At 69.5% G+C, this 57,671-nt stretch carries 48 protein-coding genes and 1 pseudogene (1 of these 49 running past the window's edge); 23 read left to right on the forward strand and 26 right to left on the reverse strand.

Annotated elements, in window-relative coordinates; all coding sequences use genetic code 11:
• The 5 genes and pseudogenes from MJ797_RS02250 to MJ797_RS02270 form a co-directional block, all read left to right on the forward strand.
• Nucleotides 1-197 (forward strand): hypothetical protein (locus tag MJ797_RS02250; protein ID WP_239331339.1); only part of this gene is annotated, 197 nt, incomplete at its 5' end.
• Nucleotides 194-3,592 carry a hypothetical protein gene (locus MJ797_RS02255; RefSeq protein ID WP_239331341.1) on the forward strand — a complete coding sequence of 1,133 codons (3,399 nt, stop codon included), beginning with the start codon at nucleotides 194-196 and terminating at the stop codon, nucleotides 3,590-3,592. The genes MJ797_RS02250 and MJ797_RS02255, both read left to right, overlap by 4 nt.
• Nucleotides 3,593-3,667: 75 nt before the next feature.
• The gene (locus MJ797_RS02260) at nucleotides 3,668-8,314 is read left to right on the forward strand and encodes a hypothetical protein (protein WP_239331343.1); all 4,647 of its coding nucleotides are present in this window, start codon (nucleotides 3,668-3,670) and stop codon (nucleotides 8,312-8,314) included.
• The gene (locus tag MJ797_RS02265; RefSeq protein ID WP_239331345.1) at nucleotides 8,314-10,236 is read left to right on the forward strand and encodes a hypothetical protein; all 1,923 of its coding nucleotides are present in this window, start codon (nucleotides 8,314-8,316) and stop codon (nucleotides 10,234-10,236) included. The genes MJ797_RS02260 and MJ797_RS02265 overlap by 1 nt, the downstream gene beginning before the upstream one ends.
• A gap of 176 nt (nucleotides 10,237-10,412) precedes the next feature.
• Nucleotides 10,413-10,607 (forward strand): annotated as a pseudogene (locus MJ797_RS02270) (IS256 family transposase); the annotation flags it as partial.
• A 54-nt stretch (nucleotides 10,608-10,661) separates the two neighbouring features.
• Here MJ797_RS02270 and MJ797_RS02275 read toward each other — a convergent pair.
• The 10 genes from MJ797_RS02275 to MJ797_RS02320 form a co-directional block, all read right to left on the reverse strand.
• Nucleotides 10,662-11,156, reverse strand: a complete 495-nt coding sequence (locus MJ797_RS02275) for an NUDIX hydrolase (protein WP_239331347.1) — start codon at nucleotides 11,154-11,156, stop codon at nucleotides 10,662-10,664.
• Between the two features lie 66 nt (nucleotides 11,157-11,222).
• On the reverse strand, nucleotides 11,223-12,572 hold the full coding sequence (locus MJ797_RS02280; protein ID WP_239331349.1) for a hypothetical protein: 1,350 nt from the start codon (nucleotides 12,570-12,572) through the stop codon (nucleotides 11,223-11,225).
• Nucleotides 12,569-12,994 (reverse strand): hypothetical protein, encoded by a 426-nt coding sequence (locus MJ797_RS02285; protein WP_239331351.1) that lies wholly within the window; start codon nucleotides 12,992-12,994, stop codon nucleotides 12,569-12,571. The genes MJ797_RS02280 and MJ797_RS02285 overlap by 4 nt, the downstream gene beginning before the upstream one ends.
• Nucleotides 12,991-13,815 (reverse strand): hypothetical protein, encoded by an 825-nt coding sequence (locus MJ797_RS02290; protein WP_239331353.1) that lies wholly within the window; start codon nucleotides 13,813-13,815, stop codon nucleotides 12,991-12,993. The genes MJ797_RS02285 and MJ797_RS02290 overlap by 4 nt, the downstream gene beginning before the upstream one ends.
• Nucleotides 13,812-14,756, reverse strand: coding sequence for an endonuclease III (gene nth, locus MJ797_RS02295; RefSeq protein ID WP_239331355.1), 945 nt, complete (start codon nucleotides 14,754-14,756; stop codon nucleotides 13,812-13,814). The genes MJ797_RS02290 and nth overlap by 4 nt, the downstream gene beginning before the upstream one ends.
• 16 nt (nucleotides 14,757-14,772) lie before the next feature.
• Nucleotides 14,773-16,188 carry an FAD-dependent protein gene (locus MJ797_RS02300; RefSeq protein ID WP_239331357.1) on the reverse strand — a complete coding sequence of 472 codons (1,416 nt, stop codon included), beginning with the start codon at nucleotides 16,186-16,188 and terminating at the stop codon, nucleotides 14,773-14,775.
• The gene (gene tmk, locus MJ797_RS02305; RefSeq protein ID WP_239331359.1) at nucleotides 16,185-16,898 is read right to left on the reverse strand and encodes a dTMP kinase; all 714 of its coding nucleotides are present in this window, start codon (nucleotides 16,896-16,898) and stop codon (nucleotides 16,185-16,187) included. The genes MJ797_RS02300 and tmk overlap by 4 nt, the downstream gene beginning before the upstream one ends.
• Complete coding sequence (locus tag MJ797_RS02310; RefSeq protein ID WP_239331361.1) at nucleotides 16,888-17,619, reverse strand: 7-carboxy-7-deazaguanine synthase QueE; 732 nt, start codon at nucleotides 17,617-17,619, stop codon at nucleotides 16,888-16,890. Before MJ797_RS02310 ends, tmk begins: the two co-directional genes overlap by 11 nt.
• On the reverse strand, nucleotides 17,616-18,038 hold the full coding sequence (locus tag MJ797_RS02315; protein ID WP_374581239.1) for a 6-pyruvoyl tetrahydropterin synthase family protein: 423 nt from the start codon (nucleotides 18,036-18,038) through the stop codon (nucleotides 17,616-17,618). Before MJ797_RS02315 ends, MJ797_RS02310 begins: the two co-directional genes overlap by 4 nt.
• Nucleotides 18,008-18,766, reverse strand: a complete 759-nt coding sequence (locus tag MJ797_RS02320) for a hypothetical protein (RefSeq protein ID WP_239331365.1) — start codon at nucleotides 18,764-18,766, stop codon at nucleotides 18,008-18,010. The genes MJ797_RS02315 and MJ797_RS02320 overlap by 31 nt, the downstream gene beginning before the upstream one ends.
• A gap of 420 nt (nucleotides 18,767-19,186) precedes the next feature.
• Between MJ797_RS02320 and MJ797_RS02325 the strand changes: the two genes are divergently transcribed.
• The 4 genes from MJ797_RS02325 to MJ797_RS02340 all read left to right on the forward strand — a co-directional run bounded on the left by MJ797_RS02325 (nucleotide 19,187) and on the right by MJ797_RS02340 (nucleotide 23,924).
• A complete protein-coding gene (locus MJ797_RS02325) occupies nucleotides 19,187-20,554 on the forward strand; it encodes a transcriptional regulator (RefSeq protein WP_239331367.1) in 1,368 nt (455 codons plus the stop codon).
• Nucleotides 20,551-21,255, forward strand: coding sequence for an SDR family NAD(P)-dependent oxidoreductase (locus tag MJ797_RS02330; protein ID WP_239331369.1), 705 nt, complete (start codon nucleotides 20,551-20,553; stop codon nucleotides 21,253-21,255). The genes MJ797_RS02325 and MJ797_RS02330 overlap by 4 nt, the downstream gene beginning before the upstream one ends.
• A 120-nt stretch (nucleotides 21,256-21,375) precedes the next feature.
• Nucleotides 21,376-23,184: a sensor histidine kinase gene (locus MJ797_RS02335; RefSeq protein WP_239331371.1), complete on the forward strand. Its 1,809-nt coding sequence runs from the start codon at nucleotides 21,376-21,378 to the stop codon at nucleotides 23,182-23,184.
• A gap of 8 nt (nucleotides 23,185-23,192) precedes the next feature.
• Nucleotides 23,193-23,924: a response regulator transcription factor gene (locus tag MJ797_RS02340; RefSeq protein WP_374581242.1), complete on the forward strand. Its 732-nt coding sequence runs from the start codon at nucleotides 23,193-23,195 to the stop codon at nucleotides 23,922-23,924.
• A gap of 81 nt (nucleotides 23,925-24,005) precedes the next feature.
• On the opposite strand, the gene MJ797_RS02345 is transcribed toward MJ797_RS02340, so the two are convergent.
• On the reverse strand, nucleotides 24,006-24,365 hold the full coding sequence (locus MJ797_RS02345; protein ID WP_239331373.1) for a response regulator transcription factor: 360 nt from the start codon (nucleotides 24,363-24,365) through the stop codon (nucleotides 24,006-24,008).
• Nucleotides 24,366-24,698: 333 nt separating this feature from the next.
• On the opposite strand from MJ797_RS02345, the gene MJ797_RS02355 reads away from it, so the two are divergent.
• Nucleotides 24,699-24,932, forward strand: a complete 234-nt coding sequence (locus tag MJ797_RS02355; protein WP_239308773.1) for a hypothetical protein — start codon at nucleotides 24,699-24,701, stop codon at nucleotides 24,930-24,932.
• A gap of 56 nt (nucleotides 24,933-24,988) precedes the next feature.
• A complete protein-coding gene (locus tag MJ797_RS02360) occupies nucleotides 24,989-25,189 on the forward strand; it encodes a hypothetical protein (protein WP_239331374.1) in 201 nt (66 codons plus the stop codon).
• Nucleotides 25,190-25,259: 70 nt separating this feature from the next.
• Here MJ797_RS02360 and MJ797_RS02365 read toward each other — a convergent pair whose 3' ends face one another.
• Complete coding sequence (locus MJ797_RS02365) at nucleotides 25,260-26,534, reverse strand: ABC transporter substrate-binding protein (RefSeq protein WP_239331375.1); 1,275 nt, start codon at nucleotides 26,532-26,534, stop codon at nucleotides 25,260-25,262.
• 114 nt (nucleotides 26,535-26,648) lie between these two features.
• On the opposite strand from MJ797_RS02365, the gene MJ797_RS02370 reads away from it, so the two are divergent.
• Nucleotides 26,649-26,957, forward strand: coding sequence for a hypothetical protein (locus MJ797_RS02370; RefSeq protein ID WP_239331376.1), 309 nt, complete (start codon nucleotides 26,649-26,651; stop codon nucleotides 26,955-26,957).
• 911 nt (nucleotides 26,958-27,868) lie between these two features.
• Here the strand turns inward: MJ797_RS02370 and bldC are convergent.
• Nucleotides 27,869-28,075 carry a developmental transcriptional regulator BldC gene (bldC, locus tag MJ797_RS02375; RefSeq protein ID WP_013871846.1) on the reverse strand — a complete coding sequence of 69 codons (207 nt, stop codon included), beginning with the start codon at nucleotides 28,073-28,075 and terminating at the stop codon, nucleotides 27,869-27,871.
• 152 nt (nucleotides 28,076-28,227) lie between these two features.
• Complete coding sequence (locus tag MJ797_RS02380; protein WP_239331377.1) at nucleotides 28,228-29,064, reverse strand: hypothetical protein; 837 nt, start codon at nucleotides 29,062-29,064, stop codon at nucleotides 28,228-28,230.
• 405 nt (nucleotides 29,065-29,469) lie between these two features.
• On the opposite strand from MJ797_RS02380, the gene MJ797_RS02385 reads away from it, so the two are divergent.
• From MJ797_RS02385 to MJ797_RS02395, 3 genes are all read left to right on the forward strand, one after another.
• Nucleotides 29,470-30,540, forward strand: a complete 1,071-nt coding sequence (locus tag MJ797_RS02385) for a Glu/Leu/Phe/Val dehydrogenase dimerization domain-containing protein (RefSeq protein ID WP_239331378.1) — start codon at nucleotides 29,470-29,472, stop codon at nucleotides 30,538-30,540.
• Nucleotides 30,541-30,728: 188 nt separating this feature from the next.
• On the forward strand, nucleotides 30,729-30,929 hold the full coding sequence (locus tag MJ797_RS02390) for a DUF3073 domain-containing protein (RefSeq protein WP_239308768.1): 201 nt from the start codon (nucleotides 30,729-30,731) through the stop codon (nucleotides 30,927-30,929).
• Nucleotides 30,930-31,523: 594 nt separating this feature from the next.
• Complete coding sequence (locus MJ797_RS02395; protein WP_239331379.1) at nucleotides 31,524-33,971, forward strand: bifunctional diguanylate cyclase/phosphodiesterase; 2,448 nt, start codon at nucleotides 31,524-31,526, stop codon at nucleotides 33,969-33,971.
• 61 nt (nucleotides 33,972-34,032) lie between these two features.
• Here MJ797_RS02395 and purM read toward each other — a convergent pair whose 3' ends face one another.
• The 3 genes from purM to MJ797_RS02410 form a co-directional block, all read right to left on the reverse strand.
• Nucleotides 34,033-35,202, reverse strand: coding sequence for a phosphoribosylformylglycinamidine cyclo-ligase (gene purM, locus MJ797_RS02400; RefSeq protein ID WP_239331537.1), 1,170 nt, complete (start codon nucleotides 35,200-35,202; stop codon nucleotides 34,033-34,035).
• Nucleotides 35,203-35,261: 59 nt separating this feature from the next.
• Nucleotides 35,262-36,944, reverse strand: a complete 1,683-nt coding sequence (purF, locus tag MJ797_RS02405) for an amidophosphoribosyltransferase (RefSeq protein ID WP_374581285.1) — start codon at nucleotides 36,942-36,944, stop codon at nucleotides 35,262-35,264.
• Between the two features lie 186 nt (nucleotides 36,945-37,130).
• Nucleotides 37,131-37,862 carry a sterol carrier family protein gene (locus MJ797_RS02410; protein ID WP_239331383.1) on the reverse strand — a complete coding sequence of 244 codons (732 nt, stop codon included), beginning with the start codon at nucleotides 37,860-37,862 and terminating at the stop codon, nucleotides 37,131-37,133.
• Nucleotides 37,863-37,944: 82 nt separating this feature from the next.
• Between MJ797_RS02410 and MJ797_RS02415 the strand changes: the two genes are divergently transcribed.
• The gene (locus MJ797_RS02415; RefSeq protein WP_239331385.1) at nucleotides 37,945-41,640 is read left to right on the forward strand and encodes a sacsin N-terminal ATP-binding-like domain-containing protein; all 3,696 of its coding nucleotides are present in this window, start codon (nucleotides 37,945-37,947) and stop codon (nucleotides 41,638-41,640) included.
• 77 nt (nucleotides 41,641-41,717) lie between these two features.
• Here MJ797_RS02415 and MJ797_RS02420 read toward each other — a convergent pair whose 3' ends face one another.
• The 6 genes from MJ797_RS02420 to MJ797_RS02445 all read right to left on the reverse strand — a co-directional run bounded on the left by MJ797_RS02420 (nucleotide 41,718) and on the right by MJ797_RS02445 (nucleotide 46,881).
• Nucleotides 41,718-41,969, reverse strand: coding sequence for a DUF2530 domain-containing protein (locus MJ797_RS02420; protein ID WP_239331387.1), 252 nt, complete (start codon nucleotides 41,967-41,969; stop codon nucleotides 41,718-41,720).
• Nucleotides 41,970-42,188: 219 nt separating this feature from the next.
• The gene (locus MJ797_RS02425) at nucleotides 42,189-43,046 is read right to left on the reverse strand and encodes a class II aldolase/adducin family protein (RefSeq protein ID WP_239331389.1); all 858 of its coding nucleotides are present in this window, start codon (nucleotides 43,044-43,046) and stop codon (nucleotides 42,189-42,191) included.
• Nucleotides 43,043-44,308: an acyl-CoA dehydrogenase family protein gene (locus MJ797_RS02430; protein WP_239331391.1), complete on the reverse strand. Its 1,266-nt coding sequence runs from the start codon at nucleotides 44,306-44,308 to the stop codon at nucleotides 43,043-43,045. Before MJ797_RS02430 ends, MJ797_RS02425 begins: the two co-directional genes overlap by 4 nt.
• Before the next feature lie 145 nt (nucleotides 44,309-44,453).
• Entirely contained in the window at nucleotides 44,454-45,158 is a 705-nt protein-coding gene (locus tag MJ797_RS02435) for a flavin reductase family protein (RefSeq protein ID WP_239331393.1), read from the reverse strand.
• Complete coding sequence (locus MJ797_RS02440) at nucleotides 45,155-45,790, reverse strand: NADPH-dependent FMN reductase (protein ID WP_239331395.1); 636 nt, start codon at nucleotides 45,788-45,790, stop codon at nucleotides 45,155-45,157. The genes MJ797_RS02435 and MJ797_RS02440 overlap by 4 nt, the downstream gene beginning before the upstream one ends.
• 53 nt (nucleotides 45,791-45,843) lie before the next feature.
• A complete protein-coding gene (locus MJ797_RS02445) occupies nucleotides 45,844-46,881 on the reverse strand; it encodes an ABC transporter substrate-binding protein (protein WP_239331397.1) in 1,038 nt (345 codons plus the stop codon).
• Between the two features lie 680 nt (nucleotides 46,882-47,561).
• On the opposite strand from MJ797_RS02445, the gene MJ797_RS02450 reads away from it, so the two are divergent.
• From MJ797_RS02450 to MJ797_RS02470, 5 genes are all read left to right on the forward strand, one after another.
• The gene (locus MJ797_RS02450) at nucleotides 47,562-48,491 is read left to right on the forward strand and encodes an ABC transporter permease subunit (protein WP_239331399.1); all 930 of its coding nucleotides are present in this window, start codon (nucleotides 47,562-47,564) and stop codon (nucleotides 48,489-48,491) included.
• Complete coding sequence (locus MJ797_RS02455; RefSeq protein ID WP_239331401.1) at nucleotides 48,464-49,258, forward strand: ABC transporter ATP-binding protein; 795 nt, start codon at nucleotides 48,464-48,466, stop codon at nucleotides 49,256-49,258. Before MJ797_RS02450 ends, MJ797_RS02455 begins: the two co-directional genes overlap by 28 nt.
• The gene (locus tag MJ797_RS02460; protein WP_239331403.1) at nucleotides 49,255-49,803 is read left to right on the forward strand and encodes a cupin domain-containing protein; all 549 of its coding nucleotides are present in this window, start codon (nucleotides 49,255-49,257) and stop codon (nucleotides 49,801-49,803) included. Before MJ797_RS02455 ends, MJ797_RS02460 begins: the two co-directional genes overlap by 4 nt.
• 98 nt (nucleotides 49,804-49,901) lie before the next feature.
• Entirely contained in the window at nucleotides 49,902-51,074 is a 1,173-nt protein-coding gene (locus MJ797_RS02465) for an LLM class flavin-dependent oxidoreductase (protein WP_239331405.1), read from the forward strand.
• 322 nt (nucleotides 51,075-51,396) lie between these two features.
• The gene (locus MJ797_RS02470; RefSeq protein WP_239312742.1) at nucleotides 51,397-51,822 is read left to right on the forward strand and encodes a MarR family winged helix-turn-helix transcriptional regulator; all 426 of its coding nucleotides are present in this window, start codon (nucleotides 51,397-51,399) and stop codon (nucleotides 51,820-51,822) included.
• Nucleotides 51,823-51,864: 42 nt separating this feature from the next.
• Here the strand turns inward: MJ797_RS02470 and MJ797_RS02475 are convergent, their stop codons facing one another.
• Nucleotides 51,865-52,878 (reverse strand): Gfo/Idh/MocA family oxidoreductase, encoded by a 1,014-nt coding sequence (locus MJ797_RS02475; RefSeq protein WP_239331407.1) that lies wholly within the window; start codon nucleotides 52,876-52,878, stop codon nucleotides 51,865-51,867.
• Nucleotides 52,879-53,200: 322 nt separating this feature from the next.
• On the opposite strand from MJ797_RS02475, the gene thpR reads away from it, so the two are divergent.
• Nucleotides 53,201-53,794 (forward strand): RNA 2',3'-cyclic phosphodiesterase, encoded by a 594-nt coding sequence (gene thpR, locus MJ797_RS02480; protein ID WP_239331409.1) that lies wholly within the window; start codon nucleotides 53,201-53,203, stop codon nucleotides 53,792-53,794.
• A gap of 760 nt (nucleotides 53,795-54,554) precedes the next feature.
• Entirely contained in the window at nucleotides 54,555-55,922 is a 1,368-nt protein-coding gene (locus MJ797_RS02485) for a citrate synthase (protein WP_239312734.1), read from the forward strand.
• A gap of 85 nt (nucleotides 55,923-56,007) precedes the next feature.
• Here the strand turns inward: MJ797_RS02485 and serC are convergent, their stop codons facing one another.
• Together serC and MJ797_RS02495 are read right to left on the reverse strand one after the other, a co-directional pair.
• Nucleotides 56,008-57,126 carry a phosphoserine transaminase gene (gene serC, locus MJ797_RS02490; protein ID WP_239331411.1) on the reverse strand — a complete coding sequence of 373 codons (1,119 nt, stop codon included), beginning with the start codon at nucleotides 57,124-57,126 and terminating at the stop codon, nucleotides 56,008-56,010.
• Nucleotides 57,119-57,671, reverse strand: partial view of a citrate synthase 2 gene (locus MJ797_RS02495; RefSeq protein WP_239312728.1) — the 3' portion only. Its footprint extends 542 nt past the window's final position; 553 of the gene's 1,095 nt are visible here — the last part of the coding sequence; its start codon lies off the right edge, out of view; its stop codon occupies nucleotides 57,119-57,121. The genes serC and MJ797_RS02495 overlap by 8 nt, the downstream gene beginning before the upstream one ends.

A 57,671-nucleotide genomic window follows, 5' to 3' on the forward strand; every position in this document is an offset into this window, starting at 1 on the left:
GCGCGGCGCTGCTCGCCGCGGGTGATCAGTTCGCCGCCGCGGTGTCGGCGACCGGGGACGCGGCCCTGGCCGCGGCGGGACCGGCCGCGGCCGGCGGGCATCCGGCCGTCACCCACCACCTGCTCGGCCAGCTCACGGCGCTGCTCCCGGACGTGGCCGCCGACCTGCAGCCAGCGCGCGCATGGGAGGTTCGATGACCAGCACCCAGTTCATCTCCTGGTCACGGCGGGGGGCCGGCGCCGGGCAGCCCGCCGGGCCACCGCAGGGGCCGGATCTCGGGTCGCCCACCCGCCGGTGGGTCCAGCCCGCGGCGGTCATCGTCACCGCGGTGCCGGCGAAGGGCAACCCGGCCGAAAGCCTCGTGACGTCCGCCCCGATGCAGCTGCTCGGCCCCGCGGACGCGGGCCGGCCGGCCCAGATCGTCCGGTGCGCCCCCCGGGACGGCGACCGACAGGCGGAGCCCAACTACCTGGCGCTGGTCGAGTTCGCCCACCCGGACCTGCCCTGGATGTTCAGCCCCGACCAGCACACCACCCCGCCACCCGGCGGGGTTCGTCCGTGGCTGCGGCTGCTCGTGCTGGAGGCGCCACCCGGGACGGTGCTCGCGGACCGGCTGGCCCGCTGGCCGCGCAGCCCCTATCCCGTGCTGGCCGACCCCGGGCCGTGGCCGGAAGAGCAGCGCAACGAGCTGTGGGCGTGGGCCCATGTCCAGGTGCAGACGGACTCCCCGGAGGCAGCCGACGCGATGCTGAGGACCCCGTCGCCGGAGTGGTCGCTCGTCCGGTCGCGGGTGCTCTGCCCGACGCGGCTGGCGCCCGACCGGGCCTACCTCGCCTGCCTCGTGCCGGCGTTCGAAGCCGGCCGGCTCGCCGGCCTCGGCCTGCCCGCCGACACCGGAGGCATGAGCCTCACCCACGACGGTGCCCCGCTGCCCGTCTACCACTCCTGGTCCTTCCAGACCGGGCCCGCCGGGGACTTCGAGACGCTGGCCCGCAAGCTCAACCCGCTGCCGGCGGCACTGGCCGCGACGATCGGGGTGCGCCAGGTCCATGTCGGGCTGCGCGCATCCAGACTGGCGGAGGACGACACGGGGTTCACCCCGGCGCCCTACCCGGTGGCCACGGCCATCACCCGCCTGGAGCACCCCGCGGCGCCCCCGGCGCCGGATGACCGGCCCGCGCCACCGGGCCTGCCGGCCAGCGGTCTGGAGCCCGGCGCGGCCGACCCGCAGGTCGCCGTCCTGCACCGCCGCCTCAAGCTGCTGCTCGACCCGGTCGCCGCCCAGGAGGACGATGTCCCGCTGGTCGGGCCGCCGCTGTACGGGCGCTGGCACGCGGAGGTGAACAGCCTCGACGGCACGCCCGGCGCCGCCGAGCTGGCCGCGGTCGAGGCGGGCACCAGCCAGACCTGGATCACCCAGCTCAACGCGGATCCGGCGATGCGGGCCGCGGCCGGGCTCGGTACCCGGATCGTTCAGCAGGACCAGGAAGAGCTGATGCGCGCGGCCTGGGAGCAGCTCGCCGACATCCTGGCCGCCAACCGGCGCATCCGCTGGGCGCACCTGTTCGCGCGGACCGGCGGTGCGCTGCACGCCCGGCTCGGCGCGCTGTCCACCGGATCGGCTCTGCGGGTGACCAACCCTGCCCTCGCGCGCCTCGTCATGGAAGCGGACGCGGCGAGCCGGGAGACCGTGTACGCCGGCCTGGCGGCCAGCACGCTCCCGCCATCAGTGGCTGACGTGGCGTTCACCCGTGGCACCCGGTACGCCGTCAAAGCCGCCAGCCGCGACGCCAGAAGCGAACAGCCCGGCGTCGAGCCAGGCCTGCCGCTGACCGCCGCGACCTGCGCCCAGCGCGCCGTCGCCGGGCTCAGCGACGGCGATCCGGGCATGTTGCCCGCCCGGTTCACCGGCCCACGGGCGGTACAGCCGGAGGTGCTCGCCGAACTGCTCAGCGACCCGCGGCTGGCGCGCGGCGTCACCGACCGGTTCGGCGCGGCCCCGGACCAGCGGCTCGCTCAGATCGCCGGGCTGCCCGCCGCGCTGGGCGCCTACGCCGCGCAGGTGGATGAGCAGCCGGCGGCCGCCGGCGCCGGGGCGCAGGTCCGGTTCGCCGCCGGATCGGAGATCGCGCAGCAGGTCCACGCGCTGATCACCGCTGCCGGGACGCTCGAGCGGCAGGGCCAGATCCAGCTGGGCCTCGAGACGCGGCACGACTTCGACGCCTTCACGCCGAGTCCTGGACAGGCCGCCGAGCTGTCCATCGACGCCTTCCAGCGCCTGGCGGCCGTAGCCCGTCAGGACGACGACGGGCACCTGCCGACCAGCCCCGCTCTCACCGCCGCTGGCCTGCGGATCCTCGTGCCAGCCCGGCCAGCCGGCCCGCTCGGCGCGCTGACCCGCGACGCCCATGTCGGAGACCAGCCAGCCCTCGTCCTCGCCACCGCCATGACGCTGCGAGACGTCGCCACCGACGCCCTGGGGCCGGTATCCGGGGCGCCGGCCACGACAGGCTCCCGGGTCCTGGCCCAGCTCCTGACCGGCGCGACCGACGCGGACAGCCATCTGCTCGCCGCCGCCGTGCCGGCGTTCGGCACCGAGATCACCCCGCAGGACGCCACGGCCGTCGGCCCGGCCCTGACCCGCTTCGAGCCTGCGCTGGCCGACCAGGCGGTACGCGCCCTGACGCCGGACCCGGCCTACCAGCGGCTGCTCGGCTACGCCCACGAATTCGTGGGCCCGCAGGTCCGCCGTCGACGAGACTCGCCGTTCCATCCGGCGATGGCCGCGCCGCGGTTCCCGGCCCCGATCATCGACCGGCTCAGCCGGCTCGACCGCCGGGAGTGGGTACTCGGCGGCGTCAACCAGATGCCCGCCAACTCGGTCGCCCTGCTGGCCCCCAACTGGCGGTTCATCGAGGCGCTGGCCGTCGGGCTGAACCACGAGCTCGCCCGCGAGCTGCTCTGGCGCGGGTACCCCACCGACCGGCGCGGGTCGAGTTTCCCCCGGTTCTGGCCGGGCGACGCGCCGGACCTGGCCGACCTCGACGGCTGGGCCGGCGACCTGGGCGACCACGCGCCGCCGGGCCGGGCGACCGTGATGACGATCCTGGTGATCAAGGGTGACCTGCTGCGCCGATACCCCACCACGATCATCGGCGCGGTCCGGGGCCGGCCCGGCCACGCCGACGGCCAGACCTCCTTCACCCCGGACGAGGGCGCCGGTGCCTACGCCGAGCAGCTGTTCCCGGCCCGGCCGCTGGGGGATGACGTCAGCTACACCGCGCTGCGGATCGACCCGCCGGAGCTGCGCCGGGAGGACCCCAAGGACTACCAGCACTGCTGGTACGTCTCCCTACGCCAGCCTGACGACGAGCCCCGCTTCGGGCTGGACGAGAAGCCCGACGTCGCCGCCGGCACGAACAAGGGTCTGGGGATCCAGCGGGTGGACGACTGGTCGTGGCAGGGCCGCGAGCAGGACACGCCGACGCTGCGGCCCGCCGATCTGGGCGCCGCCAATAGCGCCGTGGTCGCCGCCAACTGCCTCCAGCGGCCGTTCCTCGCGCTGCTGCGCGCGCCCGACTTCCTCCTATAACCCCAAGCCCACATAGCCCCCGAACCCACATAGCCCCAAGCCCACATAGCCCCGCAGTCCTGTAGGAGCGCCCACATGCCCGAACCACCCGCCGACCTGTGGGCCGGCCTCGACCCGACGCTGCCGATCGCCCTGCTCCCGGTCCGGCTGGAGACCCGGTTCGGCGACCGGCCGCTGCTCGGCGGCGACGGCACACCCACCCTGATGGACGACGGCACGCCGGCCCGCGTGCCTGTCCTGCGGGTGCGTGTCTACCCGGACGAACTGACCATCACCACAACCGCGATCAGGCTGACAGCCGCGCAGTGGGCCGCCGGCACCGAGTTCTGGGCGGCCCAGCGCGACCCGGCCGCGACGGCGGACCTCGTGGCAGCGGCCTGGGCACGCCTGGTCGGCCAGGTCGGGACGGCCCGTGCCGTCTGGGTGGCGCGGGAGACTCGTTCCGGCCCGCCCGCACCGCCTGACACCGACACCGGCCCGGCCGAGCGGCCAGCCACCGCCGTCCTGCTCCCGGACGGCTGGCTGCTGGCCGGCTGGCTGGGCGGGGCGCAGGTGCTCCACCACTACCTGCCCCGGCCGGCGGGTGACCTCCAGGTCGGCCCCTCCCGTGATATTCCCGCCTTCACGCCCGACGACCCCACGCTGGTGGCACCGGACGACCCGCTGCGCTGGGCGGTCGACTTCGACGCCGCCTGCCGGGCCGGGATGGCGGCAACCATCGATCTGGCCACCGCCGGACAGGTGCTGGGCCGCGCCCTGCCCCCGGTCGCCACCCGCGGGCTCGACACCCTCGTGGCCGTGGGCATACGGGAGCCCACCGCCGAGCGGACCCCCGACAGGGAGGCTGAGTCCCTGGCGGCGCTGCTCACCGGGCACGCGGACCGCGACACGCTCGCGCTGCTCGCCCCGGGGACGCCGACGAACAACCTGACCGATCGCCCGTCTGGCTACTCCAGCCGGCCCGACCCGTTCGCCAGCCTGTCCCGCCTGCTCGCGGACCCGGCGGCTGGCGGCGGAGCCGTCGACCCGGGCGCCGCGCTGAGCGGGCAGGCCGCCGACGGGGAGATCCTCGAAGCGGCGCTCGGCCTGCCCGCGGCGACCCTCGCCGCCACGCCCGGGGCGGCCGGACGGGAGCAGGCGCACGCGCGGGCGATGACCCGGGCACTGTTTCCCGTCATGCTCGGCGAAGTGATCGGCACGCTGGCCCGGCCGCAGACCCCCAGCCCGGGCCCAGCCGCCGCCGAGCGGTTCCTGGACAGCCTCGACCGGCTGCTGCCCTTCGCCGCGGAATACCAGGCCTCCTTCGTCCGGGGCCGCGGCCCGCTGCCCACGCTGCGGGTGGGCCGCCAGCCCTACGGCATCCTGCCGATCATCCCGCCTGGCCGCTGGGTCCGGCATCCCGCCGAGCCCGGCCTGCTCGACGATCTGAACCGGTTGATCGACACCCTCCGGCCGGCGTGGGCGCTCGCGACCCGCTGGCTGCCCCGGCTGCGTCCGGACAGCGACCCGGTCGCCCAGCTGGTCAGCATCCTCGGCACCGCGCCGGTGCCGCACCCCGGCAGCTACCGGATCCGCAGTGTCACCGGGCCGCTCGGGCAGGCGCTGCACCAGGTCGCCACCGGCATGCCGACGATCCACGACACGCTGGCCCATGACGTCGCGGCCAAGGCCGCCGCCTCGCCCGGACTGATCAAAAAGATCGCGAGCACCGCCTACCGGGAGACCATGCTGGCCGCGCTCTGCCCCGCATTGGCAGGCAGCCAGCTCGAGGGCCTCACCCTCGAGGGAGCCCGCCCCATGGCCGTGCCCGTCGCCCGCACCGATCCGGCTCGCACCGGCTGGGAGTCGCCGGCCAGGTACCTGGCGGAGCTGGCGAACCGGCGTTACTCCCTCGGCCTCATGCGGGCGTTCGCCGGCACGCCGCCCACCGATCTGCTGTACCTGCTGGTCGAGCACGCTCTGGCGCTGGCGGGCGAGCTGGACGCCATCCGGCTGGTGGGCGCCGTGTCGCCCGCGGGCAAGACCGCGGCCACCGCGGCGGTGGCGGTACCGGCCGAGCTCGCCGGCACCAAGCTCACCATCGCTACCGCGTCCCGGTTCGCCGTCACCCCGCTGGAACAGTTCCTGGGCCCGGCCGCGCCACCACCGCAGCCGGGACTGACGGTCGCTCACCTCGTCGACGACGAGATGCTGACGGGCAACGTGTTCGAGGGGCTCCACCTGCCGCGCCCGCACGTCGACGGCTTCCCCGGGACCGTGCGGGCCGTCGGTGAGCTGGCCGCCGCGCGCCTGGACGACGCCGGCTACACGCGGCTCGTCGGGGAGACCCTGGCCTGTGCCTCAACCCGGCTGGACGCCTGGATCACCTCCGTCGCCGCGCGGCGGCTGAGCACCCTGCGCCAGGCCAGGCCGGACGGTGTCCAGCTCGGCGCCTGGGGCGTGCTGGTCGACGTCCGGCCGCGGCCCGGCCGCCCCGTGCGGCTGCCACCCGCCGGCGCCGACCCGGATCTCGCCCTGCTGGCACCGGTGAACGGCGCGGGATACGTCCACGCTCCCTCCCTGGAGCAGGCGCGGACGGCCGGAGTGCTGCGGGCGGGCGAGTTCGCCCATGCCGGCGACTCCTCGGCGCTGCACAGCATCGACCTGCGCTCCCGCCAGGTCCGCGTCGCTTCGGACATTCTCGACGCGGTCGCGAACGGCCAGCCGCTGGGCGCCGTCCTCGGCTACCGGCTCGAGCGCGCGCTCGGCGACGCCGGGGCCCACAGTGATCTATATCGGCTGCGCGACGCCTACCCGCAGACCCGGATCGGCCAGCGGGACGACCAGCCCGGCGGCGATGCCGTCGTACCCGACGAGGTGGTCGACGGGCTCGCCGTGTGGCAGGACCGGGCGGCCAAGATCGTCAACCCGCCGCCCGCGGACCAGGCTGCCCTCGACTCGGCCCTGGACGACCTCGGGCGCGCCCTCGACGCCGTCGCCGACCTGGTGGTCGCCGAGGGCGTCCACCAGCTCACCTCCGGTCGGGCCGAGGCGGCCGGCGCCGGCTTCGCCGCGGCCGCGCTGGGCACCCAGCCCCCCGACATCACCGTGACCCGGCAGCCCCGCTCGGGCGTGACCGTCACCCATCGCACGGTGCTGCTGCTGGATGGCGAGTTGGGCAGCCCCGGCTGGAACGCCACCACCCCCCGCGCGTTGCTCGCCCCAGCCGCCGAACGGTGGGCCCAGGGCGTGCTGGGCGCGGCGGGCGGCTGGCAGATCCCGGTCGGCGCGGCCACCGTCGGTCTGGACGCCCTGGCTGTCGCCGCCCTGGACGTCGTCGCCGAGGCGGTGGACACCGGCGGGCACCGTCCGCTGGCGGACCGGCTGCGCGCGGCGGCCGGCGAGCCCGAGGCCACGCTGCTGGCCGAAGCCGACGGCGTTCCCACCAGCTACGGCCGGCTCCTCGCGCTTGCCGAGCTCGCCGGCACGGTCCTGGCGGCGGCCCGGCCGGCCCGCCAGACTGACCTGACGCCGCCGCCGGGACCGCTCCCACCTGGGGCGGCGCCCGAACCGGCGCCGCCCGGCGCCTCCCCGGACGCCCTGCGGGACCTGGCCCGTACGGTGTCTGACGTCCTGGACGCTCTTGAGCTGGGCAGCCGGGCCGTCCTCACGGCGCTCACCCCCGCCGATGGGCCGGCCCCGCCGGACGAGCGCGCCGCCGATCGCGAGCTGCTGGTGCCGTTCACCCCGCTGGCGCTGCCGGGGTCGCTGCCGCCGGCCGGCACCGCGCCTACCGTGCGCGATGTGCTGACCGCCGCGGTCGCGGCGTCCGCGCTGGTCCGGGACGCCGACCGGCTCGTCACCGACGCTCTCGCCGCGGCCGGGCCGCAGCCGGGCGCACCGGCGGCGGGCGCCGCGGCGTCCCGACCGGAAAGGCTGGACGCGCTGCTCGCCACGGGCAGCGACCCGCTCGGCGTGCTGGCCGCCGTGGCCCGCCTGATCGGCGGTGCGGCGGTCGTTGTCACCCCGGCCGCGCCGCACCAGCTGGCTGACAGCGTGGTGCCGCAGGTGCCCGTGGCCGCCCTGGAGCGCTGGCTCACCCGGATGGGGCGGGTCCGGGACACCGTCGCCACCTACGACGACATCCGGCTGGCCGTCGAGGCCGGCGACGGCGGCCCCGGCCCGTTGCACGCGGCACAACTTCCCCTGGACGCCCAGGACGGCTGGCTGGGAGACGATCTCCCCGACCTGCCCGCGGCCGGCAACGACGGGGTACGACGGGTCCGCAACCCGCTGCGCCGCCTGGCGATGCCCGACGGGCCCCGCGTCCACCTTCTGCTGGCCGGCGGCATCGATGCCCTCGCGCGCGCCACGCTGCACGCGCTCGTGCTCGACGAGGTGACCGAGGTGCTGCCCGCGCCGACCGCGACCACCGGTGTCGCGCTGCACTACGACGCGCCGAACAGCGCCCCGCCCCAGGCGGTGCTGCTGGCGGTGCACCCGGATCCCGCCCAGCCGTGGAGCTGGCAGCTGCTCGTCGAGACCGCCGCCGAGGCGCTGACCCTCAGCGTGCTGCGCGGCGTCGATCTGGACGATCTCACCTCCTCGGGGGTGGACCAGCTGGTACCGCTCACCTACGTCCGCGACGGCCTCGCCGATGCAGGCCCGCTGAGCGACCTGGTCAGCCGACTGATCTGGGCGAAAGACACGATCAAGGCCAACCGAGTGCTGGAGGTGCACTGATGGCGGCCCTGCCGATCGCGACCTGGGCGCGGATCGAAGCGCATGCCCGAACCACCGACCTCGACACCGGCCTCGCCGCCGAGGTCGCGGACCCGCTGTGGATGCTGCTGCGCCAGTACCAGCTGGGCGAGCTCACCGGGGACGACGGCGGGGCTCCCGTCGCCGTCGACGTGCAGGTCAGCTGGTCCAGGCTGACCAGATACCGGCCCCAAGGACGCCGCGGCACCATCGGGGACCCGTTGCCGGCGGCGGACAGCGAGCTCATCGTGGGCGAGGACCTGCCGCCGCTGGAGGCGACGGTCACCGGCGAGCCGGCGTTCCGGTTGCCGAGCGCCGGGCGGGACCCACGCGACCGGCCCTGGGCAGCCGCGCTGCGGGCGGGCCGCGCGCTGGCTCGGGCGCTGGCCGGTCAGGGGCTCGGCGCGGTCGCCACCACCCTTGCCGCGGACCCGCGGACCCGGTTTGACCCGCCACCCGCGACCGGAGCGGAGGGCGACACCGAACGGCGTCACCGGGCACTGCTCGCGGCCGCCACACCGGGCGTGCGCCCGAGCATCGACGGCGCCGCCGTCCTGAGCCTGCTGGAGCCCGACGGCCGGCTGCCAGCGGACCTGCTGGCACCGGCCGACCCAGAGGTCGTAGCTCCGGTCCTGTTGTCCTGGCAGGCGGAGATGGGCCGTGAGTGGGGAATCTCCAGCAATGCCGACCCGCTCCCGCCGGCCTGGGTCGCCGACCGGCTCGAATACGCCTTCGCGCTCGCCGCGCCCGCCCTGCCTCCGGTCACCGACGCCCCGCCGGGGCAGGAGATCCCCCCCGGGGAGATCCAGCTCGGCGCTTCGGAGTACGACGGGCGCGGGCTCGAGTGGTACAGCCTCGACCTGGCCGGCGGTCCGCCGCTGGGCGCGGCGGCCGACACCGCCCTCGACACGCCGCTGGACGCCCCACCCGACGGCCTGCCGCCCGCAGCCTCGGACGACGCACGCCGCATCCGCGGCCGTCGGCGGGCCACCGCACTACCGGCCGCGCTGACCTACCCGGGCATGCCCAGCGCCCGGTTCTGGGAGATGGAAGACGCCGCCGTGGCGCTGGGCCGGGTCGGTGCCGGCGCCACCGATCTGGTGCGTATGCTCGCCGTGGATTTCGCGGTCGTCTACAGCCCCGACTGGTTCCTGGCCCCGGTCGAGGTCCCGGTGGGCTCGGTCAGCCGCGTCGACTGGGTCGTCGTCCGCGACACCTTCGGGGTCGCCACTCTCGTCGGCACTGGCCAGCCCGGCCCCGGCACGGTCGGCCGGCAGTTTCAGCCGTCCGCTCCCGCGGACGCCGGCGGCGACGCCGAGCCGCTGCTCGTCGTGCTCCCGGCGGCGCTCGGCGCGCTGGCCTCACCGCCGCGGGAGGACATCGCCCTGCAACGGGACGAAATGGCCAACCTCGCTTGGGCGATCGAGCGGACCGTGCTCGGGCCGACCGGACGCGGCGTCCCGAGGCCCTGGTCGAAGCGGGACTTCGCGCCGCCGGCCGCGCCGCCGGATGGCCACGACGCCGTCTGGCGGCTGTCCACCCCCGTTGCCGCCGCGTGGACACCCCTGGTCCCCGTCCGGCTGCCCGACCCCGCCGACCCCGGGCAGCAGCCACCCAGCGGGCCGCGGGTGCTGCGCGCGGGCCAGCTGGAGGACACCGCCACCGCGACCGTACGCGGCGCGGCCAGCCTCATCCTGGCTGACCTGCGGGACCCGGCGGGCGGTGGGCGACATGCCGACCTGCGCGAGGAAGAAGTCACCCGCGCCGGGATCCAGGTACAGATCATCGAGCACCTCGCCCGAGGAACGGACGGGCGGCTGTTCAGCTGGCGCGGACGCCAGAAGCGTCCGTGGCGCGGGGAGGTCTCCTCCGGCCTCCGCTACGACGCAACCACCGAAAGATAATCTTTGGTTCCACCCAATTCAGGCGGCGACGCTCTGGGCGCCCACAAACAACAGCGCAACTATTACGTGACACTCTGTGCATAGATGCTGGTAGGGGAGACACCAGATGACCAGCATGACGACAGATGCGGTAGCGGAGACCATCGCGGGCGAACCAGCAGCCGCCAGCGCCCAAAGCGACACTCCGCCGCTCGCTGAAGGCCCGCGGCCACTTCCCGAACGAGCAGGCCGCCCTCAAACACCTCTACCTCACGATCATCATCCTCGACCCGACCGGACAGGGACGCCAGAAGTGGATGATCCGCTGGAAGGCGCCACTGAACGCCTTCGACCTGGCCTTCGACGGACGCCTGTCCGCCGGCCGCACATAGCCGTCACCCCCGGTGACCGCCGTAGCGGTCCCCAAGTAGCACCAACATCAACCGTTACACCGGAAAGCTGACAGTCCTGCGGCGCGCGAGGTTGATGTTTGCTTGGTCGAGGGCCTTGTCGATCGTGTCTTGTGGGATCGCGGCGACGCCCGCGTCGGCAAGCATTTGTTGGACGGCGGGGTGGAGCGGTAGGTCCTCGGGCCGAGCCTGACGGGTGTCATTGACACCGTGGCCGGTGAAACCTCCTGGGATGACGCCGATATCGCGTGAGATGAAGCCGAACATGATGAGGTGGTAGCGCCCGCCCGGCCAGGTACCGCGGAGTTCGTAGACGCCAAGCGGGTCGATCTCGCGGACGATGCAGCCGGATTCCTCGTGGACTTCCCGGCGTGCGGCCTCGGCGAGGGACTCGCCAAACTCGACCTTCCCACCTGGTAGGAGCCAGCTCCCTGCGTAGGGTCCGCGGGCTTGGCGGACGAAGGTGACCGTGTCGCCGGGGCCGGGGACCACGGTGGTGACACCGGTGATGACCCGGTCGAATCCGGACATCAATACACTGTCCTTTCCCGTTGAAGACGGCTGTGGCTTGGCCTGGTACTCGCGATGGGTCGCCAGTCAGGGTTTGTGTCTGACGAGAACCGTATCGGGCGGGTCGGACGCACGCGGTGTCAGCCCGCCGGCAGGGCGCCAGTCGGGACAGCCGGGAGGAAAGGACTGCTCCTGGGTGGCGAGGCCTGGGTGGGCGGCGACGGCGTCGCGGAGGAAAGACAGCTTGGAGTAGGAGCCTCGGTCGGTGGCGAGGCCCCGCTTGACGAAGAACGTCTCCAGCCAGTCGCCGAGCCTGTCCAGTTCGACGAGTACGGCCGGCTCGTCGGGTGAGAGGACTGTTCTGCTGCGCCGGTATTCGAGTTCGCATTGGACGAGGGCGAGGTCGGGTCGGGCAAGCAGGGTGACGCGATCGAAGAGGGCAGCGTAGAGGTGGCCGGAGGCGATGGATTCAAGGTTGACGTCGTAACGGACTCGGCGGAAAGGAGGCAGCGGCCGGCTGGTCAGACCGAGGACGCCGGAAAGGTAGTCAACGAATGGCGTGTCGATGGTGACGCCGTGGGTATGGTGTTCGCCCCGATCAAAACCGTCGACGGTGAAACGCTTTTGTTTGACGATGTATGTGTCGTCGGCGGTCGGGATGAAGGAGACATAGCCGCGCTCGCCTGGAGGTGCGACAGTTTCAAAGACGTGGTTGTGATAATCCCACATTTGGAAGGTGTCTCGGTACTCGGGGACGAAACCGGGCGGCGGTGATTGTTGGAGGTGGGTGTGCAGGTCGGTCGCCGGAGTCCATATCTCGGTGGTGGGATCGAGGGTGTACTTGTATTCGATCTCGCGGCTAGGGAAGGCTTTCTGGAAGGCGGCGGCATGGCTGTTGAGGAACTGGGCGTGCTGCGCGTGGAGAGCGACCGCTTCAGGAAGCCAGCCGAGGCTGGTCACGGTACTGGCGACTGGGTCGGCGGTGGTCCGCAGGAAGCAGGCGTCGTCGAGGTGGAGCCGGACGCGGCTGTAGATGTGGACGCCGCGAGGGTGCTCCGTGAGACAGAACAAGGGGACTAAATGTTCTGCTGGAGCGTTGGACAGATGCTGATGGAGGCGTGCGACCGCAGGCGCGGGGCGCAGCGCCTGGTAGATAGGGTCGAGATCGTGCGGGGCCGCGGAAGCGCGGCGACTGTCGTCGGCGGTTCGGGCCTCAATGGTGGTAGCGGTCGTGTCGTCCCAGGCGAGGACGATTGTGTTGACCGGGTCTGCCGGGCTCCGTTCGTGGAGGCGGGCGAGAACGATGACGTCGGCCGCTGCCAATGAGCTGCCGGTCAGGATGTGGTGTGGGCCGAGGCAGAGCACGATGGTGCCGCCCTCGACCCGTGTGGTCTGTCGGGCTGGCGGCTGGGGCGGCTGCCTGACGGGCGCGCTCATCGCGGGCTTGCCGTTCCGGAGGCCGTGGTTGGGCGGTAGGTGATCCCGCCGCCGAGGAGGCCGTCTTCGAGGACTGTGCAGGTGATTTCCCGCTGATCGCCATGGCGGTCGATGACGAGCTGGGTGATGGCGCAGGAAAGCTGTTCGCAGCTTTGGGTGCCGAAATCGAGGAGCCGCCCGTCGCCGGTCTCACGGTGGGAGGTGGCGAGCGAGGTCCAGGCGTGATTGAACCAGCGGGCGAGGGTGTTGATTTCGATATCGCGGTCGTCGTGGAAGACCTGGACGCGGACGACGGCGACGAAGGTGTGCCGGTGCGGGTCGCGAAGGTAGTGCTCGTGCGGTGGCGCCTCGGGCCAGTGGTGTAGCCCTTCGCACCGGCTGGTGATCTCGACGAACGTCGTCGTGTGGGTAAGCACGGTCATCGCGTGGCCTCCACGGGTCGTCGGGTGCTGTGTCCGGCGGCTTCGAGGACGAGGCTGGCAAGCCGCTCGGCGTCGGTGAGTTGCTCGTCGGTGAGCTGGCGGTGGGTGAGGTCGGGTGGGGCGGATGCCTCCCGCGCTGCCCTGCCGGTCGTCTCGTCGACGGGTATGCCACTGGCGGCGTACCAGTAAGCGAAGGAGGAGTCGTTGGAGCGGACGGCCTCGTGGCCTCGTCGGCGGTGTTCCCGCAGTTCCCAGGGCAGGCTCCGGTCGCCGCCGAGCAGGTGTAGATGCGGGCCGCCGCGGGCGGCAAGTTCAGCGACGCAGGCGAGACGGGCTTCGGCGACCGGCCGGCCCCAGCAGCGGGGTACGGACAGCTTGCTCAGCCCGATCAGGTCGATGCCGGGGAGCGCGGCGAGGGCGTCGTAGCTGGTCAGCCACTCGGCCCGTGTCGTGCCTTGGGGCACGGCCATGAACCGGCTGGGCTGGTAGCGCGCGTCGGCGGCCTCGGTGAGGAACCGGCTGGTGGCGGCGAGGGTGGCGGGACCGTCGTAGAGGACGTCCTGGCAGATCACGTCGCTTGCGCCGACCATTGCCGCGGCGGTCAGGACGTCGGTCGCGGGAAGTCCGCGCCCGCTGGTGGCGGCCAGTTCGTAGGCGCTGTTGTCGAGGATGACCCGTCCGTCGACGGCAGAGCGGGCGGCGTGGTAGGCGGTGTAGGCAGGATCAGTCAGGACGAGGTGCGTGAGCGCCATGTCGATCGTGCCGCGGCCGGATAACCGGGTCAGGATTCCGACACTGGCGATGATCGCTACGTCGATCACCGGGGGGCTCCGGCGGATTGCCTGGTGGCCTGGGTCGCGTGGGGGCAGTGGGGTCGCAGGAAGCAGGCGCCGCATCGCGGCGCGGCGGCGGTGCAGGTGGAGCGGCCGACGAGCAGGAACAGGAAGTGCGCGGGCGCGAGGTCGGGACCGTAGTCCAGCAGGCTGGCGATGATGGCGTTGCGGGTCGTCGTGGTGAGCCTGCCGTCGTGGCGGGCCAGGCCGAGGCGGTCTGCGACGCGGAAAAGGTGGGTGTCGACCGGCAGAGTGGTGCGGGTGCCGGCCGCGAAGACGAGGACGCAGGCGGCGGTCTTGTGGGCGACGCCGGGCAGGGCTTCCAAGTAGGCCAGGGCCTGCTCGGTAGGTGCCTCACGGACGGTCTTGTCGAACACGTCGGGCCCGTCGTCGAGAATGCGGGCGATGGTGGCGGCGAGTCGTGGCGCCTTGTAGGGGCCGGCGGAGCGGATGAGCCGCGTCAGCGTGTCCAGGTCGAGGCTCGCCAGCCGCGTTGGGGCGATGCCGCCGGCCGCAGCTGCGAGGCCGGGAAAGACGGCGCGCACAGTCTCCCCGGAGCGGTTCTGCGACAGCACGGTGAGCACGAGCGCCTCGAACGGGTCGGCGCGCATCAGGATGACCCCGGCGTACTGCTGGCGTAGAGCGAGCAGGACAGGGTGGGTGCGAAGGACAAGGTCGGCGACGATCGCCGGGAACATGGCCGGGAGCAGCCCACGCAGCGCCGCGTCGCGGGCCGGGTCGGTGTCGTAGGCGAAATGTAGAGCCTTGTCCCCTTCACGGACCTCGACGGGGACGGCGTGCCCGTCGACGTAGACGGTGCGGCTGTAGCCGGCGGTGGTCGGCTGCCAGGCCAGCGCCGGGATCTGGATGTCCATGGTCGCGGCCAGGTCGGGTTGGCGCGAGAGGTAGATGGTCAGGGCGGGTCGCACAGGCCCGTCCCCCCTTTCAGACGGCAGCTGGTCGTGGCGGCGCCGCCCGGCGGCGGCCCCGGGCGGCTATGGCGCGCCCGGCGATGATTCCAGTCAAGGCGGCGGCGGACAGGCTGGCGGTGTAGCCGGCGGCGTTTCCGACGACGTACAAGCCGGCAACATCGCTGGACTCCCAGGTGTCCCGGTCTACCGGCACCCGGTAGTTGTAATACTTGATCTCCGGCGCGTAGATCACCGTGTCGACGGCAGCGACCGGGGGAAGGACGGCGGCGAGCGCCGAAATGTAGCCGGCGAACGCCGCGTACAGCGTGGCGGGCAGGAGCTCCTGGAGACGGCCGGGGCGGGTCTTCTGGTTGCTCGGCACCACCCCCGCGGCCGGGGCGGACGGCCCCTCCGGCAGGAACTCGGCGAGGTGCTGGCGGATCGGATAGCCGCCGGCAGCGGCGTTGATACTGGCGGCGAGGGTACGGACGTGGGCCTTCGGATCGGCCGTGACGGTTTCGTCGAGGGTGGCGAGGATCGCCAGGTTGGACAGGCCGCTCGCACGGTCGAGAAACGAATGGCCGTTGACGCCGCGTATGCCCAGTGCCCGGTGGTACTCGTTGACGACGTAGCCGTCGCCGTTGACGCAGAAGCTGCGCACGGCCAAGCCGGACGGGGCGGTGTAGGCGACCTTGAAATCGTAGAAGGCCGAGATGAACGGCTCCAACGCGGCGACGGTCGTCTCCAGGCGAATCCCGATGTCCGCCGGGCCGGTTGCCAGGCCGACACCGACCGTGCGGAGCTGCTGCTCCAGCCACGGTGTGCCGGCGAGGCCGGTGGCGACGCACACGGCGCGGGCGGCGATGGTCCACCGCACCCGGCGCCGCCGGTCGTACACGACGGCCCCGGCCGCACCGTCGTCGTCGATGACCAGCTCGCAGGCTTCAACGCCGGTCAGCAGGGTGACGCCCGCGTTCTGGAGATGGCGGGAATAGCGCTGGCCGAAGGCGCGGATGCCGTCCGATCCGACGTGGAGCAGCGGGTAGCTGTCGAACAGCAGGGGCGCCGTGCCGGCCGGGCCGTCGAGTCCGGTCGGGGTCGGCGCGGGTGGGTAGGTAATGCCGTCGGGAGCGAACCGGCGAATCGTCTCATCGATCAGGCCGAGCAGCGATTCGTCGTCGGGCCGGAAGAGCGTTTGACCGTGGGTGCCGCGGGTCGCCGACAGGGTGATCTTCCCGTCGGAGAAACTACCGGCGCCGCCGTCGCCTTCGAGGACGTCGCACAGCGGGCATTCGCACGACGGCGACTCGGGGCAGACCCGGCCGGTCATGTCCTTTCCCTTGTCCACGATGACGATGTTGTCGATGCCGGCTTGGAGGAGCTGGTCGGCGCAGAACTGCCCAGCGGGTCCGGCGCCGATGATGAGCACCGAGCAGGTGGACGGATTCACGGTACGGCCTCCGTACGGACGGTCGTGGGAAGTCGATGTGCGACGACGGCCAGGGCGTCGCGGAGTACCACCGCCGCCGACGGGTTGGCGTCGAGCCGGACGATGTTCGCGTGCTCGTCGTCCGCGATGCGCGCGAGCGCCGTTTCGTAGCTGTCGGGAAGCCTGCTGGCGACGGTGTCGCGTTCCCACCGGTCGGGACGTTCACCGTCGGAGTAGCGGGCCGCAGCGACACCGGGGTTGACCTGGAGGAACAGGTACAACCCCGGCCTGATCATCATCGTGTTCAGGTACTGGTAAAAGGTGAGATCAATGCCGTCGGCGGCGTGGTAGGCCAGCCCGGACAGGTAGTAGCGGTCGGCCAGCACCACGTCGTGGGTCTGGCACAGGTCCGCCACATGCGTCTGCTGGTCGGCGCGGTCCGCCGCGGACATCAACGCCATGGCGAGCGGGTTGACCGTCGTGACCGTGCTCAAGCGTCGAAATGATGCGCCGAGATGGCCGTCGCTGGGCTCCTTGTGCCGGGCGACCCGCAGCCCCCGGCGGCGAAGCTCCGCCTCCAGTACCGTGACCAGCGTCGTCTTCCCCGCCTTGTCGATGCCTTCAACGGCGACCAGATTCGCGGCTACGCGATGGCGTACCTCCGGCCGGATCTGCAGGTCCGACCCGGTCGCCGCCATGGGGAGCGAGGAGACGGTGTGCTCAGCGGCCACGGGTGTCCTCCCGCAACAGCACGTGCAGCCGGGTGGACAGGTTCCACCCGCGGGCCAGCACCACATCGGCCAGCTCGCGCTGTGCCGCGACGAGCCCGGCGCTGTCGGTGGCCTCGGGCATCACCCACACCGGGGCGAGCGCGAACCTGTCGACGATCGCGGCGACCTCGTCCAGGTCACCCGGTCCGGTGACGACGAACTTGAACGCCGCCTTCCCGCTACCGGCGAGTGTGTGGAGGGCGGCCGAATCGAGTCGGCGGGACTGTCGGCCCCCAGCGTGGGCGAGTTTGGGAGACACGTTGAACGTCGTGACAGCGTCGACCAACTCGAGCGACGGGGTGATGGTGCCGTTCGTCTCCACCTCGACCCGCCGGCCAGCCTGGGCCAGGGCACCGACCAGCGGAACGAGGGTCTGTTGCTGAAGGAGGGGCTCCCCGCCGGTGATGACCACTAGCGGGGTCGGCCGTGCCAGCACCCATTCCGCGATATCGGCTGCGGGAAGCCGTCGGGTCTCCTTCCGCGGGTCGTAGCGGGTCCAGTCCCAGGTGAACCGGCTGTCACACCAGCCGCAGGCCAGGTTGCACTGGGCGAGTCGGATAAACAGCGCCTGCTGCCCGGCACGTGGCCCTTCCCCCTGGAACGTCGGCCCGAACATCTCCACCATCTGCACGCCCCGGGCCTCTTCGGCCGTGGTGGACAGCAGCGACGATGCGACGCTCATGGCAGACTCGCCTCCCACACCGCCCAGCTCGACGGTGTCTCACTGACCCGGACAGCGACAACCCGGCCCGGAATGGTGGGGTCAAGATGGGTCTGGCACCAAGCGGCGAGGTGGCCGGCGAGATTCTCCGCGGTCGGTGCGACGGCAAGCACGTCGTTGAGATGCCGATGATCAAGATGGTCGCCGAGGTAGGACCGCAGCGGCGTCAGGTCACCGAAGTCGGTGACGAAGCCCGGTCCGGTCAACGTGTCGGCGGCCACCACGACCTCGACCGTGTAGGTGTGGCCGTGCAGCCGGGCGCATTTGTGGCCATCCGGAAGGTCAGACAGCTGATGGGAGGCATCAAAGCCGAACTGCTTCCCGATCCGGAAACGCCCGGCAGACGGGTTCACGTCAGCCTCCCAACAGAGGCAGGCCATCGAAAAACGGGCGCGGAGCCTTGGCCCCAGATCGCCGTCTCGACGGTGGAGGCCACCGCGTCGGCGACTTCCTCGGCGGACAGCAGCGAGGTGTCGATTGTCCGCCATCCCTCATTTCCCGCCTCGCTGATCGCGAACGCGGTCTTGCGTTCTGCCGCTATCTGTGGCGGAAGATGCAGGTGGATGACCAGGTCCGGCTGCACAAGCCGAGCGAACAGCGACCTCATACCGGCCGCATCGACAGCGGGACGCAGATACAGCTTCGCGAGAAACTTGTACGCCCACGTATCCACCAGCACCACGTGACCGGTTTCCAACAGCGGTTCCACCGCGCATCTCGCCAGCGCCGAATACCAGGAGAGCTGGAGATAGATCCAGTGCTCGTCACCGAGCTCAAGGTACGGGTCATCCGGCGGATGCCCCCAGATCACCTTGCCCAAGGCCGCCAGGTGCGCCGCGACGTACTCGGACACGAACGGCGGGTTTTTCTTGTCGAACGCCACAACAGGCATGCCGCGGCGCCGTAGGATTCTTCCTGCCTCCCGCGTGGCCGTCGTCTTTCCCGCACCATCGATTCCCTCCAGCGCGACGAAGACGCCACGCGGACTATCCCGCTTCACATCTCGAACTGCTTGCATCACGATCCCCTCGGTGGTAATAACAGCCAGGGCGTGGCTTACCGCACTCCCGTCCGGCACGTCGAGTACCTGGGTTGTCGCCGCCGCCATGACGGCAGGTCTCCGGCGAATAGATCTAGCTCAGCGCTGGGGAGACGCGCTTCGAGCACGGCGGCGACACCTTCCAACGCGATGGCCGCCCGGGTAATCCGACGTAGCCTCGCCATCAGGGCCCACAGCAGCACGCATTGCGCAACCACGGGAATGGCTATCGCCGCAATTACCGGCATGACCGCGCTCCGAATCTCTCCGCCGTCACAGGTTCCCCTGTTGCTTGTCTGTAGCGGATACGGCATCCACCCGATCCGGTCTCCCCAAAGGAGACGTCCGTAAGTATTGGTGGGACCGCGCTACTCCGGCCCGTCGTCCGGCTGTTGTCTCCGGCTCCACCGCGAGCAAAAGAACGCCAACACGCCACGGGACCGCAGGTCAGGATGCTATGGTCGCTTTACCCAGAAAGGCGGAGGTCGCGTGGAGAGTCTGTCCGAGTACCGCGCCGCTCCGGTCTTCGCTCACCCGCTGGCTTATGTGCGCCATGCCCGCGGCTGGTCGCTACAACGGCTCGTCGATGAGATCGCCCACCACTCCCGGCTGCTGGGCACCGGCAACATGGCGAACCGGCGTGAGAAGGCGTGGCGATGGGAGAAGTGGGACGTGACACCCGACCGCGTCACCCAACTGGCCCTCGCCCGTGCCCTGGACGTGCCAGCCGACCACGTCGATGCCCAGCCCTGGCCGCGATGGCTACCCACCGGCGACGCCGTCCGGGTTGATTTCCCCTGGACACCCATGGGTACCGTGCGTGCGTTGACCGACGTCGTGGGAGACGCACTGATGGACCGTCGCGGGTTCCTCAAACTGACCGGCCCGGCCCTCGCAGCCCTCGCCGGGACCTGGCCAACGCTCCTGCCACGGCCAGTTGCTGAACAGGTGATCGGCCGCCGCCTCAGCGACGAGACCCTGACACAGATTGAATCGCGACTCCCCATACTGCGGTCAATGGAAGACCAGCTCGGCGGCGCCACGGTCCGCCGCATCATCGACGCCGAACTTGGCCTCGCCACCGACCTGCTCGACCGGGCCACCTACACCGACATCCAGGGCCGCCGGCTCTCGGCCGCCGCGAGCGAGCTTGCCCGGCTCGCCGGCTGGGCCTCCTGCGACGCGGGCTACCACGCCGCCGCGCAACGCTACTGGGTCGCCGCCCTCCACGCCGCGCACAGCGCCGGCATCCCTGCCCTCGGCGCGAACGTGCTCAAGAACATGACTTTGCAGCTACTCGACTTCGACCAACGCACCGACGCCCTGACCGTCGCCGACGCCGCCCTGTCCGCTGGCAAAGGCAGCACCCCCCGCACCCGCGCCATGCTCGCTGTCCGCAAGGCCCGCGCTCACGCCGCGCTCGGCGACCGCCGGGACTGCACCCGTGCGCTCTCTGACGCGGAAACCCACCTCGGCAAAGGGGAGCGCGACGACGACCCGGCCTGGGTGCGCTACTTCGACCACGCCGAATACTGCGCCCAGGTCGCCATGACCTTCGTCGAGCTCGGCACACCCGTCCCCGCGGATCGGTACTTCGCCGCTGCCCTCGACCCCACCAGCGGCATCTCCCGCGTTCGCGACCGCGCCACCTACCTGATCCGCCACGCAGCCGTCCAGGTCGACCTCGGCGATCTCGACCACGCCCACGCGCTCGCTCATCAGGCACTGCCGCACCTGGAAGAAGCTCCTTCCGCGCGCAACGGCTACCGCATCGGGGAACTGCGGTCCCGGCTCGCGCCCCACCGGGCTGACCCCCGCATCCGTATTCTCGACACCCGGCTGGCCGCTGCCGCGTGACCCCCACCCGCGTCGCGATCGTCACCGGTGCCAACCGCGGCATCGGCTACGAACTTGCCCGCCAACTCGCCGCCGCCGGCACCCTCGTGATCGCCACCGCTCGGACCGAACAACCCGCCTGCGAGACCGCAGCCAAGCTGCGTGCCGAAGGTGCCGATGTCCGCCCCGCAACCCTCGACCTCACCGACCAGGACTCCATCGACGGCCTTGTCGCCGACTCGATCATCCAACACAGCCGGATTGATGTTCTGGTCAACAACGCCGCCATCGCCATCGACGCCCGCATGCCCGCCGCCCAGCCCGACCTCGACACCGCCCACCGCACCATCGAGACCAACCTCATCGGGACCTGGCGGATGTGCGCCGCCGTCATCCCCCATATGCGCGCGGCCGGCTACGGCCGCATTCTCAACCTCACCACCCATATGGCAATTCTGTCCGAGATGAAAGCCGGCAGCCCCGCCTACCGCATCTCCAAGACCGGCATCAACGCACTGACCCGCATCCTCGCCGACGAACTCGCCGGCACCGGCATCCTCATCAACGCCGCGTCGCCGGGTCGTGTCCAGACTCGTATCGGCCCCGCCCACGCCGACCGCAGCCCCGTCGAAGCTGCTTCAGAACTCCTGTGGCTCACCGCGCTCCCTCCCTCCGGCCCCACCGGCGGCGTCTTCTACCAGGGCGCAAGTCTGCCCTGGTAGCGTCCGGGCATGACGCGGTCGCCGCGTGTCCTCGCCCGCGCGCGGGCTGTCGGCTTCTTGACCTGCCGCAGGGCCGTCATCGTCGTTGACGGGCGCACAGTGCACTGAAACGATCACCGTGTGAGCGTCGAGGGGACGGCGAGCACCGTCGTCGGCCGGCCTTCACACGCGCGTGCGGGCAGTCACCACACCGACGGGACGTGGGTGTATGTCCTGGCCGCGTGCGGGGTCGTGCTCGGGGTGGCCGTGCTGATGTTCAAGCTGCGGGACGGCACCCACCCGCTGGCCACCACGGTGGTGGGCTGTGTCGGCGGGATGGAGTTCGTCGGCACGGGGGTACTGGCGCACTATCGCCGGCCCGCCAACCGGGTGGGAAGCCTGATGGTCGCAGTCGGGATCGGGCTGTTCGCCGAGGACATGCAGCTGTCACGCACCAGCTGGGTGTATTCCGCCGGTTTCCTGCTCACCATGGCGTCGAGCGGCTTCGCCGCGCACCTCGTGCTGGCGTTCCCGACAGGCGCCCTGGCGTCCCGGGGCGAACGTGCGCTCGCTGGCGCTGGTTACGCCGTCGTGTTCGGGCTGCCGCTGGTCCGGACGTTGTTCTACGCTCCGCCGGCCCGGTACGGCGTCCGGTCGAACCTGCTGATGGTGACGGACAACCGGGCATGGTCCGACGCGCTGCAACAGGCAGAGGAGGTCACCGGCGCGGCCGTGGCCCTGGCGGTGACGGCCGTGCTCGTACGCCGATGGATGACGGCCGGACCGCCGCTGCGCCGGGTCCTCGCGCCGGTGTTCGTGACCGGCCTGGTCGGCGGCGGTGTGACGGTCCTTGACGGAGTCCTCGATCTGCCACATCCGGTACGGCAGGTGTTGCTGTGGGTGTACATGGCCGTGTTCTGCCTGCTGCCGCTGGGTTTCCTGGCCGGTGTGCTGCGTGTGCGCCTCGGCCGGACCGCGGTCGGGGACCTGCTGGCCGGGCTGACCGAACCGCGGCCGGCCGCCGAGCTGCGCGGGGCGTTGGCGCGGGCGCTGGGCGACCCCTCCCTGCAGGTCGCCTACTGGCATGCGGACGCCGACGAGTTCGTCGACGCGGACGGCGCCGTGGTGGCACTCCCCGGCCCCGACCAAGCGCGCGACGTCAGGCTGGTGGAACGCGACGGGCGCCGGGTCGCGGCCCTGGTCCACGACCCGGCGCTACGGGAAGACCCGCACATCCTGGACGCGGTGACGGCCGCGGCCGGGCTGGCGCTGGACAACCAGCGGCTCGCCGCCGAGGTGCGTGCCCAGCTCGCCGAGGTGCGGGCCTCCCGGCTGCGCATCGTCGCCGCCGCCGACACCGAACGGCGCCGGCTCGAACGGGACCTGCACGACGGGGCGCAGCAACGGCTGGTCGCGGCCACCCTGACGTTACGGCTGCTCCAGCGGCACCTCGACGGGAAGATCGACCCCGACGCCGCCGGGCTGCTGGCCAGCGGCACGGCCGGACTCGACGCCGCCATGGCCGAGCTACGCGAACTGGCCCGCGGCATCCACCCAGCCATCCTCACCGACGCCGGACTGTTACCCGCCGTGGCGGAGCTCGCGGCGCGGGCCCCGGCGCCGGTCGACGTCGACGCCGCGCCCACCGACCTGCCCCGGCTGGACGCGGCGGTCGAGGCGACCGGCTACTTCGTCGTCGCCGAGGCATTGACCAACGCCTTCAAACACGCGGGCGCCGAACAGATCCGCGTGACGATCGAGCACGAAGACGACCAGCTGCGGGTCGGCATCGTCGACAACGGGCTCGGCGGAGCCGACCTCGCCGGCGGAACCGGCCTGCGCGGCCTGCGGGACCGGATCACCGCGCTGAACGGCCAGCTGACAGTACGCAGCGCTCCCGGCGAGGGCACATCGATCACCGCCGTCATTCCCGCGCCCGGCCGGCGATGACAAGCCCGATGGCCGACCCGTCGGCAAACCCCATGACAAGCCTGCCCGCCGTACGAACCGCCGGCGCACCGTCCCGGCCGCCCGGCGCGATTCGGGTGGTGCTGGCCGACGACGCCGTGCTCATCCGGGAGGCGATCGCCGGCCTGCTACGGCGCAGCGGTTTCGAGGTCGTGGCGCAGGTCGGCGATCCGACCAGCCTGGTAGACGCGGTCGCCACGGCCCGCCCCGACCTCGCCGTGGTCGACATCCGCATGCCGCCGGACCACCGCACCGAAGGCCTGGACGCCGCAGTCGCGCTGCGCCGGGACCATCCACAGGTCGGTGTCCTGCTGCTCTCCCAGTATCTGGAGTCCCACCACCTGCCGGCCCTGTTCGGCGGTAGCGCCCGCGGCGTGGGCTACCTGCTCAAAGAACGGGTGACCGGCCCGGTGAGCTTCGTGGAGGCGCTGCGGCGGGTCGCCGCCGGGGGCTGCGCGCTCGACCCGGACGTCGTCGCGCTGATGCTGCGCAACCGGCGGCGGACCGACCCGCTCGCCACCCTGAGCGAACGCGAACGCGAGGTCCTGACATTGATGGCCGAAGGCCGCTCCAACCAAGCCATCAGCGAACGAATGTTCATCACCCACAAGACCGTCGAGGCGCACATCCGTAGCATCTTCACCCGCCTGGACCTGCCACCCGAACCCGACAATCACCGGCGGGTCCTCGCCGTCCTGACCTACCTGCGAGCCCAGCGATGAGCGACATCGGCAACACGGTGAGCTGCTGACCGCGACCGCGGTCAGCAGCCAGGTGCCACGGTCAGCAGCCAGGTGCCACGGTCAGCAGCCGGCGACAATGCGGGTGAAGGACTCCGCCGACAGCCGCGACTTTGTCAGGAAGCCACCCGCTCCGCAGGTATCGACCTGGGGGCCGTAATCCCCCCGCCCACGCACCGAGCACAACACGATCTTGACTGTCCCGTCGAGCCGGACAAGCTCACGGCTGACCGTGAACCCATCGATGTCAGGCAGCCCCACGTCGAGCAACACGACCTGTGGACGTAGCCGCGCCGCCGCCGCCAACGCCTCACCCCCGGTGGCGGCCTCCCCGACGACCCGGTAGCCGCCGCGGGTGACAAGCACCCGCGCGACCGCACGGAAGTCCGCATGATCATCGACGATCAGCACGGTGGACGGCACCAACCGACGATCGCATCCCGCCACCGTCCGCGCATTGGTGCCAGCCCCGAAAGAATGATCACGATCGTGACGTGGCGGTACCAGGCGTAGTCGACAAGGGCGCGTCCGTTCGCCGAGACGTAGAGCGCGAACACACCCGACTGGCAATTCTCGGCCCGGCCCGCCGGGCCGCTGTACCGATGTTGAACGCCTGCCGAGGATTTCCTCTTTTGCAACGAAAGCGGTCTCGGCGAGGACACGTTCTGCGATCTGGCCGCTGGTACAGCACGCTCCCTATGAACCCGCCCAACAGCGGGGATGGAAACGGCGAGAGCACGACATCTGGAGGCCAGCATGAGCAATTGCGAGGTTTGCGGCAATGACTACGAGATGAGCTTCGAGGTACACGTCCAGGGTGCGGTGCACACGTTCGACAGCTTCGAATGCGCGATCCACGCGATGGCACCGATCTGCGATCACTGCGGGGTAAAGATCTCCGGGCATGGCGCCCAGACAGACGGACAGTTCTACTGTTGTGCGCACTGCGCCCGCGCGGCGGGCCGAACCGAGATCCGTGACCACGCTTAATACGATTAATACAAGCGGCCGGCGACCGGCCCGCGCAAGGCGCACCTTGCGCGCTTATGGCGACCGGTCTGCCGGCCGAATCATCCACCGGTCGGAACGTCAACCAACCGACCGTCATCGATCAGCTGGACAAACATCATCCAACGCCCGTTGCCAGCCATCAGCGGAATCGTCATAACTTTGCCGGTGTTTATGCCAAGCCGGTTGGAAAGTATTCCATCGATGAAGTTGCGCCGACCATCAATGATAGTCGGTGACGACCGGCAGAAGTCCGTATCGCCTGGTGGCATCCGAACGTCCAGCGAAACGTTCGGATGCCACCAGGGGCTACTTCGGTCGGCTGTAACGCGCGACATCAGCACTTTCTGTCGGACCGTTCACTATCGTGATGCCCCCGGGCACGTCCGCGGCCCGTCCAACGTAACTCGCCTTCGTCGGCGAGACGCCGAGCTGCGAATAGTCCAACGGTGGGACAAGACCACCGGTCTCGACTCGGGCCATGCTGCTCTTCGCGGCGAGCAGGCCCTCCCGGGTCAGGTCGCCGTTGCTACAAGCCTTCTCCAGGAGCTGATCCATCACCATGGCCTCGGACCAGCCGTCCACCGCGCCGATGGTGGGCGACTGCTGATCGTGGGTGGCGACGAAAGCCTCCCGCAGCTCCCTCGCGTTCGACTCCGAAAAACCGACGGACGGCATCGCCAGATAGAGATTCTTCCGCAACGCGGAGCCAGCAGGCCCCGTCAGCAGACTGGGGACAAAACCCACATTGCTGGCGAGAATCGGGACGTCCAGTCCCAGGAGGCTTGCGGCACTCGCTACCGACGCGGTCTGTGCCGGTGTGCCAGTGAACAGGATCGCGCTGACCTTCCTGGCCGCGAGCTCGGTCACCACCGCGGTCATGTCGGTCCTGTTCGGATCGATCTTCTCCTCGACCAGGCCGAGCTGATGCTGTTTGGCCATGTAGGCCGAACCCAGCAGCGCGCTCCTGCCCAACTCGTTGTCGTGATAAATGTGACCGATCGTGCCGCCAGATTTGATCTTCTGCTGCCCGATCAGATAATCGATCCCATTAATTATTTGTATGTCATAAGTCGCGCCGATAAGCGAATAATACCTGTTGTCCGTGAGAGCTGGCGCCCACGTCTCAGCCATTGTTATAATCTTGTCGGACTCGATCAGCGGCCCGATCTTTACCGCCATAGGCGAACCAAGCAGCTGCTCAATCGCAAGAACCTTTCCTTTCAACTGGCCATAGAGCTCCACCGCACGGCCGGTATCGTATCCATGATCTCGGATGTCGAGCACGACGCTGTATCGGTCGCACACACCGCCGGTGGAGTTCCGCCGGTCCCAGTAAAGTCGCTGCGCATCGGTCAGATCCTTCGCAAGCCCTTTGAATACTCCCGACAGGTCGGTGAGCACACCGAGCGTGATCACATCATCCGAAACGCCGACACCGGTCCTGATCTTACCGCCGGCCTCATGTGTCGCGTCCGTAGCCGCACCATTCGCCACCGCCCCCGTGCCACAAGCAGCCCCGGCGAGCGCGAGCATCCCGGCAACCAGCAGGGATATCGCGTCCCGACGCCCTAGTAAGATCATATTTTTCCCACCAAAAGCCGTGACCTGACAGGCCGCGGGAGCGTACCGGAAAGCCGCCACGACCCGCGTGCGCACCCGACCAGTCGCTCATCGATTCGAGTCGCCGATGCCGTATTGTCCGGTTTTGATACCAAAGACGAAAGATATACATTCAACAAAAAAACCAGGCTCCTGAAAACTGTGAATATAATCGCATGGCGGAATGAGCGTTATTGCTACCACAAGCTCGTCGCGGATCTCAAGCTCGTCCGCCAAAAACAAAATGATCACAACCGTGCTGGCGGCCAGAAAACTCGATCAGTGGGCGGCTCATCCGGGCCGGACCCGACAAGGCAGCGCAGGAATGCGGCGCTGCCTTGGGAACCGGCCGATGACAACAAGCAGGATCCCGCGACGTCGCCGGAACAACGCGGCGAAGCGTGATCGGGTGGTGTCGCGGGGAGCCGCAAAGCGATGGTCGGTGCCCGGGGGATCGCGAAGCGCGCGGTACTATTCTCGGCTGCTCGACCGCTCAAAACCCCATGCGCTCAGCAGTCGCCAATAGTCATCAGGCAACGCCCGTCCGCGTCAACCGCGATCGGCGCGCGCGAAAGAGCCTGTTTTGAATCCTGGGCTCAGACGGCGAGCCGCGGCCAGGTGCTTCCTGGCAAGGCCGAACCGACAGCGGATGAGCCCCATCGGTTCGGCCGGCAACGAAGCCAGCGACCGGCTGGGCGTAGACCGCCTGGACAGAAGATTCAAAACAGGCTCAACGCACGTACGTTTCGTACTGACATGCCGCGGCCTTCGGCATAAAAATCTCCTCGCGACCCCGCGACCCCGCGACCCCGCGTAACGCCGACAACGCGGTTGTGCGGCCCCGGCACGGGGACTCGGAGCGCGGGCACCCGGGGCGCGAGCACTCGGGGCTGCGGCATGCATCTCGCCGCATCCCATCCATAGCCGCGCGATGCACACCCCAGTCCCGCTCTTTGATCCACACCCCTGTTGCCGGGCGCTCCAAGGAGTCCTGATCTCCAAAACGAGAACATGCCCCGCGGGCCCGCGATGGTGTAGATCTTCGACTGGCAGACCGCCTCGCCTTCCAGCCGAAGATCCTAAAGACGCCCGGACGTACCGAAGCGTCCCACCGTCAGCGGCCTTGACACATCAGAGAAACAACTGCCGCCCACGCTTGGGACAACCGCCGTACCGACATCCCCCTTGGATCTAGCCTGATCGCACCTCAAGCAACGGAGGCTCCCAAGCAACTGGCAACCCCCCGTAACCGGAACTTATGGACCATGGCGACAAAAAAAGGAGGACCCGATGCATCCGATCGCACCGGCGTGGAGCTATACCTCGCTTCCCACGGATGGGATTCCCTTGAGGAGCGCGCGGACCTCCGCCTCCCGGTAACGGCGGTGACCGCCAAGGGTGCGTATCGAAGTGAGCTTGCCCGCTTTGGCCCACCGGGTCACGGTCTTCGGGTCAACTCGAAACATGGTTGCCACTTCGGCGGGCGTCAGCAGCGGCTCAGCGTCCGGTGTTCTCGTCGTCATTGTGTTGGCCTCCCGTCACAGAGCGTTGCTCCGTCCCATACAGATCGTGCATCCTTCGGGGGCATTTCGGACATGGCACGTCAGGACCATCTGCTGACTAGTCACACGACGTCCGAAGCGAGCAGCCACGCTCAGTTATCGGTTGCAAGCCGTCAGCTTGCAGACTCCCTTGCTTGAACCGGTCTCCACCGGTTCAAGACTCGCTCATAGGCCGCAACCGCCACATCTGTTCGCCCTCGGCGTAACGCGTCGAGGGCCTCGTCGAGGTCTTCGACCGACGTGTCGTTACGCAGGGCGTCATCGTCGAGCAGATCCACGAGCCCGCCGTAGTCGAGTTCGATCCAGCTGTGCGGATGAAAGTCCTCCAGCCACCCTCTGATCTCAGCCAGACCATCGACGCCCGGCGAGTCCGGAGCGACCCTGCGCAGCACCTCCAACGCCTCCAGCGCCAGTCCGACCCGCCGCCGGGCAAGGCTCATCGACGTCCGGTACGACAGCGACCGGTTGGCGCTGTCGCCGGTGACCAACATGCGCTCCGCCGGAGCGAACAGGACGAACCACGGTGGTGGCACCATCCAGGTGCACGTCTGGACGTAGACCTTGAGATCCGGGCGGCGGGCACGCCAACGATCAAGCTCGATCTCGGCGGGGTCCGCGAGCCGCCGCGGGATGAAGGCCTCCGCCACCCGATCCGGCAAGCCACCGCGGAACTCCATCGCCGCCTGCCACACCCGCAGCTGGGTGTACCAGGGACAGACGAACATCAGGCCGTCGGCCATCTGGATGAAGGCGGACTCGTCCGCGACGTCCAACGACGGCCGGATCGTAGCGACCAGGGCGATAACCCGCTCCTGGCGAGCACCGGCACGGCGGCTGGGAAGCCGGCCCTTGGCCGCGTAGCGCTCCCAACGAAGTCGCTCAGCCGGCGGAAATGCCGCCAGCGGTTCGTACACCCGCAGATAAGCCGCTGGACTGACCACGGGAGCCACAGACAGATCCTGGCACGCCACGGCCTCAGCGGGGCACCGCAGGGCGCAGCGGAGCCCGCCGCCGGCGCACGGCCGACCGCCCGTCGACCTTTTGCTCTCGTGTCCGGGCATGGCTGGATAGGTTGCGGACACGAGCCACGCCCCTTAGAGCGCCCGAGGATAGGGCGTTCGATCAGCGAGCGGCTCATCCGTGCCCGGTCCGGCAAGGCGGAGGAGGAAGGCGCCCTGGTGCTGGGCGCCGACCGACGACAACGCGGCCGGGCGGGATGCGGGGAGCCGCGAGCCGGACAGTCCTATCCTCGGGCGCTCTTAGTGGTCGGCGCCGGCAGCCCCCGAAGGACTCCCAGCGCCGACCACTTATGTGCGCTTGCCAGCCAACCTTCTCCGACGAAGGGAGCCCCACCGGTGCGGTCCGTCTTCACCGCCGGCTCACAGCATGAACAGGTGACGTTCTGCGTGGACCCCGCCAGCGGGCTGCGTGCGATCATCGCGATCTATTCCACGGCCCTCGGCCCGGCTCTCGGCGGGACCAGGTTCCATCCCTACGCCGACGAGGACGCGGCCCTGCTTGACGCCCTCGCCCTGTCCAGGGCCATGGCCTACAAGGCCGCCTGCGCCGGCCTCGACCTCGGCGGCGGCAAAGCAGTGATCATCGGTGACCCGCGCCGAGACAAGTCGGAGCGGCTGCTGCGCGCGTACGGGCGCTTCGTCAGTTCGCTCGGGGGTCGCTATATCACCGCTTGTGACGTCGGCACCTACGTCGAGGACATGGATGTCATCGCCCGTGAGTCCCGCTGGGTCACCGGCCGGTCGCCGCTGCACGGCGGCTCCGGCGACTCCGGCATCCTGACCGCCTACGGCGTGTTCGAAGGGATGCGTGCGTGCGCCGAGCACGTGTGGGGCACGCCTTCGCTCGCCGGCCGCCGGGTCGCCGTCGCCGGGCTCGGGAAGGTCGGCCGGCGCCTGGTACGCCGGCTGCTCTCCGACGGCGCCGCGGTGGTCGCCGCGGACGTCAGCCAGGCCGCCCTTGATCGCGTCCGCGCGGAGCATCCCGAGGTCGAGCTCCGGGCCGATCCCGATGCGCTGGTCAGCGCCGACGTCGACGTGTACTCGCCCTGCGCGCTGGGCGGGGCACTCACCGCGGAGGTGGTGGGCGCCCTGCGTGCGCGCGTCGTGTGTGGCGGAGCTAACAACCAGCTCGCCGAAGCCGGAGTGGATCAGCTACTGGCCGCCGCGGGCGTGCTCTACGCGCCCGACTTCGTGGTCAACGCGGGCGGCCTCATCCAGGCCGCGGACGAGTTCGAGGGTTACTCGCACGAACGGGCACAGGCCAGGGTCAGCCGTATCTTCGCCTCGACGCTGGACGTTCTCGCCCACGCCGAGCAGACCGCGGTCACCTCCACCGTCGCCGCCACCCAGCTCGCCGAACGCCGGATGGCCGAGATCGGACAACTACGCACGATCCTCGTACCATGACTCCAGGCAAGCAATTTCAGATTTCGACCTGTGACACACATCACATGCCGCTCATCGCAATCGCCTCGCGGCCTGAGAACTGTCGGGTTGGCGTGCCCAGGAGCCCGCGATCCCTGTAGTCTCGGGAGGCACGAGATAATGAGAGCACCGGGGCGGGTCCCCGTCGTCATGTTCGAGGGGGTCGAGCCATGGGGCGCGGCCGAGCAAAGGCCAAGCAGACGAAAGTCGCCCGCGAGCTCAAGTACAACTCGCCCAACATGGATCTGGATCGGCTGAAAGCCGACCTAGGTGCCGGTAGCGCGCGAGAAGACATCGCGGACGATCCGTACTCGGATGATTCCTACGAGTACGACTACGCCGACGAGGACGAGGACACCGGTCGGCGGTAAGTAACACCAGCATGGTTGCGGGTCTCCGGATCCCGGGCTCCCATGTGACCAAGGGCGACGCGATAGTGATCATTGTCGCGTCGCCGACGGCCACAAGGAGCCCATGCGGCATGGCCTACCAGGTCGAAAAACGGCCGCGTGGGCCTTGCGTGCCCGCGTTCACGGGATCCGGCGCCGCATCCATGCATGATCCTTGGCGCATGCCATCAGACCATGGTGTCCGGGCGCGGCTGGCCTCGGCGGACAGCCGCCAGAAGCCGGTGACCCGTGCGCCGCATTCGGCAATGGCTCCGGTGTGACCTGTGCCCTGATGGACGACACTTCTGTCAACCATTCCGGTCCGTACGGACTCGACCGACACACGTGGCAAACTGACGGAGTCGGATCCCCGCCGACGGCTGAAGATCATCCAGCAACTGAAGGACGCACGATCATGGTTCTTTTCAGGCGTCCGGAAGCTTTGCGGAACTCCGGCTGGCGGGCCGCACCGACCGTTCCGACCAAGTGGATCTTGGACTGAACGTATGAGCCTACAAGAAGGCTGCTTGTGGGCATCGGCGCGTTGCCCACAAGGTCGAGACGGGGGCCGGCTACATGTCCACCAAGCCGCCAACCGGGCAGCGGCCGACGGCCTCCCCTTCTGATGCTACCCAAGGTAGCGCCGCGCTCTTCCCTTCTCGCACGCTCACGACGCTACGCGGCGCGTTCTCTCTCACATCCCTGCTGGTCGCGGTGGGTGGGGGAATCCTGGCCGCATGGGACGACAGGCCCCGCTGGGACGCGTTCACCCTGATACCGGGCGCGTGGGTTATCGTGCTCGCCGTCACGGGAATGCTGGCACCGCGTCTCGTCGTTCGGCGCGGACCTCGCCAGACGTTGTTACGCAGCGCCATCGTGACCACGGGCACCATCCTCGCCATCCTGACGGCGGCCGTGTTCATGGGCAGCCGCAGCCCGCTGGTGATGTTCCCCGCCCCACGGGCGTTCGCGGCGGCGGCTGTCGCCACGGCGCTCTACACGGTCTCGATGTGGATCCAGACCGCCGCCACCGCCCGTTGGTCAGCTCGAGCGCCCACCGAGTACCTCCGCCACGTCCCATGGCTCGGCGCGGCAGGCATGACCGCCGCTTTCGGCCTACTGGTGGTCACGACCACGTATTGGAAAGCGATCACGTTGTGCGCGGTTCCGCTCGCGGCGGCCGGTCTCACCATCGCCTATCAGTTCAAACTGCGGTCACTGGCGGAGAGCAACCGCTGGAAAGAGATCAATTTCGTGTCCCGGGAACTCGCGGACGGGGACGAACCGGCCATCGTCGGAATCGCCCGGCGCCGGGCCGCGACGCTGTTCCAGGCGGACGACACCGCGCTGCTGCTCTGGCCCACCCCATCGGCGCCCCTGGACGCCCCCAGCGAGATGACCGACCTGCCTCCGGCTCCGGAAAGCGCACCGGTTGCGAGCCATGAGCCGGCGCCGCCCCGATACCGCCCGCGAGCGGTACGCCAGGTCCAGGAGATTGCCGCCCCGCTGATGGCGGGCAAGCTGTGGATCGGTGTTCTCACGTTGTCCTTCCGCCAACCGGTGGCCTGGCACGAACGCGAAGATCAAATACTTGTCGCGTTCACCCACACCGTCTCCCACGCTCTCGCCCACACCCGGCTCAATGCCCACGCGCGCCGACAGGCACAGGAACAGGCGCACGACGCCAACCACGACTGGCTGACCGGACTCGGCAACCGGCGTCTGTTAATGGCAAGAACCACCGCTGAACTCGAACGACAATCCGTGACCGGCGGCTGCGTCGGCCTTATCATGATCGACCTCGATCGCTTCAAGATCATAAATGACACCCTTGGGCACAGCGCAGGTGACCGCGTCCTGCAAGCCATCGCCGAACGGCTGCGCCGGGGCAGCCGGGACAGCGATGTGGTCACGCGGCTCGGTGGGGACGAGTTCGCGGTTCTCATCACCGGCGTCGAAAGTCCGGCACAGGTCGAGACGGTCGCGGCGGAACTCGCCGATGTGCTGTGCCGCGACGTCGTCCTGGACGACATACCGCTGGCCGTGGAGGCGTCGCTCGGCGTCGCCTGCTGCCCGGACGACGGCACGACCAGCGAAGAGCTGTTACAACACGCCGACATAGCCATGTACCAGGCGAAATGCTCCCACCCTCGATGGCGGAGATTCACAGCCGACAGCCACGATGCCTCACTCGAACGCCTCGCGCTCGTGGCGGAGCTGAAATCCGCGATCAGCGAAAACGAGCTCGTGCTCAACTACCAGCCCCAGATCAAGCTGCAAACCGGTCAGATCAGTGGTGTCGAGGCACTCGTCCGTTGGGACCACCCCGAGCGGGGGATGCTCTCCCCCGAGAGGTTCGTTCCCGCGGTCGAACAGTCCGGGCTGGTACAGGACTTCACCAGGGTGATCCTGGAGCAGGCTCTGATCGCCTGCGCCGGCTGGCGCGCCAGCGGCTTCGACATCACGGTGTCGGTCAACCTCTCCGCCCGCAATCTCCTGAACACCGACCTTCCCGGCGAAGTGGCAAAACTGCTGGTGAAGTACAGCGTGCCGGCCTCTTCGCTCACACTGGAAATCACCGAAACCGCGATGATGGCGGACAAGACGACAGCCCATCGGCTTCTTGGCGGCCTCCGGGAGATCGGTGTCCGGATCGCTGTTGACGACTTCGGTACCGGCTTCTCCTCCCTGACCCTGTTGCAGGAACGGGTGCTCGACGAGGTCAAGATCGACCAGACCTTCGTCCGAAAACTACTGGTCGAGCAAGGCGACGCGGCGATCGTCGCAGCCACCATCCACCTGGCGCACACCCACAACCTGCGGGTGGTCGCGGAAGGGGTGGAGACTGCCGAGCTGATGGAAGCGCTGACGGCATTGCACTGCGACTTCGCCCAGGGGCTGCACATCGGCGCGGCCATGCCGCTGGCCGAGCTGACCAACCGGCTGCGGGAGGCCGCTTCCACCCCGCGGCTGGCCGTGGGCACGAACGCTCGGATCCTGCCGCTGCACCGCCGACGCCCGTAGGGCGTGTCCGATTTTAGATCATCGCCCGCATCGGCCACCATCCATCAGGTACGCCCCGGGGTCAGCGAGGATGCTCCCCGAACAGCTTCGCCTGACCGCCAGGACCGCCGCCGGTGCCGCTGCCGCTGCCGGTGCCCTCGGTCAGATCGTTCACAGCACCGTCGGCATCGCCACGAACGACCTCGCCGAGGATCCATGCGGGTATCCCGCGCGCGGCGAGCAGATCGAGAGCGGCCGAGGCGTCACTATCAGCCAGGACCGCGACCATCCCCACACCGAGGTTGAACGTCCGTTCCATCTCGGCCGCCGTAATACCGCCACGCTCGGCGACCAGAACGAACAGGGGCGGCGGTGCCCAGGTGGAACGATCCAGGCGGGCGGTCATCTCGGCGGGAATCACCCGGGCCAGATTGGCCGCGAGCCCACCACCGGTGACGTGCGCGAAGGCATGGACGTCCAGCGCCGCGGCCAGCGCCAGGCAGTCACGGGCGTAGATCCGCGTAGGGGTGAGCAGAGCCTCGCCAAGAGTAACACCCAGGCTGTCCTCATAGCGCTCCAGAACGGCCCGGCCCTCGGCCGACACCCCGCCCGCGCCATCGGGATCGACCGGGCCGAGCAGCACATGACGGACCAGGGAGTAGCCATTGGAATGCAGACCCGACGAGGCCATCGCCACCACCGCGTCCCCGGCGCGCACCCGCTGCGGGCCGAGCAGCGCATCCGCCTCCACCACGCCGACACCGGTGGCAGCGAGATCGTAATCGTCCGCGCCCATCAGGCCGGGATGCTCAGCGGTCTCCCCGCCGACGAGTGCGGCGCCAGCCTGCTGGCAGCCGAGCGCGATCCCGGCGACGATCGCGGCGATCCGCTCCGGGACGACGGCACCGCAGGCGATGTAGTCGAGCAGGAACAGCGGTTCAGCGCCACAGACCACCAGGTCGTCCACGACCATCGCGACCAGGTCGACACCGACGGTGTCATGCCGGCCGACGGCCCGCGCAACAGCGATCTTCGTACCGACGCCGTCGGTCGACGAAGCGAGCAGGGGACGCCGGTAACGGGTGACGTCGAGCGCGAACAGCCCGGCGAAACCCCCGAGCGATCCGACCACCTCCGGGCGGGTGGCCCGCGCGACGTGCCCGCGCATGAGGGCGACCGCCCGGTCCCCGGCGTCGATGTCCACGCCCGCGTCCAGATAGGACACGTTCGTCACAGGCCGGCCAGGTGGCACGTCCGGGGCACTCGGGCCGGCCCGACCGACCGAGCTGCCCGAACCGGGCGGCGGCGCGCTCACCGTTGCCGCGTCGCCGGGCCGGCGCTGTCGACGGGCGTCCCCGCCCGCAGGGCGTCCATCAGCACCCCGCTGTCCAGCGGAGGATCGCATGCATGGTCCGCGCGGGAGCCGGCGGGCGGCCCGGCGACCGGCGGCACGTCGTCGGCCTCCTCCAGCAGATACTTGCCGAGATGGTCGGCGTGCGGCAGCGCAACCGGGTAGACCCCGTCGAAACAGGCGCGGCACAGCCGCTGTGCCGGCTGGCGGGACGCCGCGACCAGGCCGTCAAGTGACACGTAGGCCAGGGAATCAGCCCCCAGCGACTCCCGGATCTCATCGATGCCGGCACTGTTCGCGATCAGCTCGGAACGGGTGGCGAAATCGATGCCGTAGAAACACGGCCAGCGCACCGGCGGCGAGGAGATCCGCACATGTACCTCGATGGCGCCGGCCTCGCGCAGCATCCGCACCAGGGCTCGCTGGGTGTTACCACGCACGATCGAGTCGTCGACGACGACAAGCCGACGGCCGTCGATGACGTCCCGCAGCGGATTGAGTTTCAGCCGGATCCCGCGCTGACGGATCGTCTGCGACGGCTGGATGAACGTCCGTCCCACATAGGAGTTCTTCACCAGCCCATCGCCGTACGGAATGTGGCTGGCCTCGGCAAAGCCGACCGCCGCGGGTACGCCCGACTGCGGCACCCCGATCACGAGATCGGCCTCGGCCGGCGCCTCGCGAGCGAGCGTCCGGCCGACCTCGACCCGGGTCGCGTGCACCGAACGGCCCGCGATCGTGGTGTCCGGACGCGCGAGGTAGACGTACTCGAACAGGCAACCGTGCGGTGTCGCCGGTGCATACCTGCGGGAGCGCGGCCCGCTCGCGTCGATAACGATCAACTCACCGGGCTCGACCTCACGGACGAAACCGGCGCCGACGATGTCGAGGGCGGCCGTCTCACTCGCCACGACCCAGCCGGTGTCCGCTCCGTCCCCGCCGAACCGGCCCAGGACCAGCGGATGCACACCATGGGTGTCCCGGGCCGCGTACAGGGTCGACGTGTCGCAGAACACCAGCGAGAATGCTCCGGCCAGCCGGGGCAGCACGTCCATGGCCGCCTCTTCCAGCGTCGGGCCGGGATGCGCGGCCAGCATCGCGGTGATCAGATCGGAGTCCGTCGTCGCCCGGATCCTGCCCTTGACCGGGTCGACAAGGTCCGCGGCCAGCTTGACGGTGTTGGTGAGGTTACCGTTGTGGCCCAGCGCCACCTCCCCCCCGGTCCGTGACGACCGGTAGGACGGCTGGGCGTTCTCCCAGGTGGACGACCCGGTCGTCGAATAACGGGTGTGCCCCACGGCAAGATGGCCCGACAGGCTGGCCAACGTCATCTCGTCGAAAACCTGGGCGACCAGGCCCAGCTCCTTGAAAATGAGGACTCTGCGGCCGTCGGCGACGGCCATACCCGCCGCTTCCTGCCCCCGATGCTGCAACGCATACAGCCCGTAGTAGGTGAGGTTCGCGACGTCTTCCTCCGGCGCCCACACGCCGAACACCCCGCAGGCGTCCCGCGGGCCCGGATCGTCGGCGTACTCACGAACCAGGTCTTCGCCACCATGGTGTCGAAGATCGGCGAACTGTCTGTCGCCGCGGGGGGCATCCGCTGCATCGGGGGAGATCGCAGGCCGGGCGGAGATGGACATCGAACAGTCGCCGACGTCGGGCAACACGGCTCCTCTGGACGTCGTTTGTCTGGTCCGCGGTCCACGCTAGCAGCGTCAGCCCGCCCGGCACCCGTCGATCTCCAACTCATGCGGGACGCCACGAACGGACCCGCTCCGGGCAGCCCCATCAAGCGCCTGGGGCATGCCCATGACAGAAACGGCCGGTCAGCCGATCTGCCGTACCGAGCCGGGTAGCAACGGGAGGAACGGCAACGGGAGGAACGGACGCAGATCCGCGCGGGAGCCGCTGGCCCGCACACGGCCGTCCGCCACCGCATCCACCCAGCTCAGGCGGCCCACGACGACGTCGACGAAGGTGACCGGATCGGTTTCGACCACGTTCGGCGGAGTGCCCCGGGTGTGTCGTGGGCCCTCGATTACCTGTATCGCCGCGAACGGCGGCACCCGTACCTCCACGCAACGCCCTGGAGCGCGCGCGGCGAGCAACCCGGTGATCGTCCGCACGGCGATGCGCAGCGCGTCCCGGGCCGGATCGACCCCCAGATCAAGACCGTGGACGACACCGTCCAGCGCCAGGGTGACCAGAAAGTCCCCCAACCGCGTCCCACCCGCCGCGGTCATGACCGGACGCGCCAGGTCAACACCGTCGAGCTCGGCCACGGCCGCGGCGACGCAACCGTGCAACCGCAGCCGCAACGGGTCGGCAGCTGGCAACCGGTCCGTGTCCGGAGGGGACGTGCCCGCAATCGCCGCGGCAAGCGCGGCCGCCGCCCCGAGGACATGAACGGCATGGTCCGCGATGCTCCAGCCGGGCAGTCTGCCCGGCCGTGCCAGCTCCTCATCGGCCAGCGCGTCCACTCTCTGGGCGATCCGCTCCCACTGGCCGGCGACCGCCGGCACCAGCTTCGGATCATCACGACGAGCCGCGGACGCCACGTTCCCGATTATCGGCCGCCGCCGGGCCAACTGGCGGCACCTGGTATCCCAGCCAACCGCGGCCGAAGAGGAGGATGGAACGATGGACGCGCAGCCGTACAGGAACGTGATTGTGGACGCCGACAGCGGCAGCACCCAGGCTGGCCCTCCTGACCACCGGCGGCGCGCGAACCAGGACGATCGTGGCACCTTCGGCCAGCCCAGCGACTCGTTCGGGACGGCGGCGATCCAACGCCGGGTGCTCGACGCCTGGGCGGCATCCCCGGCCCGGTTCCGTGAGGACGCGAACGCGGAGGAGGACGCCGCTCGCGGCGCCTACCGCGACCGGCTCGTCGTCGAGCTGCTCCAGAACGCGGTGGACGCGGCCCATACCGCGGCTGTCCCCTGCCGTGTTCTGATGACGCTGACCAGCGACAGCGACAGCGACAGCGCGGCAGAACATCACAACGGGATACTGGAGATCGCCAATACCGGGACGGGGCTGTCCGCGGCCGGAGTCGAGTCACTGTCGACCCTGCGCGCTTCAGCCAAGCGCGACACAACGGCTCTCGGCCGTTTCGGGGTCGGTTTCGCCGCGGTTCTGGCCGTCAGCGACACCCCGTCGATCGTGTCCCGGCAGCCGGTGGGTTCCTGGGGGGACCGCAACCACCTGGGCGGTGGCATCGGCTGGTCGAAGCAGTCGACGATCGACGCGATCAACGCGCTCGGCGAACCGGCTCTTGACGCTGAGCTGGGCCGCCGCGACGGCGCGGTCCCCGTGCTGCGCCTTCCTTTCCCCATGATGGACGCGCCGCCACCGCCGGATGGTTACGACACGGTCGTCCGGCTGCCCCTGCGCGACGGCGCCGCGGAATCGCTGGCCCGCTCGTTGCTCACGGGCCTGGACCCAACGCTTCCCCTGCTGATGCCCGGGTTGTCCGAGATCACCATCGTGATCGACGGCACGCCCGAAACCCTGACCTGTGTCTGGGCGTACCCGGCGCCGGGCGTGGAGCACGCGCTGCTGAACGGCGAGCGGTGGGTCGGCCGGGTCCGACGCGGCGTGATCCCCGCGGGCCTGCTGGCCGACCGGCCGGTGGAGGAACGTTCCCGCACCGGATACGCGGCACGGGCGATGGTTCGCGAGGGCGGCTGGCCCGATGACGTGCCCAGGCTGGTCCGCGCGCCGCAGCCGACCGACGAACCGCTGTCTCTGCCGGTGCTGGTCAGCGTGGATCTGCCCCTCGAACCGTCCCGCCGGCACACAGTCGCCGGTCCGCTGCGGGACTGGCTGGTGGACCGGCTTGCCGAGACAGTCGTCGACCTGGCTGTCGACCTTGGCAGCGCCGGCCCGGCCACAGCTGACGATCTGGCCGCGGCCACCCCGCCAGCGTCCGGCACCCCGTCAGCACGCCATGGCGGCCCCACCCCAGTGGCCCCGGCCGCGCCCGACCTGCTAGCCCTGATCGCCGCCGAGCCCGGCACCGGGAACCCGGCACGGACCGCGCCGGAGGCCGACGTCCGCGGGGTGTTCGCGGCACTCGCGGGTAGCGGCCATCCGCCCGCGCATTCCCCGCTGGCGGCGCTCGAGCTCGTCCCGACCGGGCTGCCCGTGGGGGAGGTCGACGGCAGACTGCGGGATGCGCTCAGCCGGCTCCTTCCGGACGCGCCGATGCTGCCAGGCGGGCGCCGTGGATCCGCCTGCGTCGTGTGCGACCTCGGCCCGGCGACCGACGCGGTCACCGCGCTGCTTGCCTGCGGGCCGGTCACCGGCCCCGACGCACCCCCCGACGCACCCCCCGACGCGCCCGATGGGGGCGGCAGTGTGGACGGTCTGCTACCAGCAGACTACGCGGCCCGCCGCTGGCGGTCGCCGCTGGCGCTGCTGGGAGTACAGCGGCTCGGTACCGCTGAGGTAGTCGAGATCCTCACTGAGCTGCGCCGACCACCGGCGTGGTGGGCACGTGCCTATGCGGCTCTCGCGCATGCTCCGGACCGGGACGCTCTCGGCGCCCTGCCCGTCCCCCTGGCCGTGCCCACCGGGGAACAGCCCACCGGCACGAGTACCAGCACGGATACCGGCACGGATACGGATGGGGCCCGGCTCGGCGCCCGGATGGTCACCGGCCCGCGTGGTGTGCTGCTCCCCACGCCCGAGCTGGACGTCGCGGCATTGATCGACTCAGGTCTGCCGCTGCGGGTGGTGCATCCGGACGCCTGCGTCGGTGCCGCCCGCGGCATCCTGCGCACCCTCGGCGCGGTTGACGGAACCCCGGTGAGCGTGCTGCGTGACGCATCCATCGCCGACGCTGTCGCGGACCTCGATCCGGACGTGGCTGCCGACGCTGTCCGCGCGCTGGCCACGGCCGTCCTCGCACTCGTGCGTGACGCCGGCCTCGATCCCGCTGGCGCGGTCGGTGAGCTGCCGTGGCTCGCCGATCTGCTCCTCCCTGACGCCGATGGGGATTTCAGCCCCGCTGGTGAGCTGTTGATCGCGGACGGCCCCCTCGACCGAGTGCTCGCGACGGACGCGCCGTTCAACGTCCTCGCCGATGACTTCGCGCGGGCGTGGCCGATACGGGTGCTGGAAGCGGTCGGGGTACTGCGGACCTTCGCCACCCTGCGGGCTGACGGCATCCGGCTCGACCCGGACGAGCCGACGCTGCTGGAACTGGACGACAGCGATGCCTGGGTGGAAGAGCTGACCACCCGTCTCACCGCCGGAGCCGCGCACGAGCCGGGACATGCCGCGCCGGCCGCGCCACCAACACTCACGACCTTCCGCGCCGTGCGGGACCTGGAACTCGTCGACACGTCCCGCTGGCCCGAGGCGCTCAGCGAGCTTGCCCAGCCGCCCCTGCGGGACGCGGTCATGCACTCCGAGCGGATCAGCCAGCCCAACCGGCCGGTGGGAGCCGGCGCTGACGTCGACACGTCGTACACCCGCTGGTGGCTGTCCCGGCACGCGCTTCTTCCCGTCGCCGGATCGACCGCGGTCCTGCCGCCGGCCGAACTGGCGCTGCCCGGCGCGGACCCGCTGCTCGACGGGTTGTTCGCACCCGCCGCGCCACTGCCCGGCGTGGACGTCGACCTGCTGCGCCGGCTCGGTTGCCGGCTCACCCTCGCCGATGTCCTGAACGATCCCAATGCGCTGCTCGATCTGCTCGACCGGCTCGGCGACGCCGATCGGGATGTACCGTGGCCGGCCGCGCGGGCGCTCTACATGGCCGCGGTGGATGCCACCAAGATCCCTGATAATACCGACAGAACAGATAGCGACGACACCGACAGCAACGGCAGCGACCGGCCGACCGGCATCGATCCCCCGCTGACCGTGCGTACCCCGGACGGGGTGGTGCGGACATCCAACGCCGTGATCGTCGATGCGCCGGACCTGCTGCCGCTGCTCGGGACCGGTCGTAGCGCCCTGCGAATGCCGCTGGACCGGGCGGCCGAAGCTTCCCTCGTACTCGGCGTGCGGCTGCTTTCGACGCTCGGCGGCTGTGCGGTCGTCTCAACGCCGCGGAAGCGTACGGCACCGGACGGCACGCCGTACCTGTCACATGCGCCGCTGCTGGTGGCCGACGCCGATGGGACGCCCACGCCTGTCGCGTGGCGGGTGCTCGGTGGTATCGGCGGCGAGATCCACGTCGACGAAAACGCCGGGACGAACGCGCTGGCGCGAGCGCTGGCCTGGCATGCGGGCACCTGGGACCGCCGCCATGCCATCGCCGAGGCGCTGCGCGACCCGGCCGGCGAGGATCAGCGGCAGGCCGAGGATGACCTCGACGACTGGTGAACCGGTGAGTCCCGGCCACCAGCCGGCCGGTTCCGGCTGCCCAGCCCCGCTCCTTGATCCATCGAACCAACAAAGGATCATTCGTTGACCGGCTTTCGGAGGCGGTCACGGCGGCGCGTGGTGACCGCGATGCCCAGCAGCCCGAGCCCGGTACCAATGGCCGCGGTCGCGATCCACCACAGGTGGCCGTGCGCCTGCAGGTTGTTCCAGAACGGCAGCATCACGATCAGGGCGACCAACCACAGAACCGTGCCGACGGTTACTGACGCCACGCCGTCATAGGGCAGTGGTTCCAGCTCGCGGCGGCCAACCGGCGGGGTCGTGCTCATGTTCGCCGACGTTACCCCGCGGCCTGCCAGCGGTCTGGGGAGCGCGGGCGGCACCGAAACCCCTACCAGCCGAGCCGCCCAGACCGTGAACCGCGCGAGTTTGTCGGTATAGGAGCTTTTCGGGCGATATGGACGCCTTTCGGCCACCTGGCATAAGCGGCCACCTGGCATAAGCGGCGACGCACCCACCCTGATCGCATGGAAGGACGTGAAGACCGTTCAGTCCAACAGGTCGGGCTGTTCCTCGACGATGATCTGGTAAAGAGCCTCGAAGGACCACCGCGCGCCCACCTCACTGGCGAGCTGGCCCGCGGTGAGCCGGGCGGTCTCGTCGTCGAGAATCCGCAACGCGCCGGCGGCTGAGGCGACGAGCTGGGCCTTGGCAGCGCGTTCGGCGGCGATGAACCAGTAGGCGGCTGACTCCACGGAGGCCCCGACGGAGAGCAGGCCGTGGTTGGCGAGGATCGCGAGCTTGCGCCCGCCGAGGGCTTCGGCGATGCGACGCCCCTCGTCCGTGCTGAGCACAACGCCGTTGTAACCCTCGAAGATCACATGATCCTCGAAAAAGGCGCAGGCGTCCTGGGTGATCGGATACAGCGGCTCACCGATGGCTGACAGCGCCTTGCCGTACAGGGAGTGCGTGTGCGCGGCGGCGACAACGTCCGGCCGGGCCGCGTGGATCTGCGAGTGGATGGCGAACGCCGCGGTGTTCAGCGGCCCGACGCCCTCGACGATCTCGCCAGCATCGTTGACCAACAGCAGGTTGGACACAGTGATCCGGCGGAAGTCGACACCGGCCCGATTGACCCAGAAGTGGTCAGGCAGCTCCGGATCACGCGCGGTGATGTGACCGGGCAGCCCTTCGCCCAGACCCAGCTGGCCGAAGATACGGTACGCGCCGGCCAGGCGCTGCTTTCGGTACAGCCGTTCCTCGACGACGCTCCGCTCCGGTTCGGGCCGCGGCCAGGGGCCACCGACCGCAGGCGCGACGATGTTCGACCGGTCCCACGAACCCGGCTCCGGGCCTCCCACGCTCGCATCCGCCAGGACTGCGATGTTTTCCGTGCTTATGCTCATCTCTCCGCTGCTCCTCTCGATGGCTTCACCGTTTTCTCTTCCCAATGCAGCAGGGCACGGCCGGCATCGGCGTAGACAGCGTCGTCCTGCGGAGTGTGTACACGACCGCACAGAACATTTCGATAATGACGCTCCAACGGGTTCGCGCGGGACAGCCCGGGATTTCCGGTCAGCGCAACGGCCGCGCCCACCGCGCGGATCGCGGCGTTGGTGACCGTCGACTTCACGGCGTTGGCACGGGCGGCGGCTACGGCGTCCCCCGCGTCGACACCCCGCACGGTCGTCTCGAGCAACACCCGCGCCGTCGTCAGCGTGACGTCGATCTCCCCGACGGCGGCCTGGAAGCGCGGCAGGCTCGCCAACGGCTTGCCCAGGTTGGACGGCACCCGCTCATGCAGAAAACCGATCAGCCAGTCCCGGGCGGCCTCGGCGACCCCCAGGTAGATCGTTGAGATGGCGAGAGCACCCCAAGAGATGATCATTAATCCCGCTGTCGCCGCATCCCGCAGACGGGACACAGGGAGGAGCCCCACCCCCGCGTCGGCGTCCAGCCGGACCCGGTCGAAGACAACGTCATGGCTTTCGGTCGCCCGCATCCCGAGGTGGTCCCAGGTACGGATGATCTCTATGCCCGCGCTGTCAGCCGGTACGACAAAAACGCCGACCCGCGGCTCCCGGGCCCCCGCGCCCGCCGCCGGCCCGGCCACCCGCCCAACGGGGTCGGCGGCCGGGCCGGTCGCCGCCCACACCAGCATCCAGCGCAGCACCGGCGCACCAGTCGAATAGATCTTGTGGCCGGTGAGCTCCCAGCCATCCCCTGTCCAGCGGGCCGTCGTGGCCGGCAGGCCACCCCGCGAGGGACTGCCCAGGTCGGGCTCCACCCGCAGGTGGCTCACCATCGCGCCCTCCTCCACCGTGGACCGTGCCACCCGCGCATACACGTCCTCGGCCCATCCACCGCCGTCACCGAAGCGCGCGTGTGCCAGGTACGTCATCGCGAGAACGAGCGCGGTCGCCGGGTCGCCGTGGGCGATTGTGCCGAGCACGTCGACCACGGTCGAGATGCCCGCGCCGGCTCCGCCATAGGCAACTGGGACGGTGAGCCCGGTCAGCCCGGCCTCGTGCAGCCGCGTGAGGTTCGCGACCGGGAAGGTCCCCGTCCGGTCGTGTTCCGCCGCGGTCGCGGCGAATTCGGCGGCCAGTTCCGTCAGCAGGTCCCGCTGGGGCGGCCCGACGGATGCGGGTGCGCTCGGAGTCGACATGGAGACCCTCCGGAGGGAGAACGTGGCCCACCGGCCGAGCATGACACGGTCGCTGCCATACCCAGCCGGTCAGCGAGAGAGCCGGGCAAGCCGGCCGACGCGCCGTGGGAAGTGCCGTGGGAAGTCAGGTATCAGGTAGCAAGTATCAGGCATCAGGCACCGAATTTCGCGATCTCGGCATTGAACGCGGTGCTGAAGTAGACTGAACGCGGCGCTGAAGAGGCCCGTCCGAATGAAAGTTATTTGTTTTGAAAGTCCCGTATTCGCCATTGTGATAAATCAATGGCAACGCGCTGTCCTCCTCGGTGTGCGCCTGTAGCACACGGGCCACCAGCAACCGATGGTCACCGGCGGTGAGCCGATGTTCAAGCCGGGCCCGTACCCAGGTCACCGTCCCGGCCAGCAGCGGTTCACCGGTGGGCAGGCGCGTCCACGTGCTGGGCGGAGCAAACCGGTCGGCGCCCTTGGCCGCGAAACGCTGGGCGGCATCGGCCTGGCTGTCGGACAGCAGGTGCACAAGCAGCGTGTCAGCATGCCGCAACGCCGGCCAACTTGACGAGGCCGATGACACCGACAGCGATATCAGCGGCGGTTCCAGCGACAGTGACACAAGGGACGTCGCGGTAAAGCCGACCGGCCCGGACGGACTGTCCAGGGTCACCACCGTGACCCCGGCCGCGTGCCGGCGGAAGACCCGTCGGTAGGTGTCGGGATCGACACCCGCACCAGTTTCGTCGTGACCGGTGGCGCCCACGGGCCGGCTGGCCACGAGCCGGGCGACCGAGCCGTCCCCCAGCCCATACTCGTCCGGCTCATGGTCCGCGGCGTGCGGCCAGGCGGGGTGGCTCATCGCGCGAGTTCCGCTTCGCTGACCGCCGCTTCGCTGACCCGCGCTTCGATGACCAGCGCCGCCGCGGCCTGGACCAACCGGCCGTTCGCCGCGGCCCAGTCGTCGACCTGGGTGTCGAGAGCCGGCAGCTGAGCCTCGACGATCGAGAATGCCGACGTGGGAACCGTCGCCCCCAGTTCAGCGAGGAGCGGACGCAGATGCAGCTCGGCGACGGCCTGATGCGCTGGCGCGCCCGCGACAATTACCGGCACTGCGATCACACCAGTCAACCCACCCGCAGGCAGCAGATCGAGAAACGCCTTGAGAAGGCCAGTGTAGCTGCCTTTGTAAACCGGCGTGGCCACCACGAGCACGTCCGCCGCCCGGATGGACGCCAGCGCCGCGGCAACAAGGCCGTTCGTGTCGGCGAACAGGTACTGGGCGATCAGAGCGAGGTCGATGTTCTCGAATCCCGCGGCGTTCTCGACTCCCGCGGCCGCCGGACGAGGCACGACGGCGTGGCCGCCTCGCCCGGCGACGCATTCCCGCGCAATCCGTTCGGCAACGGTCCGGGCAACCGTACGCGTCCGGGAGGCTGGGCGGGGATTCCCGCTCAACACAACGATGCGCGGGAACGGGAAGGTCGGTGGCATGACCAGCCTCCGTAATGTGGATGGACGCGCGGACAGGAAACGGTGACAGCTGGTCAGAAGGTCAGCGAGCGGACGAAGAACGGGGCGACATCCAGCCTGTGGTCGATCACACCGGCTTCGGTGTACACGTCCGAGGCTTCTTGCAGCTGCTTGATTATCGTGTCGTCAATCGGGGGGGCTGTCACCGTTCGGCGATTGGTCACCGCCGCGGCCACCGGCTCGGGCAGCTTGGTCAGCGAGGCGAACAACCGGGTGAAGTCCGCCTTGTTGGTGTTCGACCAGTCGAAGGCCCGGGCCTGCCGGAGCAGGAAGTCCGCGATGGCCGCGCGCCTGGCCGGATCCCCGACCGCCTGCTCCGACGCGACGGTGAACCCGAGCCCGGAGCTGATCCCGACCCCGTCGCGAATGATGCGCGCGCCCTTCTGTTCCGACAGTGCGATGTACGGATCCCAGGTTGCCCATGCGTCGATCTGCCCGGAGTCGAACGCGGCGGTGGCGGCCGGCGGGGTCAGAAACGAAATCGTGACGTCATGAGGGGTCAGGCCCGCCTCCTTGAGCGCGCCGAGCAGCAGATAGTGCCCGACGCTCCCCTTCGTGGTGGGTGAAACGGTCTTGCCCTTGAGATCTGCCACCGTGCGGATCGGCGAATCCTTGGGAACGAGCACCGCAACGGCCTTGGCGGAGGTTCGGGTCACGCCCACGATCTTCAACGGCGCGCCGGCACCGATCGCGTTGAGGACGGGCGCGTCACCCGCTGGGCCGATGTCGGCGGCGTTCGCCCGCAGTGCCTGCAGCAGCGGAGCCGCCGCCGAGAAATCCGACCATTCGATCCTGTACGGAATGTCCTTGAGAACGCCGGCCGCCTCGAGTATGGCCTTGGTCTGACCGACCTGATCGGCGATGCGGAGGGTCACCCCGGAAAGGTCGGCCCTGGCGCCTGTCGTGGCCGACGACTTCGGAGCCGCCGAATCGGGCCCTCCCGCGCAGGCGGCCAGCAGGGAAACGGCCGCAAGCGCGGTGATGCCCGCGAACAGCCGAGGTTTGTGACGAGTGACCGGCCGGGTTTGGTGGCGGGTGAACAGACGTAGCATCGGGCAACTCCGAAGCGCGAGTATCTCCCGTCCGAAACCGGTACGAGCGGTGGCGGACAGGATAAAAGTGATTAACGGTGGACGGCTGGGTCGAGTGACCAGGTCAGGATGGCTCTTTCGTACGCCCGGAGCTCCCGGGGGAGCGAGCCGCGAAAAGCCGGAGCCGTCATCGACAGCGGCTGCTCCAGGCCCGGGCGTAATCCACGCAGCGGCGCCGCGTCAGGATCATCTCAGCAGACACAAAACAACACTCTGCGTATAGTTATATTGTTCAGTCAAGAAGTGGGAAAGTAATATACGTCACACAACGCCACCCGTTGACGCAGGTAGAAGCCGTATGATTCCGTTGATCTCATGTTGAAATCGGCACTTCTGGTTACCCGGGGTCACATCGACCTTCTCCGGGTGAAGTCCGCCGCATGTCCGGCCTCCTGACCGGGACGTGACGCGGAGCGCCGCACCCACCAGCACAGGTACTCCGTACTCACGCCAAGCGATTCGGCGTTACCCGAATTAACTAAGACCGGGTTGGAAATCGGATCGCGACGGATCTCCAGCGACAGCCGCCACCGTCCCGACCGGATTTCCACCGTCAACGCCAATCGATCCGCCGCCGGCGCGTAGGAACAATGATCGCGCCGCCCTCGGCCAATGTCAGCACCAATCACCGCGGAGAATCTGTGACAACCCACACGCTTTCTGCCGGGAAAGACGCGGCGGCACGGGCACCCGGCCCGGCTCCAGACACGGGCACGGACAGCAGCGGCAGCGGCAGCGGCAGCGGCACGCCTTCCCTACCACCCGCCCCGGTGTTGGTCACGGTCACCCCGTCAGCCGCCGGGCGGCGCGGTGTGCCCCGGTGGATCCGGCGGCCGACGGGCCCACTGCTCCTCGTGCTGTTATGGCAGCTCGCGAGTTGGCGTGGCAGCACCTCCACCGAGCTGTTCGCCTCCCCGTGGACGGTGGTCACCACGTTCGGCGATCTCGTCAGCAATGGTGATCTTCCACAGGCGATCGGGGTCTCGTTGCGGCGGGTCGGTACCGGCGTGCTGCTCGGGGGAACCATCGGGATCTCCCTGGCGCTGCTCGCCGGGCTGTTCCGGCTCGGTGAGGATCTCATCGACGCCTCGGTCCAGATGATCCGGACAGTACCGTTCGTCGGCCTCGTCCCGCTGTTCATCATCTGGTTCGGCATCGGTGAGACGCCGAAGATCGCGCTGGTCGCCTTCGGCGTCGCCTTCCCGCTCTACCTCAACACCTACGCCGGTATCCGCAACGTCGACGCCAACCTGGTCGAAGCCGCGCGCACGATCGGACTGGGCCGGTTGGGCCTGATCCGGCACGTCATCCTGCCGGGCGCGCTGGCGAACATGCTCGTCGGCGTCCGATACTCCCTCGCCATCGCGTGGCTCGCGCTCATCTTCGCCGAGCAGGTCAACGCCAACCACGGCCTCGGTCAGCTCATGAACGACGCCCAGGAGTTCCAGCGGACCGACATCATCGTGGTCTGCCTCGTTGTCTACGCCTTCCTCGGGCTCGCCGTCGACGCGTTCGTCCGACTTCTCGAAAGGGTGCTGCTGTCGTGGCGACCAGCCTTCAGCGGAGCATGAGCGCGCAGCTGGCTCCGCGGGGCCTCGGCACGACATCACCGGACGGCACCCCACTCGCGGTAGGGGTCCGCAACCTGCGACGCGCCTTCGGTACCAACAGCGTCATCGAAAGCCTCGACCTGGATGTGCCGGCCGGACAGTTCGTCGCCCTGCTCGGCGCGAGCGGCTGCGGGAAGAGCACCCTGCTACGCATCCTCGCCGACCTCGACACCGAGATCAGCGGGGACGTCCGGGTGGTGTCCCGGCGAGCCGTGGCGTTCCAGGCACCGCGCCTGCTGCCATGGAAACGTGTCTGGCGCAACGTCATCCTCGGCCTGCCCGGGCGGCCGGACAAGGCTCGCGCGGTCATGGCGCTGGCCGAAGTGGGCCTGGCCCACCGCGCCGATGCCTGGCCCAAGACGCTGTCCGGCGGCGAGGCACAACGGGCGTCGCTGGCTCGGGCGTTGGTGCGCGACCCCGAACTGATGCTGCTGGACGAACCGTTCGGTGCTCTCGACGCCCTCACCCGGATCAGGGCCCAGAGCCTGGTCGAACAGCTCTGGCAGCGCCACAAACCGGCGATCCTGCTGGTCACGCACGACGTCGAGGAAGCTCTTCTCCTGGCCGACCGCGCATTGATCATGAAAGATGGGATGATCGCCCACAGCGTTGACGTCACCCTGGCCAGGCCCAGAAGCGTTACCGACCCGGCCTTCGTCGAGCTGCGAGCCGAGCTGCTCGACTGGCTCGGGGTCACGCACAACCCACCTCGGGGCACGGACGAGTGACAACCACCGGCCCCACACCCGCGTTCGGCCCGCCTGGGTCCAGCCCACCCGCGTTCAGCGATGTGGACCCCTTCCACCGCCGCCTCCACCAGATCACCCAGGCGAACCTGAGCCCGGATACCGCCCAGACCGGTGGAATGCTCCGGTTCTCGGCGATCAGCAACAGGACCGTCGGCTCGACCGGACTGTGGATGGGCCAGGTTCACGTCGCCCCGGCGACCGCGTCCGGCAACCACCACCACGGCGCTTCCGAAACCGCGATCTACGTGGTGAGCGGCCACCCGCAGTTCGTCTTCCTCGACCAGAACGCCGACAGGGAGCGGCGCCCGCGCGCCGGGCGGGAGGTTCGCGTGCGGACAGCCCCCGGCGACTTCATCTTCGTGCCGCCGTGGATCCCGCATCGCGAGGAAAACCCCGACCCCGGCATCGAGGCCATTGTCGTGATCGCTCGAAGCACCCAGGAAGCGATCGTGGTCAATCTTGAGGGCCTGGAATGGGCTGGACCGGTCCTGACCAACGGTTCGGACATCGACGGCTGCTCCTGACCCCGCACGCACCCACACACGCTCGTATCCGCACGGCCCGTATCCGCCCACGCACGCATTCACCGCACGCATTCACACAGCTCGCGAGGAGTTCCGCCATGCCCGTCGAGTTCATCGGTCTCGTCTCCGCCGCGGAAGGATCGGAAACAGGCCAGACATCAGGAGCAACCGTTGACCGCGACTTCGTCCGCCGGTTCGCGCGAGCGCACGAGGACGCCGGCTTCGACAAGGCGCTCATTGGCTATTCTTCCAGTTCGCCGGACAACATTCAGGTGGCCGCCTATGCGGCTGCCAACACCGAACGGCTGGGTTATCTGATCGCGCACCGGCCGGGCGTCGTCTTCCCAACGGTGGCGGCCCGCTACTTCGCGACCCTGGACCAGTTCTCCGCGGGCCGGGTCGCCGTCCATATCATCACCGGTGGCAACGACACCGAGCAACGGCGTGACGGTGACTACCTGACCAAGGACGAACGCTACGACCGGACCGATGAGTACCTTGACCTCGTCAGGAAGGCCTGGACGTCAACCGGGCCGTTCAACCATGACGGCCGGTACTACAAACTGGAAGATTACCTGTCCACGGTCCGGCCGGTACAACAACCGCACATCCCGCTGTACTTCGGCGGTTCGTCGGCGGCGGCCTACCGGGTCGGTGGCAAGCAGGCGGACGTCTTCGCGCTGTGGGGTGAGCCGTTGGCCGAGACTGCCGAGCAGATCGCGGCGGTGAACCAGGCCGCGGCCGACGCCGGTCGCCCCAAGCCCGGCATCAGCGTGTCGTTCCGGCCGATTCTCGGCCCGACGGAGAACCTGGCCTGGGAACGTGCCTACGACATCCTCAGGGCCACGCGCGCCAACCTGGATGCGCCTAACAGCATCTTCCGTCAGTTCCGCGTGCGCTACAGCCCCACCGCCACGCCGCAGAATGTCGGGTCGCAGCGATTGCTCGCCACGGCAGCCGCCGGTGAACTGCACGACCGGGCGCTGTGGACACCGCTCGCCGCCGCTACCGGCGCCGCCGGTAACTCGACCGCGCTGGTCGGAACGCCCGAGACCGTCGCGCAGGCGCTTCTCGACTACGTCGACATCGGTGTGACGACCCTGTTGATCCGCGGCTACGACCCGTACAACGACGCCGTCGACTACGGCCGTCACCTGATCCCGCTCGTCCGCGAGGAGGTCGCCCGGCGCGACCGGGGTGAAGCCGCGAACCGTAGCGCGATCGCACCCGTCCCCGCAGCCCTGGCCGCGCATGGAGCGGGTACGGGCTGACGCCTTCGGCCAGCATGCCTCAAAGGCCTCCGGCGGTGCGACACCACGATCGCACCGCCTTCAGCCAGCATGCCTCAAAGGCCTCCGGCGGTGCGACACCACGATCGCACCGCCTTCAGCCAGCATGCCCCCAGAGCCTTGCGGAACGTAACCGGTTCACCGCGTTTCATGCCAGCCACGAACCCCGCGTGGGACGAATTCTCCGACGGTGACCTCTTGGGGCGTGTGCGGGCCTTGCCAGGAACCACCTGGACGCGGCTCCCTGATCGAACGACGACTCCCGAAAGACGCCATAGCGCGGCTAACAAGGTACCTTGGCCTGATGGACAGCGCTACCGAGGCTCAACTCGCGTCGGTCCTCCGCCTGTCCGTGATGCGCCTGTCGCGCCGGTTGCGCCAGGAACGCTCCAACACGCTGACCCCCACGCAGATCGCCGCTCTTGCCACGCTGAAGCGACACGGCTCGATGACTCTCGGCGAGCTCGCGGCACACGAACGGGTACAGCCACCGTCCATGACCCGGGTGGTCGCCCATCTCGCGGAGACCGGCCTGGTCGCTCGCAGCGCGCATCCCACCGACGGCCGCCAGGTCATCGCCGGGATCACCGAGGCCGGCCTCAACCTGTTGGAAGCCGACCATCGCCGGCACGACGAATGGCTCGCCGAACGGTTGGCGTCGCTCAGTCCGGACGAGATAGCCGCTCTTGAACGAGCCGCGCCCATCCTCGACACCCTGGCTGGTTCGTGACGCCGTACGGCATCCGCGCCCCGCGCCGGCCGGCGGACCGGCCTACAGCTCCACCCAGCCTCCGCCGGCCCGGGACACGTCGGCGGAGGCGAGCAGCCGGGCGATCGTAAGGAGATCGTAAAAAGTCGCACCGCGCACCAGCGCGGAGTCATTGAGCTCGGTGACCCGGACGACGTCGTAGGTTGCCTCGACGAGACCGGGACGCACGCCCGGGACATCGCGCATCAACAGGTCGCGCGTACCGTCCCAGTCCTGTCGCAGGACACGGCGCCCCTGCACCACTATCCTCCCGTCCGTGCCACAGATCGTGATCGTGGCGGTGTCCAGCCGGCCGCCGGGCCTCTCGTTGACCAGCACCGTGGCGCCACTGGACGACAGCAGCGCAAGGGTCACGGGCGCGTCAGCGGCAAGGCTGGCGGCGGGCATGGCGGCCGGGTGGGCGCACACGGCGATCACCTCCCCGCACCAGCGACCAACAAGATCAATTATCTCAGCCCGGCCGGATGGCCCGGCTGGGGCCGCGAGCACGGTCACCTGGGTGATCCGGCCGAGCGAGGAGACCGACGCCTGCACATGCCAGGCTGCCGGCCAGGCCCGTCCATCGAGAGCGACCACGTGCGCGAGATCGGACTCCTCGGCAAGATCCGCAATGGCCCGCAGCGCGTCGGGATCAGCGGTCGCCGGACGTGACAGGAGCACGTGCAGCCCTGCTTCGACGGCCCTTCGAGCGATCACGTCAGAGCCGGGCGGCGCCATCTCAATACACACCGCCTCGACCTCGTCCGACAGCATCGCGACCAGGTCCGCGTAAGCCCGGGGCGCCTCAGCCTCGGCGGCCCAGGCCAGCGACTCCAGCGGCTCGGGCGCGAGGAGGCCTACCACGTCCACACCCGCGTCGCGCAGGACCGAAGCGGTCATACGATCGCTACCATCCGTTACCAAAACCATCGCGCCTGGAAGATCAGGCTGGTACTGCCGAGCGTCACGGCGGCGTTCACGCCATTCGCGCGCGCCTGCCGGGTCGCGTGAGGCCACCAGCTCGGGAACCGTCGTCACCCCCCGATAGTGCCCGCCGCCGCGGCAGCCTGGAGCGTAATTCGTAACTACTCCGTCTCAAACTCTTCGCGTGAAAAAATTCACGTATTTGTTAAATAATTAATATTATTTCTATTTTCGTGAATCAGTGGATGAGGACTGGTACCGCGGATGCCCCAGGAGCAGCCGGCGCCCCGCGCCACCCGGAGATCCCGGAGCAGCCTCCGAAACCCGCATCCGGCCGTTGCCGGGGGGCCACGGCCACGGCGCAACGGCCAGTGCACCACCTTTGGACTCAGACTTTCCGAACGCGCAGACTCTGCTGGATGTGGCTCGATTGTTCGTGGCTCTGGTTCCACCGGCTGATGTCGTCGAACCGCTCCTCAACGCCGTCAGGCGGCTACGGAGCGACCATGGGCAGCTTGCCGCGGACGTGCGTTGGGCGCCGCCCGACACCTGGCATATCACGCTCGCTTTCCTCGGCGAGGTGCCAGCCGCCATTCTTCCTGATCTCACCAGCCGGCTGGCCGACGTCGCCCGCAAGCATCCGCCGCCGTCTGTGACCATTGCCGGGAGCGGGCGTTTCGGCTCCCGGGTCCTGTTCGCCGATGTCGACGAGGAACCACTGATGCCGCTGGCCACGGCGGTGGCACGGGAGGCAAAGCTGGCTGGCGCGACCGGCCTCGATGACACGCGGGCCTGGCGTGGCCACCTGACCCTCGCGACCGTCGCACGATCACATCCGGGACGCAGGCAGAGCGCGGCGGACTCCACCGAGCCGACCGGGCCGGATCTGCGGCCGATGACGGCTGCGCTCGCTCATGTCTCCTGCCGAACGTGGACGGCAAGGGCGTTGACGATGCTGCGGAACGCCCCCGGCCTCGGACGGCGTTACGAGACTGTGGCCAGCTGGTCGCTGTTCGGCGGGACACCGTGACCGTCGCGCGGTGACCCGCGGGAGCACCTACCGATGCCCGATCCATCCAGCCCACCGGCTCCGGCCTGCCGGTGCGGGACCCGGCGCCCATGCTGAACGTTACGGCGTGTTCCGGGCGGCGTTGTTCGACCAGGGAGCCGGACAGCCGGCTGTCGGAACACGCCCTGGATCCGGCGGCCTCGGTGGTATCCGGAAATCGCGAGCGCGGGCCATCAACACAGTTTTCCCTGGTATTCACATCCAACGATCAGCTAACAGCCGTCGATGCATCCACATACACCCTCGCCAGGGCTTGGTGAACGGCCCGCCAACGCCATCACAGTGCTGGAGCCCCGCGCTCAGAACCCAGTGTCCAGAGCCCAGTGTCCAGAACCCGGCGACGGCACGCCGGTCGCGGCATCGGCCCACGGCACGCCGGTCGGGACACCCCGGCTCCGGTCCGGCCGCGGCGGATGTCGTGCCCGGAGAAACCCTCCGTCATTCGTGACCGGTTTGGCTGTGCCCCGCTCCCCGCGATGTTGAAATCCCTTACCAACAGTGCCATGTTAAGGACATGGAGCATTGCCGCGGAACGGTCCGTAAGGGGTGTCGCAGGACACGCCGGGTGAAGGCTACCGATCACAGGCGTGTGGTGGCGCGAACCGCGAGACTTGGGGGCAACTGTTGCCTACCGCCGAACCGGCCCAAGCAGTCCGCACCCGGACGCCACAGCCAAGGCGCGTGTATACCGATGTGATCGCTACAGCGAGAGGAGTCCGGCGTGTCCGAGCAGGTCAGCACCCTGACCGTCACTGATAACCGCACCGGTCAGACCTATGAGATCCCGATTGCCGACGGCGCGATCCGGGCCAGCGCCCTGCGGGCGATAAAGGTTGACGAAGGCGACTTCGGTCTGATGACCTACGACCCGGCTTTCACCAACACAGCAAGTTGTCGCAGCGCCATCACCTTCATCGACGGGGATGCCGGCATCCTGCGCTACCGCGGATTCCCGATCACCGAACTGGCGGAACGGAGCAGCTTTCTTGAAGTCGCCTACCTCCTGCTCGCCGGGGAGCTGCCTACAGCCACGGAGCTGGCGGTGTGGGAAGACGAAATCACCCACCACACCCTCGTACACGAATCGATCAAGAAATTCATCGACGGCTTCCACCACGACGCACACCCGATGGGCATGTTGCTGTCGACCGTCGGCGCCCTGTCGACCTTCTATCCAGACGCGAAGGAAATAACGGACCCCGGGCTGCGGCGGCTACAGATCGTGCGCCTCATCGCAAAGATCACAACCCTGGCCGCGTTCTCCTACCGGCACTCGATCGGGCTGCCCTATGTCTACCCGGACAACGACCTGTCGTACGCGGGCAACTTCCTGAACATGATGTGGAAGGCCACCGAGCTCAAATACGAGCCGGACCCGAACCTCGAGCATGCCCTCGACGTTCTGTTCATCCTGCACGCCGACCACGAGCAGAACTGTTCGGCAAACGCGATGCGCGCGGTCGGCAGTTCCCAGGCCGACCCGTTCTCCGCGACCGCGGCCGCGATCTCCGCGCTGTACGGCCCGTTGCACGGCGGGGCCAACGAGCAGGTGCTGCGGATGCTCACCGATATCGGGTCGGTAGAGAACATTCCCGCCTTCATCGCGAAGGTGAAGGACGGCAAGAAGAAACTGATGGGCTTCGGGCATCGGATCTACAAGAACTACGACCCGCGCGCCCGGGTGATCCGGCAGGTGGCCGATGAGGTATTCAAAATCACCGGCACAAACCCACTGCTCGACCTGGCCATGGAGCTGGAGCGGATCGCGCTCGAGGACGAGTACTTCATCAAGCGCAGGCTGTACCCCAACGTCGACTTCTACACCGGCATCATCTACCAGGCGATGGGCCTGCCGGTGGAGATGTTCCCGGTGCTGTTCGCGATCGGCCGGATGCCCGGCTGGCTCGCCCAGTGGGAAGAGGGCCTGCTCGACCCCGAACAGAAGATTGCCCGCCCACGCCAGCTCTATATCGGCTATGACAAGCGTCCGTACTCACTGATCGAGGACCGTTCCCCCGACATCGGCGGCGAATCCGACTCGATCGCGGCCCTCGCGGCCCAGGCCGCTCCGACACGCCCTCGCCGTTAGGGCACGCGTTCGAAAGCCGACTATCCGGCTCGCCCGTCCAAGCGCCTGGGCGCGGCGAGCCGGAATGACGATCTCAAACGCGCTCTTACAGACGTTCGACCACATAGTCGATGGCAGCGGTCAGCGCGTGGATATCAGCCGGCTCGACTGCCGGGAAACAGGCGATCCGCAGCTGATTGCGGCCGAGCTTGCGATACGGCTCAACATCCACAATGCCGTTCGCGCGTAGCGTGCTCGCGACGACCGCCGCGTCCACACCGTCAAAGTCGATGGTGACCACGACCTGTGAACGCTGCGCTGGATCGGTGACGAACGGTGTCGTATAGGACGTCTTGTCCGCCCAGGTGTAGAGAATGGACGACGACTCAGCCGTCCGCCGCACACACCAGTCCAGGCCACCATGGGCGAGCATCCACTCGACCTGGTCCGCGAAAAGGAAAAGGGTGGCGACCGCGGGGGTGTTGTAGGTCTGGTCCTTGGAGCTGTTGTCCCGGGCGGTCGTGAGGTCCAGGAACGGCGGGATCCACCGGCCGGAGGAGGCGATCTCGGCCAACCGCTCGATCGCGGCCGGTGAGAGCAACGCCACCCACAGCCCGCCGTCGGACGCGAAGCTCTTCTGCGGCGCGAAGTAGTAGGCATCGGCCTCGCGGACATCAACGGGCAGTCCACCGGCGCCAGAGGTCGCGTCAACCAGGTGCAGGGCGCCCGTGTCCGCTCCGATCGGCCGGCGGACCGGCTTCGCCGCGCCGGTGGATGTCTCGTTGTGCGGGGTGGCGTACACGTCGACGCCCGGCTCGGGCACCCAGTCCGGATGGCTGCCGGGCGCCGAGGTGATGATCGATGGCTCGGCGAGGAACGGCGCGCCCTTCGCGGTGTCGGCGAACTTGCCGCCGAACTCCCCGAACACCAGGTGCTGCGAGCGTTCCCGCACCAGGTTGAACGCGGCCGCGTCCCAGAAGGCGGTGGAACCACCGACGCCGAGCACGACCTCGTAGCCGTCGGGCAGCGAGAACAGGTCAGCGAGGCCCGCGCGGACGCGGCCGACCAGACTGCGCACGGGCTTCTGCCGGTGCGAAGTGCCGAGCAGCGACGTTCCGGTCGCGGCGAGCTGAGCGACCGCTTCGGGCCGGACCTTGGACGGTCCGCAGCCGAAACGCCCGTCAACCGGACGCAGCTGCCCGGGGATGACGATGCCGTCAGGCATGAACGTCCCCGAGCGGCCGGGGAGCCGGACCGATGTAACGCGCGGACGGGCGGATGAGGCGTCCGGTGCGCTTCTGCTCGAGGATGTGGGCACTCCAGCCGGCGGTACGGGCACAGGTGAACATGGACGTGAACATATGCGGCGGTACCTCGGCGTAGTCCAGCACGACCGCCGACCAGAACTCGACGTTCGTCCGGAGCGGGCGGTCCGGGTAACGGTTCGTGAGCTCCTCGATGGCCGCGGCCTCCAGCGCCTCAGCCACTTCGTAACGATGTGAGCCGAGGTCACGGGCGGTCCGCCGCAGCACCCGGGCGCGAGGATCCTCCGCGCGGTACACCCGGTGGCCGAAGCCCATCAGCCGTTCCTTGCGATCCAGCGCACGACGGACATAGCCAACCGGGTCACCGGTGCGCTCGACGTCATCCAACATCGCGAGCACCCGGGACGGCGCTCCCCCGTGCAGCGGGCCGGACAATGCCCCGACCGCCGACGACAGCGCGGCCGCCGCGTCCGCGCCGGTGGAGGCCACCACTCGGGCGGTGAAG

Origin of the sequence: Protofrankia sp. CiP3 (assembly GCF_917627345.1) — a bacterium.
GTDB lineage: Bacteria > Actinomycetota > Actinomycetes > Frankiales > Frankiaceae > Protofrankia.

Coding starts and splice junctions, on each gene's coding strand:
- MJ797_RS02255 (WP_239331341.1), top strand. CDS start 194: ATGACCAGCACCCAGTTCATCTCCTGGTCACGGCGGGGGGCCGGCGCC.
- MJ797_RS02260 (WP_239331343.1), top strand. CDS start 3,668: ATGCCCGAACCACCCGCCGACCTGTGGGCCGGCCTCGACCCGACGCTG.
- MJ797_RS02265 (WP_239331345.1), top strand. CDS start 8,314: ATGGCGGCCCTGCCGATCGCGACCTGGGCGCGGATCGAAGCGCATGCC.
- MJ797_RS02275 (WP_239331347.1), bottom strand. CDS start 11,156: ATGTCCGGATTCGACCGGGTCATCACCGGTGTCACCACCGTGGTCCCC.
- MJ797_RS02280 (WP_239331349.1), bottom strand. CDS start 12,572: ATGAGCGCGCCCGTCAGGCAGCCGCCCCAGCCGCCAGCCCGACAGACC.
- MJ797_RS02285 (WP_239331351.1), bottom strand. CDS start 12,994: ATGACCGTGCTTACCCACACGACGACGTTCGTCGAGATCACCAGCCGG.
- MJ797_RS02310 (WP_239331361.1), bottom strand. CDS start 17,619: ATGAGCGTCGCATCGTCGCTGCTGTCCACCACGGCCGAAGAGGCCCGG.
- MJ797_RS02315 (WP_374581239.1), bottom strand. CDS start 18,038: ATGGCCTGCCTCTGTTGGGAGGCTGACGTGAACCCGTCTGCCGGGCGT.
- MJ797_RS02320 (WP_239331365.1), bottom strand. CDS start 18,766: ATGGCGGCGGCGACAACCCAGGTACTCGACGTGCCGGACGGGAGTGCG.
- MJ797_RS02340 (WP_374581242.1), top strand. CDS start 23,193: ATGGCCGACCCGTCGGCAAACCCCATGACAAGCCTGCCCGCCGTACGA.
- MJ797_RS02355 (WP_239308773.1), top strand. CDS start 24,699: ATGAGCAATTGCGAGGTTTGCGGCAATGACTACGAGATGAGCTTCGAG.
- MJ797_RS02360 (WP_239331374.1), top strand. CDS start 24,989: ATGGCGACCGGTCTGCCGGCCGAATCATCCACCGGTCGGAACGTCAAC.
- MJ797_RS02365 (WP_239331375.1), bottom strand. CDS start 26,534: ATGATCTTACTAGGGCGTCGGGACGCGATATCCCTGCTGGTTGCCGGG.
- bldC (WP_013871846.1), bottom strand. CDS start 28,075: ATGACGACGAGAACACCGGACGCTGAGCCGCTGCTGACGCCCGCCGAA.
- MJ797_RS02390 (WP_239308768.1), top strand. CDS start 30,729: ATGGGGCGCGGCCGAGCAAAGGCCAAGCAGACGAAAGTCGCCCGCGAG.
- MJ797_RS02395 (WP_239331379.1), top strand. CDS start 31,524: ATGTCCACCAAGCCGCCAACCGGGCAGCGGCCGACGGCCTCCCCTTCT.
- purF (WP_374581285.1), bottom strand. CDS start 36,944: ATGTCCATCTCCGCCCGGCCTGCGATCTCCCCCGATGCAGCGGATGCC.
- MJ797_RS02415 (WP_239331385.1), top strand. CDS start 37,945: ATGGACGCGCAGCCGTACAGGAACGTGATTGTGGACGCCGACAGCGGC.
- MJ797_RS02420 (WP_239331387.1), bottom strand. CDS start 41,969: ATGAGCACGACCCCGCCGGTTGGCCGCCGCGAGCTGGAACCACTGCCC.
- MJ797_RS02425 (WP_239331389.1), bottom strand. CDS start 43,046: ATGAGCATAAGCACGGAAAACATCGCAGTCCTGGCGGATGCGAGCGTG.
- MJ797_RS02430 (WP_239331391.1), bottom strand. CDS start 44,308: ATGTCGACTCCGAGCGCACCCGCATCCGTCGGGCCGCCCCAGCGGGAC.
- MJ797_RS02435 (WP_239331393.1), bottom strand. CDS start 45,158: ATGAGCCACCCCGCCTGGCCGCACGCCGCGGACCATGAGCCGGACGAG.
- MJ797_RS02440 (WP_239331395.1), bottom strand. CDS start 45,790: ATGCCACCGACCTTCCCGTTCCCGCGCATCGTTGTGTTGAGCGGGAAT.
- MJ797_RS02445 (WP_239331397.1), bottom strand. CDS start 46,881: ATGCTACGTCTGTTCACCCGCCACCAAACCCGGCCGGTCACTCGTCAC.
- MJ797_RS02465 (WP_239331405.1), top strand. CDS start 49,902: ATGCCCGTCGAGTTCATCGGTCTCGTCTCCGCCGCGGAAGGATCGGAA.
- MJ797_RS02470 (WP_239312742.1), top strand. CDS start 51,397: ATGGACAGCGCTACCGAGGCTCAACTCGCGTCGGTCCTCCGCCTGTCC.
- serC (WP_239331411.1), bottom strand. CDS start 57,126: ATGCCTGACGGCATCGTCATCCCCGGGCAGCTGCGTCCGGTTGACGGG.